Origin of the sequence: Cryobacterium zongtaii (genome assembly GCF_002909375.1) — a bacterium.
Taxonomy (GTDB): Bacteria; Actinomycetota; Actinomycetes; order Actinomycetales; family Microbacteriaceae; genus Cryobacterium; species Cryobacterium zongtaii.
The window spans coordinates 57,238-113,573 of sequence record NZ_PPXD01000007.1; the positions used below are offsets into that span (position 1 = coordinate 57,238).

53 protein-coding genes (2 of these 53 only partly in view) are annotated in these 56,336 nt (G+C 67.0%); 24 read left to right on the forward strand and 29 right to left on the reverse strand.

Annotated features, from left to right (window positions below; translation table 11 throughout):
- A protein-coding gene (gene glnA / locus C3B61_RS05030) for a type I glutamate--ammonia ligase (protein ID WP_088456157.1) crosses the window boundary here: on the reverse strand, nucleotides 1-314 show its 5' portion. It extends 1,111 nt beyond the left edge of the window; only the first 314 of its 1,425 coding nucleotides appear in the window; its start codon is at nucleotides 312-314; its stop codon lies beyond the left edge, outside the window.
- A gap of 145 nt (nucleotides 315-459) precedes the next feature.
- Between glnA and C3B61_RS05035 the strand changes: the two genes are divergently transcribed.
- Nucleotides 460-903, forward strand: coding sequence for an RDD family protein (locus C3B61_RS05035; RefSeq protein ID WP_241990253.1), 444 nt, complete (start codon nucleotides 460-462; stop codon nucleotides 901-903).
- A gap of 68 nt (nucleotides 904-971) precedes the next feature.
- On the opposite strand, the gene C3B61_RS05040 is transcribed toward C3B61_RS05035, so the two are convergent.
- Genes C3B61_RS05040 through lipB form a run of 3 tightly spaced genes read right to left on the reverse strand, consistent with a single transcriptional unit; the run spans nucleotide 972 to nucleotide 3,349 of the window.
- Nucleotides 972-1,682, reverse strand: a complete 711-nt coding sequence (locus C3B61_RS05040) for a DUF4191 domain-containing protein (protein ID WP_088456159.1) — start codon at nucleotides 1,680-1,682, stop codon at nucleotides 972-974.
- Nucleotides 1,683-1,730: 48 nt separating this feature from the next.
- On the reverse strand, nucleotides 1,731-2,717 hold the full coding sequence (gene lipA / locus C3B61_RS05045; protein ID WP_103459766.1) for a lipoyl synthase: 987 nt from the start codon (nucleotides 2,715-2,717) through the stop codon (nucleotides 1,731-1,733).
- On the reverse strand, nucleotides 2,714-3,349 hold the full coding sequence (gene lipB, locus C3B61_RS05050) for a lipoyl(octanoyl) transferase LipB (protein WP_103459767.1): 636 nt from the start codon (nucleotides 3,347-3,349) through the stop codon (nucleotides 2,714-2,716). Before lipB ends, lipA begins: the two co-directional genes overlap by 4 nt.
- Before the next feature lie 105 nt (nucleotides 3,350-3,454).
- On the opposite strand from lipB, the gene C3B61_RS05055 reads away from it, so the two are divergent.
- A complete protein-coding gene (locus tag C3B61_RS05055; protein ID WP_103459768.1) occupies nucleotides 3,455-5,017 on the forward strand; it encodes a serine/threonine-protein kinase in 1,563 nt (520 codons plus the stop codon).
- A 22-nt stretch (nucleotides 5,018-5,039) separates the two neighbouring features.
- On the opposite strand, the gene C3B61_RS05060 is transcribed toward C3B61_RS05055, so the two are convergent.
- The 3 genes from C3B61_RS05060 to C3B61_RS05070 form a co-directional block, all read right to left on the reverse strand.
- Nucleotides 5,040-6,482 carry a 2-oxo acid dehydrogenase subunit E2 gene (locus C3B61_RS05060; RefSeq protein WP_103459769.1) on the reverse strand — a complete coding sequence of 481 codons (1,443 nt, stop codon included), beginning with the start codon at nucleotides 6,480-6,482 and terminating at the stop codon, nucleotides 5,040-5,042.
- A gap of 67 nt (nucleotides 6,483-6,549) precedes the next feature.
- Entirely contained in the window at nucleotides 6,550-7,923 is a 1,374-nt protein-coding gene (gene lpdA / locus C3B61_RS05065) for a dihydrolipoyl dehydrogenase (RefSeq protein ID WP_103459770.1), read from the reverse strand.
- 107 nt (nucleotides 7,924-8,030) lie between these two features.
- A complete protein-coding gene (locus tag C3B61_RS05070; protein WP_103459771.1) occupies nucleotides 8,031-9,518 on the reverse strand; it encodes a leucyl aminopeptidase in 1,488 nt (495 codons plus the stop codon).
- A 95-nt stretch (nucleotides 9,519-9,613) separates the two neighbouring features.
- Between C3B61_RS05070 and C3B61_RS05075 the strand changes: the two genes are divergently transcribed.
- From C3B61_RS05075 to C3B61_RS05095, 5 genes are all read left to right on the forward strand, one after another.
- Nucleotides 9,614-10,537 carry a proteasome assembly chaperone family protein gene (locus tag C3B61_RS05075; protein WP_103431800.1) on the forward strand — a complete coding sequence of 308 codons (924 nt, stop codon included), beginning with the start codon at nucleotides 9,614-9,616 and terminating at the stop codon, nucleotides 10,535-10,537.
- A 65-nt stretch (nucleotides 10,538-10,602) separates the two neighbouring features.
- Nucleotides 10,603-11,937 carry an MFS transporter gene (locus C3B61_RS05080; RefSeq protein ID WP_103459772.1) on the forward strand — a complete coding sequence of 445 codons (1,335 nt, stop codon included), beginning with the start codon at nucleotides 10,603-10,605 and terminating at the stop codon, nucleotides 11,935-11,937.
- A gap of 253 nt (nucleotides 11,938-12,190) precedes the next feature.
- Nucleotides 12,191-13,531: an RNA polymerase sigma factor gene (locus C3B61_RS05085; protein ID WP_103459773.1), complete on the forward strand. Its 1,341-nt coding sequence runs from the start codon at nucleotides 12,191-12,193 to the stop codon at nucleotides 13,529-13,531.
- Between the two features lie 4 nt (nucleotides 13,532-13,535).
- Nucleotides 13,536-14,810, forward strand: a complete 1,275-nt coding sequence (locus C3B61_RS05090; protein WP_103459774.1) for a MurT ligase domain-containing protein — start codon at nucleotides 13,536-13,538, stop codon at nucleotides 14,808-14,810.
- Nucleotides 14,807-15,544, forward strand: a complete 738-nt coding sequence (locus C3B61_RS05095) for a type 1 glutamine amidotransferase (RefSeq protein ID WP_103459775.1) — start codon at nucleotides 14,807-14,809, stop codon at nucleotides 15,542-15,544. Before C3B61_RS05090 ends, C3B61_RS05095 begins: the two co-directional genes overlap by 4 nt.
- Nucleotides 15,545-15,595: 51 nt before the next feature.
- On the opposite strand, the gene C3B61_RS05100 is transcribed toward C3B61_RS05095, so the two are convergent.
- The gene (locus tag C3B61_RS05100) at nucleotides 15,596-15,832 is read right to left on the reverse strand and encodes a DUF7455 domain-containing protein (protein WP_066595309.1); all 237 of its coding nucleotides are present in this window, start codon (nucleotides 15,830-15,832) and stop codon (nucleotides 15,596-15,598) included.
- A 201-nt stretch (nucleotides 15,833-16,033) separates the two neighbouring features.
- On the opposite strand from C3B61_RS05100, the gene C3B61_RS05105 reads away from it, so the two are divergent.
- On the forward strand, nucleotides 16,034-18,112 hold the full coding sequence (locus tag C3B61_RS05105; RefSeq protein WP_207795522.1) for a DNA gyrase/topoisomerase IV subunit B: 2,079 nt from the start codon (nucleotides 16,034-16,036) through the stop codon (nucleotides 18,110-18,112).
- A gap of 74 nt (nucleotides 18,113-18,186) precedes the next feature.
- Here the strand turns inward: C3B61_RS05105 and C3B61_RS05110 are convergent, their stop codons facing one another.
- Together C3B61_RS05110 and C3B61_RS05115 are read right to left on the reverse strand one after the other, a co-directional pair.
- Nucleotides 18,187-18,897, reverse strand: a complete 711-nt coding sequence (locus C3B61_RS05110; RefSeq protein ID WP_103459777.1) for an SDR family NAD(P)-dependent oxidoreductase — start codon at nucleotides 18,895-18,897, stop codon at nucleotides 18,187-18,189.
- Nucleotides 18,898-18,970: 73 nt separating this feature from the next.
- Nucleotides 18,971-21,457 carry a DNA gyrase/topoisomerase IV subunit A gene (locus tag C3B61_RS05115; RefSeq protein ID WP_103459778.1) on the reverse strand — a complete coding sequence of 829 codons (2,487 nt, stop codon included), beginning with the start codon at nucleotides 21,455-21,457 and terminating at the stop codon, nucleotides 18,971-18,973.
- A 110-nt stretch (nucleotides 21,458-21,567) separates the two neighbouring features.
- Between C3B61_RS05115 and C3B61_RS05120 the strand changes: the two genes are divergently transcribed.
- Nucleotides 21,568-22,704 (forward strand): alkaline phosphatase family protein, encoded by a 1,137-nt coding sequence (locus C3B61_RS05120; RefSeq protein WP_103459779.1) that lies wholly within the window; start codon nucleotides 21,568-21,570, stop codon nucleotides 22,702-22,704.
- A gap of 60 nt (nucleotides 22,705-22,764) precedes the next feature.
- On the opposite strand, the gene C3B61_RS05125 is transcribed toward C3B61_RS05120, so the two are convergent.
- Nucleotides 22,765-23,361, reverse strand: coding sequence for a DUF3043 domain-containing protein (locus tag C3B61_RS05125; protein WP_103459780.1), 597 nt, complete (start codon nucleotides 23,359-23,361; stop codon nucleotides 22,765-22,767).
- Nucleotides 23,362-23,400: 39 nt separating this feature from the next.
- On the opposite strand from C3B61_RS05125, the gene C3B61_RS05130 reads away from it, so the two are divergent.
- The 5 genes from C3B61_RS05130 (at nucleotide 23,401) to ctaF (ending at nucleotide 28,648) form a co-directional block, all read left to right on the forward strand.
- Complete coding sequence (locus tag C3B61_RS05130; protein WP_103459781.1) at nucleotides 23,401-24,837, forward strand: dipeptidase; 1,437 nt, start codon at nucleotides 23,401-23,403, stop codon at nucleotides 24,835-24,837.
- Nucleotides 24,838-24,982: 145 nt separating this feature from the next.
- Nucleotides 24,983-25,339 (forward strand): iron-sulfur cluster insertion protein ErpA, encoded by a 357-nt coding sequence (gene erpA, locus C3B61_RS05135; RefSeq protein ID WP_088456177.1) that lies wholly within the window; start codon nucleotides 24,983-24,985, stop codon nucleotides 25,337-25,339.
- Between the two features lie 258 nt (nucleotides 25,340-25,597).
- Nucleotides 25,598-26,485 (forward strand): aa3-type cytochrome oxidase subunit II, encoded by an 888-nt coding sequence (gene ctaC, locus C3B61_RS05140; protein ID WP_088456178.1) that lies wholly within the window; start codon nucleotides 25,598-25,600, stop codon nucleotides 26,483-26,485.
- A gap of 3 nt (nucleotides 26,486-26,488) precedes the next feature.
- Nucleotides 26,489-28,225 (forward strand): aa3-type cytochrome oxidase subunit I, encoded by a 1,737-nt coding sequence (gene ctaD, locus C3B61_RS05145; protein ID WP_088456179.1) that lies wholly within the window; start codon nucleotides 26,489-26,491, stop codon nucleotides 28,223-28,225.
- Nucleotides 28,226-28,648, forward strand: coding sequence for an aa3-type cytochrome oxidase subunit IV (gene ctaF, locus C3B61_RS05150; protein WP_088456180.1), 423 nt, complete (start codon nucleotides 28,226-28,228; stop codon nucleotides 28,646-28,648). It abuts the gene before it with no gap.
- 67 nt (nucleotides 28,649-28,715) lie between these two features.
- Here ctaF and C3B61_RS05155 read toward each other — a convergent pair whose 3' ends face one another.
- The 5 genes from C3B61_RS05155 to ctaE form a co-directional block, all read right to left on the reverse strand.
- On the reverse strand, nucleotides 28,716-29,561 hold the full coding sequence (locus C3B61_RS05155; RefSeq protein WP_103459782.1) for a class I SAM-dependent methyltransferase: 846 nt from the start codon (nucleotides 29,559-29,561) through the stop codon (nucleotides 28,716-28,718).
- A 73-nt stretch (nucleotides 29,562-29,634) separates the two neighbouring features.
- Nucleotides 29,635-31,233: a cytochrome bc1 complex cytochrome b subunit gene (gene qcrB / locus C3B61_RS05160; RefSeq protein WP_174776331.1), complete on the reverse strand. Its 1,599-nt coding sequence runs from the start codon at nucleotides 31,231-31,233 to the stop codon at nucleotides 29,635-29,637.
- A 14-nt stretch (nucleotides 31,234-31,247) separates the two neighbouring features.
- Entirely contained in the window at nucleotides 31,248-32,321 is a 1,074-nt protein-coding gene (qcrA, locus tag C3B61_RS05165; RefSeq protein WP_088456183.1) for a cytochrome bc1 complex Rieske iron-sulfur subunit, read from the reverse strand.
- A gap of 53 nt (nucleotides 32,322-32,374) precedes the next feature.
- Complete coding sequence (qcrC, locus tag C3B61_RS05170; RefSeq protein ID WP_088456184.1) at nucleotides 32,375-33,187, reverse strand: cytochrome bc1 complex diheme cytochrome c subunit; 813 nt, start codon at nucleotides 33,185-33,187, stop codon at nucleotides 32,375-32,377.
- Nucleotides 33,188-33,211: 24 nt separating this feature from the next.
- A complete protein-coding gene (gene ctaE, locus C3B61_RS05175) occupies nucleotides 33,212-33,841 on the reverse strand; it encodes an aa3-type cytochrome oxidase subunit III (RefSeq protein WP_370289929.1) in 630 nt (209 codons plus the stop codon).
- Nucleotides 33,842-33,983: 142 nt separating this feature from the next.
- On the opposite strand from ctaE, the gene trpD reads away from it, so the two are divergent.
- Nucleotides 33,984-35,036: an anthranilate phosphoribosyltransferase gene (trpD, locus tag C3B61_RS05180; protein WP_103459783.1), complete on the forward strand. Its 1,053-nt coding sequence runs from the start codon at nucleotides 33,984-33,986 to the stop codon at nucleotides 35,034-35,036.
- Between the two features lie 25 nt (nucleotides 35,037-35,061).
- Here trpD and glpK read toward each other — a convergent pair whose 3' ends face one another.
- Together glpK and C3B61_RS05190 are read right to left on the reverse strand one after the other, a co-directional pair.
- The gene (gene glpK, locus C3B61_RS05185; protein ID WP_088456187.1) at nucleotides 35,062-36,576 is read right to left on the reverse strand and encodes a glycerol kinase GlpK; all 1,515 of its coding nucleotides are present in this window, start codon (nucleotides 36,574-36,576) and stop codon (nucleotides 35,062-35,064) included.
- Nucleotides 36,577-36,696: 120 nt separating this feature from the next.
- Nucleotides 36,697-37,410, reverse strand: coding sequence for an MIP/aquaporin family protein (locus tag C3B61_RS05190; RefSeq protein ID WP_241990371.1), 714 nt, complete (start codon nucleotides 37,408-37,410; stop codon nucleotides 36,697-36,699).
- A 281-nt stretch (nucleotides 37,411-37,691) separates the two neighbouring features.
- Between C3B61_RS05190 and dhaK the strand changes: the two genes are divergently transcribed.
- From dhaK to C3B61_RS05210, 4 genes are read left to right on the forward strand one after another with little or no spacing between them, the layout of a single operon-like run.
- On the forward strand, nucleotides 37,692-38,693 hold the full coding sequence (dhaK, locus tag C3B61_RS05195) for a dihydroxyacetone kinase subunit DhaK (protein WP_103460016.1): 1,002 nt from the start codon (nucleotides 37,692-37,694) through the stop codon (nucleotides 38,691-38,693).
- Nucleotides 38,694-38,703: 10 nt separating this feature from the next.
- Nucleotides 38,704-39,342, forward strand: coding sequence for a dihydroxyacetone kinase subunit DhaL (dhaL, locus tag C3B61_RS05200; protein WP_088456190.1), 639 nt, complete (start codon nucleotides 38,704-38,706; stop codon nucleotides 39,340-39,342).
- A 2-nt stretch (nucleotides 39,343-39,344) separates the two neighbouring features.
- Entirely contained in the window at nucleotides 39,345-40,085 is a 741-nt protein-coding gene (gene dhaM, locus C3B61_RS05205; protein WP_244285840.1) for a dihydroxyacetone kinase phosphoryl donor subunit DhaM, read from the forward strand.
- Between the two features lie 54 nt (nucleotides 40,086-40,139).
- Nucleotides 40,140-40,460, forward strand: a complete 321-nt coding sequence (locus C3B61_RS05210; RefSeq protein ID WP_088456191.1) for a hypothetical protein — start codon at nucleotides 40,140-40,142, stop codon at nucleotides 40,458-40,460.
- Nucleotides 40,461-40,833: 373 nt separating this feature from the next.
- Here the strand turns inward: C3B61_RS05210 and C3B61_RS05215 are convergent, their stop codons facing one another.
- Nucleotides 40,834-43,221 (reverse strand): ATP-binding cassette domain-containing protein, encoded by a 2,388-nt coding sequence (locus tag C3B61_RS05215; RefSeq protein ID WP_088456192.1) that lies wholly within the window; start codon nucleotides 43,219-43,221, stop codon nucleotides 40,834-40,836.
- A 140-nt stretch (nucleotides 43,222-43,361) separates the two neighbouring features.
- Here C3B61_RS05215 and C3B61_RS05220 point away from each other — a divergent pair, with 140 nt between their 5' ends.
- Complete coding sequence (locus tag C3B61_RS05220; RefSeq protein WP_088456193.1) at nucleotides 43,362-43,958, forward strand: HdeD family acid-resistance protein; 597 nt, start codon at nucleotides 43,362-43,364, stop codon at nucleotides 43,956-43,958.
- A gap of 9 nt (nucleotides 43,959-43,967) precedes the next feature.
- On the opposite strand, the gene C3B61_RS05225 is transcribed toward C3B61_RS05220, so the two are convergent.
- Nucleotides 43,968-44,726 (reverse strand): SDR family oxidoreductase, encoded by a 759-nt coding sequence (locus tag C3B61_RS05225; protein ID WP_088456194.1) that lies wholly within the window; start codon nucleotides 44,724-44,726, stop codon nucleotides 43,968-43,970.
- 93 nt (nucleotides 44,727-44,819) lie between these two features.
- Here C3B61_RS05225 and C3B61_RS05230 point away from each other — a divergent pair, with 93 nt between their 5' ends.
- From C3B61_RS05230 to C3B61_RS05245, 4 genes are all read left to right on the forward strand, one after another.
- Nucleotides 44,820-45,290, forward strand: a complete 471-nt coding sequence (locus C3B61_RS05230; RefSeq protein ID WP_088456195.1) for an NfeD family protein — start codon at nucleotides 44,820-44,822, stop codon at nucleotides 45,288-45,290.
- A gap of 1 nt (nucleotide 45,291) precedes the next feature.
- Nucleotides 45,292-46,266 carry an SPFH domain-containing protein gene (locus C3B61_RS05235; RefSeq protein WP_370289932.1) on the forward strand — a complete coding sequence of 325 codons (975 nt, stop codon included), beginning with the start codon at nucleotides 45,292-45,294 and terminating at the stop codon, nucleotides 46,264-46,266.
- A complete protein-coding gene (locus C3B61_RS05240; protein ID WP_244285841.1) occupies nucleotides 46,256-47,008 on the forward strand; it encodes a glycerophosphodiester phosphodiesterase family protein in 753 nt (250 codons plus the stop codon). Before C3B61_RS05235 ends, C3B61_RS05240 begins: the two co-directional genes overlap by 11 nt.
- Nucleotides 47,009-47,126: 118 nt before the next feature.
- A complete protein-coding gene (locus C3B61_RS05245; protein ID WP_088456196.1) occupies nucleotides 47,127-47,489 on the forward strand; it encodes an RNA polymerase-binding protein RbpA in 363 nt (120 codons plus the stop codon).
- 49 nt (nucleotides 47,490-47,538) lie between these two features.
- Here C3B61_RS05245 and lnt read toward each other — a convergent pair whose 3' ends face one another.
- From lnt to C3B61_RS05290, 9 genes are all read right to left on the reverse strand, one after another.
- Nucleotides 47,539-49,140, reverse strand: a complete 1,602-nt coding sequence (lnt, locus tag C3B61_RS05250) for an apolipoprotein N-acyltransferase (RefSeq protein WP_244285842.1) — start codon at nucleotides 49,138-49,140, stop codon at nucleotides 47,539-47,541.
- Nucleotides 49,141-49,149: 9 nt separating this feature from the next.
- The gene (locus C3B61_RS05255; protein WP_088456197.1) at nucleotides 49,150-51,594 is read right to left on the reverse strand and encodes a DEAD/DEAH box helicase; all 2,445 of its coding nucleotides are present in this window, start codon (nucleotides 51,592-51,594) and stop codon (nucleotides 49,150-49,152) included.
- 8 nt (nucleotides 51,595-51,602) lie between these two features.
- Nucleotides 51,603-52,397: a twin-arginine translocase subunit TatC gene (gene tatC, locus C3B61_RS05260; protein WP_341476138.1), complete on the reverse strand. Its 795-nt coding sequence runs from the start codon at nucleotides 52,395-52,397 to the stop codon at nucleotides 51,603-51,605.
- 5 nt (nucleotides 52,398-52,402) lie between these two features.
- Complete coding sequence (gene tatA / locus C3B61_RS05265; RefSeq protein ID WP_103459784.1) at nucleotides 52,403-52,645, reverse strand: twin-arginine translocase TatA/TatE family subunit; 243 nt, start codon at nucleotides 52,643-52,645, stop codon at nucleotides 52,403-52,405.
- Entirely contained in the window at nucleotides 52,639-52,980 is a 342-nt protein-coding gene (locus C3B61_RS05270) for a hypothetical protein (protein WP_103459785.1), read from the reverse strand. Before C3B61_RS05270 ends, tatA begins: the two co-directional genes overlap by 7 nt.
- On the reverse strand, nucleotides 52,980-54,002 hold the full coding sequence (locus C3B61_RS05275) for a helix-turn-helix transcriptional regulator (protein ID WP_088456200.1): 1,023 nt from the start codon (nucleotides 54,000-54,002) through the stop codon (nucleotides 52,980-52,982). Before C3B61_RS05275 ends, C3B61_RS05270 begins: the two co-directional genes overlap by 1 nt.
- Nucleotides 53,999-55,039, reverse strand: coding sequence for a helix-turn-helix transcriptional regulator (locus tag C3B61_RS05280; RefSeq protein WP_103459786.1), 1,041 nt, complete (start codon nucleotides 55,037-55,039; stop codon nucleotides 53,999-54,001). The genes C3B61_RS05275 and C3B61_RS05280 overlap by 4 nt, the downstream gene beginning before the upstream one ends.
- Nucleotides 55,040-55,114: 75 nt before the next feature.
- Entirely contained in the window at nucleotides 55,115-56,080 is a 966-nt protein-coding gene (locus C3B61_RS05285; RefSeq protein ID WP_103459787.1) for an FKBP-type peptidyl-prolyl cis-trans isomerase, read from the reverse strand.
- A 106-nt stretch (nucleotides 56,081-56,186) separates the two neighbouring features.
- On the reverse strand, nucleotides 56,187-56,336 hold the 3' end of the coding sequence (locus C3B61_RS05290) for a tRNA (adenine-N1)-methyltransferase (protein WP_103431829.1). The gene runs 852 nt beyond the window's last position; only the last 150 of its 1,002 coding nucleotides appear in the window; the start codon falls outside the window, past its right edge; it ends in the stop codon at nucleotides 56,187-56,189.

Here is a 56,336-nt window from a genome sequence, read left to right on the forward strand (position 1 = left end):
TTGGAGTAGATCTCGCCGTTGCGGGGGTTGTAGATGTCGAAGAGCATGATCAGGGTGCGTTCGGCGCGGAACGCGTCGATGTACGCGCTGGTGACGTCGGGGATGAGCTGCATGTCGGATTCGTGGATCGACGCGAAACCGCGGATCGACGAGCCGTCGAACATCTGGCCGACGGTGAAGAAGTCCTCGTCAACGGTCGACGCGGGGATGTTGAAGTGCTGCTGCACACCCGGCAGGTCGGTAAAACGGAGGTCAAGGAACTTGACATCGGTGTCCTTGATGAACGAGAGGACTTCGGACGAATCGCGGAACATGCGGGTTGACTCCAAACGACGTAGGCGTGGGTGACTAGAAATGTCGCACACTGCGGCTTCCCCGACACTATTACGGACGGGTTACTTAAGAATGACGCTTATGTTTCCTCCATGTTACAGAGGGCTCGGTCGGTACACTGATCGGGTGAATTCGACGCCGTCAAGACCCACCACCTTCGGGCAGTTACCGCCCAGCACCTGGCCAGGGGAGCGACTCGGCCTGCCTCGGACCGGACCGCATTCCGTGGGGCGGGTCGGCAGGCGCATCGCGGCGCTGGCCATCGACTGGGCCGTCGCCGTGGCCCTGACCTGCCTGATCTGGGGGTACACCTGGCTCAACTATGACGGCTTCGTGGTCCTGATGGTCTTCGTGGGCCTCCAAGCCCTGCAACTCGCCGTTTTCGGGGGGAGCGTCGGCCACCGCCTGCTCGGCCTGCGAGTGATCGCCCTCACCGGAGGCCGTGCGGGCCTGTGGCGCCCGATCGTCCGGTCGGTGCTGCTGGGTCTGGCCGTTCCCGCCCTGGTCTGGGACTCGGACCAGCGGGGCTTCCACGACAAGATCGCCGGCACCGTCCTGATCAGGCGCTAGTCTCCGGCACGCAGAGAAGGGCACGGGGTTGACCCCGTGCCCTTCGTTGTTCTGGTGGATGCGTGTGGCTAGTTGCCGCGCTGCGGACGGGCCTTGGTGGGGTCGACACCCTTGGGAATCGGCAGTTTCTTGGTCATGGAGTTGAGGCGGTTGTTGACCGCCAGCACTTCGGCCTTGGTCAGGGTCGGCTTGATCTTGGTCAGCCGCCGGGCGAGCTTGTGCAGCGGAACGGCGTCGGCGTCTGGGCCCACGGTGATGACGGTGACCGCGACGTTGCCGCCGACCTTGGCCACCGAACGCTTTTCCTCGTCCAACATGCGGGCGGTGCGGGTGCGCGGTCCCTCGCTGATGAGCACAACTCCACCGCGGCCGACGGCGCGATAGATGGCGTCCTGGGTCTTACCGTTGACGGCGACGGGCATTTCGCTCCCCACCCAGCCGCGCTTCAACGAACTGCGCAGAACGGCGCCGACGGCGCCGGGCTGGCCCTCGATCTGCGAGTACGCGGCCTTCTCTGCACGCCGACCCAGGATGATCAGCATCGCCAGGACGCCGGCGAGCACGCCGGCGACGATCCAGAGGGCGATGGTGAAACCGTTGTCGGGGGTCAGCAACAGCGCAAGGGCCAAGCCGACAACAACAGGGATCAGGAAACCCAGGATCATGAACAGAACGATGTTCGAGTCGTAGCGCCGGGTCATCTGGAAGACCTGCCACATTTGCTTCAAGCGGCCAGGTTCTTTGGGGGTGCGGGGACTCTTGTCCTTGCTTCGTGCCATGGTTCTAAGACTACCCAGTCGGTCGATATCCGCGGAACGGATTTAGGGTCAAACGGCCTGGCTGAAGGCCGCGGTCGCGTCGGCGAGGTGCTGCAGGTGGGCGGGCACCTGGCGTCCGGTGGCCGTCATCGACTGTGCCCAGAGCCGACCGGCCCGGTAGGAGGAACGCACCAACGGTCCGGCGAGGACGCCGAGAAAACCGATCTGCTCCGCTTCGGCCTTGAGGTCAACGAACTCCTCCGGTCGCACCCACCTGGCCACCGGCAGATGCCGGGGGCTCGGCCGCAGGTACTGCGTGATGGTGATGATGTCGGTCCCGGCATCGTGCAGGTCCTGCAGCGCTTGGGACACCTCGGCGCGTTCCTCGCCCATGCCGAGAATCAGGTTCGACTTGGTGATCAGTCCCGCGGCCCGCCCCTGGCTGAGCACGTCGAGGGACCTGTCATAACGGAAGGCGGGACGAATGCGTTTGAAGATCCGCGGGACCGTCTCGACGTTGTGCGCGAAGACCTCAGGGCTGGCAGAGAACACCTCGGCCAGGTGGATCGGGTTGCCCGTGAAATCGGGGACGAGGATCTCGACCCCGGTCCCCGGGCTTTGGAGGTGGATCTGCCGGATCGTCTCGGCGTAGAGCCAGGCGCCCTCATCGGGCAGGTCGTCGCGGGCGACCCCGGTCACCGTCGCGTAACGCAGGTTCATCGCCACCACCGACTCGGCGACCCGGCGCGGCTCGTCGGTGTCGTAGTCTGCGGGCTTGCCCGTGTCGATCTGACAGAAGTCGCAGCGCCTGGTGCACTGGGAGCCGCCGATCAGGAAGGTGGCCTCGCGGTCTTCCCAGCACTCGTAGATGTTCGGGCAGGCGGCCTCCTGGCACACCGTGTGCAGGTTCTCGCTCTTCACCAGATCCTGCAGGTGGCGGTATTCGGGGCCCATCCTGGCGCGAGTCTTGATCCAGTCGGGCTTCCGCTCGATGGGCGTCTCGGCGTTGCGTATTTCCAGTCGCAGCATCCGGCGTCCGTCGGGCGCGGCGGTCATGCCGACACCGCCAGCCGGCTGCGGAAATGGGTTGTGATGGAGTCGACGACGTCCTCGGTGCTGACGTCTCGGCCGAGTACCTGAGACATGGTGGTGACGCCCGCATCGACGATGCCGCAGGCGACAATACGGTCGTACGGTTCGAGCGAGTTGTTGCAGTTGAGGGCGAACCCGTGCATGGTCACACCGTCGGCGACCCGGATGCCGATGGCGGCGATCTTGTCCTCGGCCCCGGCGGGCCCGACCCAGACACCGCTGCGTCCGGGAACCCGTCTGCCGTCGATCCCGAAATCGGCCAGCGCGTCGATGAGGATGTCCTCGAGCAGACGCACGTATCCGACCACGTCGAGAGGTTCGGGCAGGCGCAGGATCGGGTAGCCGATCAGCTGACCGGGCCCGTGCCAGGTGATCCGGCCGCCGCGGTCGACGTCCACGACCGGCGTGCCGTCGGTGGGACGGTCCTCCGGCTGGGTGCGTTTGCCGGCCGTGTACACGGCGGGGTGTTCGAGGAGCAGGACGGTGTTCGGTCGTTGACCGGACACCACCGTGCGATGGACGGCGCGCTGGAGCTCAAGGCCCTCGAAATACGGCACGGAGTTGGCGCTTAGCCCCGCGACGACAAAGTCGAGCATGCGGCAAGTCTAGGGGGTCTCCTCCCCAGCCTGAGCACCGCTCGAGTTTCCGCCAGATTCCCACCGAGGGGAGGGGGCCGCCGGTCCGAACGGCACGGTGGAGTGATGGAGCACAGGCAGATTCCCGCCCGAGAGGAGACCCTGGCCGGGTTCCGGCTGATACGCCGGATCGGCACGGGGAGCCGTTCGATCATCTACCTCGGCCGGGCGCCCGGAGAGCAGGGCCAGGCCCTGAATATGGCACTGAAGGTGTTCGGGCCGGATGCTGACAGGCCGGCGCTCGACCGGCAGGTGCGAGCCACGCTCACAGTGCCGCCGGCGATGCTCGCGCCGTTGCGGGACGTGGCGACGGCTCCCGACGGCCGGCTCTGCCTCGTGCTGGACCGCCTGACCGGTTCGTCGTTGGACCGGCTGCTGGCCGAGCGGGGCACCCTCGGTGCCGGTGAGGTCGTGACCATTGCCGCGACGATCACGGCAGCACTGCAGGCGCTGCACGACGCCGGATTCAGCCACTCCATGATCGGACCTGCCTGCGTACGGTTCGACGGCCGTGGCCGACCGGTGCTTCTCGGGCTGGGCGCGCTGGAGGATCTGCCCGCCGGGGGAGCCGGTGTCGCGCGGCGGCGGGACGACCTCGTGCGCCTGGCGGGCTGTGTGAGATCCATCTGTGACCACCTGGACCCTCAGGCTCCGGAGGCGGCGACGGCGGAGTCGGTCGTGGCCGAGTTCGAAGCCGCGGCCACGGCGCGACCCGTCCCGCCGGATTTGTCCGGCGTGGAATCCGTTCTGTTCGACTGGGCGGCAGCGACAGCCGTCCGGGGTGCGGTACCGGGCACCGTGCCGGCAGATCCCGAGGGACCGGAGGATACCCACGGCCTGGCCGCACCGTCGAGCCGACTGACCAGACCGGCCCGCCCGGCCGGGGCGCGTGAGCCGGCCATCCGAGCCCGCGGGCGACTGGCGGGTGCAGAGCGTGGAAGCGCGGCGAAGCCGACAGGGCGGTTGGAGCGGGAGGTGCGGCGTGGGCTGGCCGGATGCCGGTCAGGGCTGCGAATCGTGAATGCTCGGTCGCGGGCGGGCGCTCGGTGGCTGCAGGCGCTGCTGCGGAACCGGAGTCGAGCACGGCCGGTCATCGTCGGTGTCTGCCTCGCGGTGGTGCTGGCCGCCGGAGGCCTTGCCGCGCTGTCCCCAGCCGAGTCCCCGGCCGAGTCCCCGGTGGTCGCCGGGGACGCCGGCGACCTGTCGGCGCCCGCGACGCGGTCCTCGCCACCGGGTGCCGACGCGACCGCGGGGCCGGGAGGCGACGGGCCGGCAGGCGCCGACGGATCTGCAGCGACTCTCGTGTCTGACGATCCGGCGGCGGCGACCCTGGTCCTGCTCGAGCTGCGCGAGGGGTGTTTGGCGGAGGCGTCGGTGCTGTGTCTGGAAAGTGCCGACCAGGCCGGTTCCGTGGCCATGGCCGCCGACTCGTATCAGGCACTTCAGATGGAACCGAGCGCCGACCGCACTGCTGCGGGTTTCACGGCCACCGTGCAGGAGCGCCGTGGCAACGCCGCGCTGATAGTTCTGACGCCGGCGGCCGGCGGTCCCGCGAACACACAACCGGCCTCAGCCCTGGTGATCAAGGGCGAGGCCGGCTGGCGGTTACGCGAACTCTTCGACTACTGACCCGTCTGGCGGGTCTGTGACACTAGATTCCGAGGTTGGCCTCGAATGCGCCGGCTTCCAGACGTGCCTTCATGGTGGTGAGGAAGCGCGAGGCGTCCGCTCCATCGATGATGCGGTGGTCGTAGGACAGCGCGAGGAACACCGTCGAACGAATCGCAATGGAGTCCAGACCCTTGTCGGTCACGACGACGGGCTTCTTGTAGACAACGCCGGTGCCGAGAATGGCGCTCTGCGGCAGGAAGACCACCGGGGTATCGAACAAAGCGCCGCGCGAACCCGTGTTGGTGAGGGTGAACGTGCCACCGGACAGCTCGTCGGGCTTGAGCTTGTTGTCGCGGGTGCGGGCAGCCAGGTCAGCGATCTGGGCGGCGAAACCGGCCAGATCGAGGTCTCCGGCGTCGCGGATGACGGGAGTCAGCAGCCCGCGTTCGGTGTCCACGGCGATGCTCATGTTCTCCTGGCCCGGGTACACGATCGACGTGCCGTCGACGGTCGCGTTGATGATCGGGTTCGCCTTCAGCGCCTCGGCCGCGGCCAGGGCGAAGAACGGCAGGAAGGACAGCTTGTTGCCGGTCTTCTCGTGGAAGGAGACCTTGACCTTGTCGCGGAGCATGGCGACACGGGTGACGTCAACCTCCACGACAGTGGTGAGCTGGGCCGTCTGCTGCATCGACGCTACAGCGCGCTCGGCGACGACCTTGCGCAGGCGGGACATCGGCACGGTGGTTCCGCGCAGCGGAGACACCTCGACCTCGGCGGCGGCCGGAGTCGCGGGCGTAGCCGTGGCGGAGGCGGAGACGATGTCCTGCTTGCGGATGCGTCCGCCGACACCGGTGCCGGTGATGGTGGACAGGTCGACGCCGGCCTCGTTCGCGAGCTTGCGGACGATGGGCGTGACGTAACCGCTGGTGCCGGCGTGGGCGCCACGGGTCGGCTCGGCAGCGGGTGCTGCCGGGGCTGCCGGGGCTGCCGGGGCGGCGGCGGGTGCTGCTGCTACCGGTGCCGGGGCCGCCGGTGCGGGGGCGGGTGCTGCTGCCACGGGTGCCGGGGCTGCGGGTGCAGCAGCGACCGGTGCGGGTGCGGCGGGCGGCGGCTCCACGGCGGCCGGGGCCGGCGGTGCAACGGCGGCAGGCGCCTCGGCGGGCGCCGGTGCCTCTGTCGAGGGAACCTCGGCGACGGGCGCCTCAGCGGCGGGCGTCTCAGCGACCGGAGCTTCGGCCGCCGCAGAGCCGTCGCCGATGGTCACCAGCGGGGTGCCGACCTCGACGGTCTCGTCCTCCTGGACAAGGATGGCTTCGATGATGCCGGCAACGGGGGATGGGATCTCCGTGTCGACCTTGTCGGTCGATACTTCGAGCAGCGGTTCGTCGACTTCGACGCGGTCTCCCACGTTCTTGAGCCAGCGGGTGACCGTACCCTCTGTGACACTCTCACCGAGTGCCGGGAGGTTGACGGATTCGCTCATGCGTTTGTCTCCTTTGAAACCATTAATGTCTGACCAATGTTAGTGAGAATCTGTGTGCCGAAACGGGCTACATCGCGTGCAAAGGCTTGCCGGCCAGGGCCAGGAAGGCCTCGCCGAGTGCTTCGTTCTGGGTGGGGTGCGCGTGCAGCAGCGGCGCGAGGTCCTCAGGGTAGGCCTCCCAGTTGACGATGAGCTGACCTTCGCCGATCAGCTCGCCCACGCGGGCGCCGATCATGTGGATGCCGATGATGGGGCCATCAGCCTCACGGACGACCTTGATCGACCCGGTGGTGCCCAGGATCGAGCTCTTGCCGTTGCCGCCGAGGCTGTACTCGTAGCTGGTGACCTTGTCGGCGCCGAACTTGGCGACGGCCTTGGCCTCGGTGTAACCGACCGATGCGATCTCGGGGTCGCAGTAGGTGACCTTGGGGATGTTCAGGTCGTCGACGACGATCGGGGACAGGCCCGCGATCTCTTCGGCGACGAAGATGCCCTGCTGGAAACCGCGGTGCGCGAGCTGCAGGCCGGGGACGATGTCGCCGACCGCGTAGACGCCGGGGATGTTGGTGGCGAGGCGTTCGTCGGTGATGACGAAGCCGCGGTCCATGGTGATGCCGGCCTCTTCGAAGCCGAGACCAGCGGTGGACGGGCCGCGACCGACGGCGACGAGCAGCAGCTCGGCCTCGATCGTGGTGCCGTTCTCCAGCGTGACGACGACGCCGGAGTCATCCTGCGTGACCGACTGGAAACGCACGCCGAGGGAGAATTCGATGCCGCGCTTGCGGAACGCCCGCTCGAGCTGCTTCGACACCGACTCCTCTTCGTTGGGAGCGAGGTGCGGAAGGGCCTCGATGATCGTGACGTCGGCGCCGAAGGACTTCCAGACGCTGGCGAACTCGACGCCGATCACGCCGCCGCCGAGCACGGCGACCTTCTTGGGAACGTAGTTGAGCTCGAGGGCCTGCTCGCTGGTGATGACGCGACCTTCGATGGCCAGGCCGGGCAGCGACCGGGAGTACGAGCCGGTGGCCAGCACAACGTTCTTGCCGACGATGGTGTCCTCGCCGACCTGAACGGTCGTGGGGGAGATGAGCTTGCCCTCGCCGGCGATGACGGTGATGCCGCGGGCCTTGATCAGTCCCTGCAGGCCACGGAACTTGCTGGCGACGATGCCCTCGCGGAACTTGGTCACGGCGTCGATGTCGATGCCCTCGAAGGAGGTGTTCACCCCGTACTTGGCCGACTCGCGGCTCACGTCGGCAACCTCGGCCGAGTGCAGCAGTGCCTTGGTCGGGATACAACCGACGTGCAGGCAGGTGCCACCGAGCTTGTCCTTCTCAATCAGGCCGACGGTCAGGCCCAGCTGAACGGCACGCAAGGCGGCCGCGTAGCCGCCGCTGCCGCCACCGAGAACTACAAGGTCAAAATTCTGTTCAGACACCCAGATACTCCCTCGTGCATCACATACACTTTCACGGCCCGCCCGACGCACGTATTGCGCGTGGGTAGGCGTTGAACGGCAAGGATTTTCCTGCCTATAAGACCTTACTACTTGCGCGAAAACTCCTCGGCCAGTCGCAACAGGGTCCGCACCGTCACACCGGTCGGACCGGGGGCTGTGAAGCCGAGCCCGCCGCCGACAAGCTGGGCGCTGCCGGCGATGTCCAGGTGCGCCCACGGAATGGTGGTGGTCTCGGCGCCCTCGCCTGTGCTGCCGATGAACTCGTTCAGGAAGACCGCGGCCAGGAGCATCCCGCCGCCGGTGTTGCCGATCTTGGCGTTCGCGATGTCTGCGACGTCGGAGTTGAGCAGGGCGCGCAGTTCTTCGGGCATCGGCATCGGCCAGGCGAGTTCACCCTCGGCCTTGCTCGCGGCGAGAACCTGGGCCACGAGGTCGTCGTTGCCCAGCACCGCGGAGTAGCGGGTGCCGAGGGCCACGATGGCGGCGCCGGTCAGGGTTGCGACGTCGATGATCGCGTCGGGGCTCTCTTCACCCGCGGCGACGAGTCCGTCCGCGAGGACCAGCCGGCCTTCAGCGTCGGTGTTGAGCACTTCGACGGTGCGGCCGCCGCGCATGGTCAGCACGTCGTTGGGGCGGATCGCGGACCCGGACGGCATGTTCTCGGCGATACACAGCCACGCCGTGAGCCGCACGGGCAGGCGCAGGCGGGCCGCGGCCAGCGTCACGGCCAGCACGGTGGCGGCGCCGGTCATGTCGTACTTCATGCCCACCATGGATGCCGGCGGCTTCAAGGACAGTCCGCCGGTGTCGAAGGTGATCCCCTTACCCACCAGCGCGAGGTGCTGGGTCGCCTCGATCGGGTCGTAACTGACCTTGACCAGTCGCGGAGGCCGGGTCGACCCCTGGCCCACTCCGGCGATACCGCCGAAGCCGTCGGCGACGAGCTGGTCTTCGTCCCACACCGTCAACGTCACGGGGAGGCCCTCAGCGGCCGCAGCGGCGAGGTTTGCGAGCGATTCGGGATAGAGGTCGAGCGGCGGCATGTTCACGAGGTCCTTCACCAGGCTCACGGCATCGGCCACGATCCCGGCACGGTCGGATGCGTCCTCATCGGCCTGATCCGTGTGCACGGTGATGTCGGTGGCCGGAAGCTTGGTGGCGGCCAAAGACGCCTTGCGATAGGTCGTGAAGGAGTACCCGCCGAGCGCTGCACCCTCCAGAACGGCTGCGGCCTGGTCAGCGTCGGCCAGCGGGAGGGCGAACGCCACCGTGGCGGCGCCGGTGAGCTGGCGCACCGCTGAGCCGGCCGCGTAACGCAGCGACTCCGGTGTGACAACGGAGCCGAGCCCGATCACGGCGATGGTCTTCGCGGCCCCGACGACTGGCGCGAGACGAATCAACTGGTCCTCCGTTCCGGACACGGCGACGGCGGCGAATTGCGCGGCGATCTCCTCGAAGCCCGGGTCGGCGAACAGGGTAGGCCCGTCCTTTCCCTGCACGGCACCGATGACGATGACGTCGGCTGTGGATTCGATGGAGGGCTGTGCGGACACGGAAACGCGGGAAACGGTCATGCCTCGATGCTACGGGGCGGAGTGTTCGCTCTGGGCACCACGGTGTGAGGAGCGATTCTCCGACAGCGGGCGAATCGTCCGCTTAGAGTTAATGGATGCGCGATCCTGATGAAATCTATACGCTCACTTCGGACGCCGCAGGCGTTCCAGAAGGGTTGCATCTCGTCGCGGGCCTGACCGGATTCGCGGACGCCGGCGGCGCGGTCTCCCAATTCACCGAATACCTGCTCGCGACCCTCGAGCACGAGGTCATCGCCGAGTTCGACGCGGACCTGCTGCTCGACTACCGGGCGCGGCGACCGATCATCTACTTCGATCAGGATCACCTGACCGACTACCAGCCACCCCGGCTCCGGCTCTACCTGGCCCGGGATGAGATCGGCCAGCCGTTCCTGCTCCTGGCCGGCTTCGAACCTGACTTTCGGTGGGAGCAGTTCACGGCCGCGGTGCTCGATCTCGTGAGCCGCTTCACGGTGTCCTCCACCACGTGGGTGCACGCCATCCCGATGCCGGTCCCGCACACTCGACCCATCGGTGTGACGGTCAGCGGCAATCGCACCGACCTGATCGAGAGCATGTCGGTGTGGCGTCCGCACACCCAGGTGCCGGCCAACGCGCTGCACCTGGTGGAATTCAGGTTGCAGGAAATCGGTGCCTGGACCATCGGATACGTCCTGCTGATCCCGCACTACCTTGCCGACACCGAATACCCGTCCGCCGCCCTCTCTGCCCTGGAGAGCACGAGCGCGTCCACCGGGCTGATCTTCCCCACCGATCGGCTGCGGGAAAAGAACCGCGAGTTCATCGGCCGGATCGACGAGCAGGTGGGGGAGAACCCCGAACTCGCCAAGCTCGTCGGCACCCTCGAAGAGCGCTACGACGCCTACATGGAGGGCAACACTCTGCGGTCGCCGTTGACGGACGAGGACGGCGCGCTGCCGTCCGCGGATGAAATCGCGGCGGAGCTGGAGAAATTCCTCGCGACCCGGCGTGGGCGGGACGACGGCCAGCAGCCCTGACCCGATGCCCACCCGGCGGGCGGCGATGGTCGGGAGGACCGGCTCGCCCGGCTAGATTGAGGCGAGTGAACTCTCGTCGATCCTGGTTGATCTTTTCCTTCGGATCGTTCGTCTACCTGTCCGCCGTCATGCAGCGCACCTCGCTCGGCATCGCGGGAGTGTCGGCAACCGAACGATTCGGCGGCTCGGCCGCCGTCCTGTCCAGCCTGGCCGTGGTGCAGCTGATCGTCTACGCCGCCGCGCAGATCCCGGTCGGCGTGCTGATCGACAGGTTCGGCCCCCGCGTCCTCATGCTCGCCGGTACCGTCCTGATGGTGGCGGGGCAGCTGACGCTTGCTTTCGCCCCGTCGATCACTCTCGCGGTGGCGGGGCGGATGCTGGTGGGGGCCGGCGACGCCGCAATCTTCATCTCGGTGATCAGGCTGATCACCTCCTGGTTCTCCGGGCGTATCGTGCCCCAACTGTCGCAATGGTTCGGCAACATCGGCCAGCTCGGCCAGGTGCTCTCCGCAGTGCCGCTGGCCTGGGTCCTGCACGAGTTCGGTTGGACGCCGGCGTTCCTGGGCGCCACCCTGGTCGCGTTCGTTGCCTTTGTGGTCGTCGTCGTGGGCGTCCGCGACCGGCCGGCCGGGTCGCCGGACCAACCGCGACCGCAGAGCTGGGGGAGCGCCCTGACCCAATTGCGGCACAGTCTCGGCCGACCGGGAACCCAACTCGGCTTCTGGTCCCATTTCGTCACCCAGTCCTCCGGGACGGTCTTCACCCTCCTGTGGGGCTTCCCGTTCATGGTCTACGGTCTCGGCTACGAGTCGAGCATGGCCGCCGCGATGCTCACCATCCCGGTCGCCGCCGGGATGATCTGCGGACCGATTCTCGGCGTGCTGACGGCCCGGCATCCGCTGCGTCGCAGCAATATAGTGCTGGGCATCGTGTCCGTCATGGCAGCGACCTGGGCGGTCGTCCTGCTGTGGCCGGTAGCGCCGCCGTTCTGGCTCATCGTCCTCCTGTTGATCGTGCTGGGCGGCGGCGGCCCCGGCTCGCTGATCGGCTTCGACTTCGCACGCACGTTCAATCCGCAACGCAGCCTCGGCTCCGCCAACGGCGTCGTGAACGTCGGCGGGTTCCTGGCCAGTTTCGTGATGATGTTCCTGATCGGGGTGCTGTTGGACCTGCAGGACGGGTGGCGTCAGGCCCAGGGTGGCGTCAGCGATCTCTACTCGCTGGACTCGTTCCGTTTCGCGTTCACCGTGCAGTTCCTGATCGTCGGCATCGGTGTGGTCATGCTCGTGAGGACCCGGAAACGCACCAGGCGACTGCTGTCCCGCGATGAGGGAATAGAAGTGGCGCCGCTCTGGGTTGAACTCTCTAGAAGGATGAGACGCCGCGGGCGCGGAGAGTGAGAGAGCGTGGCTCGGTTTATACACAATCCGTGCAATAATTGTCAATAGGACCCGTTCTGGTTCCTGGACGCGCCGATCAGTTGTCGGCTGCAATCCCGGGGACTTGACATGGGTCCTAGTACTGCCCAAAAACGTACGGCCCACAAACGTACTGCCCATAACCCCGCTCTCAGATGAACCCGGCCCGCGCCGAGTACCGCAACGAGCGAGGTCGCGCCGCACGCGCACGAATCACGGCATGAGAGGTGTTCGAATGGCAACCCCAACGAAGACAGAGCCCGAATTGAAGACCACCGAGACCCAGCCGGCCGACGACGCAACCGTCACCGCGGCCAAGACGCCCGCACAGAAGGCCGCTGCGACGCGCGCAGCCACGGCCGCCGCCAAGGCCGCCGCCGCCGCGGCCGGTGCCGACGCCCCGGAGAAGGCCGCACCACGCAAGCGCGCCGCGAGCACGAAGACCAAGGCGCCAGCGGGGAAGAAGAAGGCCGGCGATGCCGAAGCCGGCGACGACGAGGCCGTCGCTCCCGGTGACGAGCACGACACCGATGATGACGACACCACCGACGGCGCCGCCAAGCGCGTCGCCCCTGCCGAGCCGCTGCCCAGCGGTGCGCTCGTGCTGTCCCTCGTCGACGATGAGGATGAGGTACCGGTCTACTCGAGCGCCATCACCGGCGCGACGGCGGACCCGGTCAAGGACTACCTGAAGCAGATCGGCAAGGTCGCGCTGCTCAACGCCGCCGAAGAAGTCGAACTGGCCATGCGCATCGAGGCGGGCCTGTTCGCCGAAGACAAGCTCTCCCAGATGACCGACGCCGAGAAGAAGAGCGCGCTCGGACGCGAATTGCAGTGGGTCGCCAAGGACGGCGCCCGCGCGAAGAGCCACCTGCTCGGCGCCAACCTGCGTCTGGTCGTCTCCCTGGCCAAGCGGTACACCGGTCGTGGAATGCAGTTCCTGGACCTGATCCAGGAGGGTAACCTGGGCCTCATCCGTGCGGTCGAGAAGTTCGACTACACCAAGGGCTTCAAGTTCTCCACCTATGCGACCTGGTGGATCCGCCAGGCCATCACGCGCGCCATGGCCGACCAGGCCCGCACCATCCGTATCCCGGTGCACATGGTCGAGGTCATCAACAAGCTCGCCCGTGTGCAGCGCCAGATGCTGCAGGACCTCGGTCGCGAACCCACGCCGGAGGAACTGAGCCGCGAGCTCGACATGACCCCGGAAAAGGTCGTCGAGGTGCAGAAGTACGGCCGCGAGCCGATCTCCCTGCACACCCCGCTCGGCGAGGACGGCGACAGCGAATTCGGCGACCTGATCGAGGACACCGAAGCGGTGGTTCCCGCCGATGCCGTGGGCTTCACGATGCTGCAGAAGCAGCTGGAAAGCCTGCTCGACTCCCTCTCCGAACGCGAAGCCGGCGTCATCCGGATGCGCTTCGGCTTGGGGGACGGCATGCCGAAGACCCTCGACCAGATCGGCGACACCTTCGGCGTCACGCGTGAGCGGATTCGTCAGATCGAGTCCAAGACCATGGCCAAGCTGCGCCACCCGTCCCGGTCGCAGTCGCTGCGCGACTACCTCGAGTAAAGAGTTGGCTGTACGGTACGCGCCGGCGATCCTGCTCGGCAGAGTCGCGCGCACCCTCGCGCGCTGGCGCAAGCCCGGTGGCGGCTCTGCCGTCCCCGGCCTGGTCGTCAACACCATCGCGCCCGGGTTCCTCCCGCGCACCCTGAACGGTTTTCCGGGCGGGCTCGTCATCGTGACGGGCTCGGCCGGCAAGTCCACGACCACCAAGATGCTTGTTGCGGCGCTGCGCGCCCACGGCCTCTCTGTCTTCACCAACCAGTCGACGGCGAACATCAGCCAGGGTCTCACCTCGGCACTGTTGGAACGGGTCAGCCTGACCGGCCGCATTGAGGGCGACATCGCGGTCCTCGAAATGGACGAGGGCCACGGCGCCCTGATATCGGGCTCCCTGAACCCCCGCGTCGTCGTGCTGACCAACGTGATGGTCGATCAGATCGACCGTTTCCACGACTCCGACATGGTCGCCGCGATGCTGGCCAAGATCGCCGCACGGGCGACCGGTTCCGTGGTGCTGAACGCCGACGACCTCCACCTGTCCCGGTTGGGCGATGGTATTGCCCCCGGCGTCGCCGTGGCCCGCTACGGCGTGGCTGACGAGGTGCTTGCGGCGAACCCGCGGGGTTTGGGCTATACCCTCACCTCACCGACCCGGCTTGACGCCGCCGACGGCATGGTTCTGACCGCGGTCTCCGGACTCGACGCGACGGTGCTGGTCGACGGACGGGTGCACACGCTGCGGTTGCCGGCCAGAGGCACCCACTACGCGGTGGACGCGCTCACGGCCCTTGCCGCCGCCCGGTCGGCCCTGCTCGACAGGTTCGATGCCGCTGTTGCGGTCGCCGCGATTTCCAGCATCCCCCCGGTGTTCGGCCGCGGCGAGATCGTATCGGTGCGCGGCACCACTGTGGAATTCGTGCTGGTGCAGAACCCCGCCAGCCTGCAGCTCAACGTGGACAGCCTGGACCCCGACACCGAACAGATCCTCGTCGCCGTCGGCTCCGACGTGCGCGACCCGTCCTACCTCTGGCCGGCCGACACCTCCGCCCTCGGCCACGTTCTTATCGCCTCGGGGTCGAAGGCCTACGACATCGGCCTGCAATTGGCCTATGACGGCGTGCTCGTCGACCGCATCGAACCCGACCTCGGCCGGGCCCTCGACGACTTCCTGGCGTCACCGGAACCCGCCCACGGTGTCAAGACGATCATCTTCTCGGCCGATTCGATGCGGCGCACCCGGGCGCACCTCGGCCTGGAAACCAACGAAGCGGACCCGTCATGACAGTTGACCACCCGGCCGATCTCACCATCGTGAGCCTGCTCCCGCGGCTTCTGGACACCAACGGCGACGCCGCGAACGCGCGGGTTCTCGCGCAGCGCGCCCGCTGGGCCGGACTGTCGGCCCGGATAGTGCCCGTGCACGCCGTCGCCGACCTTCCCGCGACCGTCGACCTCGTCGTCATCGGATCGGGAACCGACACCGACCTCGTCGCCGCTCGCGACGCCCTCAGTACCCTGGCAGAGCCACTGCGTGCCTGGCTGACCGGGGGAGTGCCCGTGCTGGCCGTCGGTACCGGCTGGGAGCTGCTCAGCGCCGGACTCAACCTGGCGGACGGCTCGTCGGTCGACGGTCTCGGCCTGGTGCCGGGGCGCGCGGGCGCCCTGCCGGCCCGCGTCACGGACGACCTCGTCGTCGACGCCGACGGTCTGCGCCTGCTCGGCTTCGAAAACCATCTGCGCGGGTACGCCGGAGCCGCGGCCCCGCTGGGCACGGTGGACTACGGCACCGGCAACGGCGACGGCACGGAGGGCGCCGTCGACGGCAGCTTCATCGGCACTCACCTGCACGGCCCGGTCCTGGCCCGCAATCCGCAGCTCGCCGACCGGATGCTCGGAACTGCCGCCGCTGCCAGAGGCCTCACCCTAACCCCGACCGCTCAGACCGAATCGGTCGACGGCATAGCAAAAGCCGCACGCAACCAGGTTGCAGTGCGGCTTAGCCTCACCTCGGAGTAACTCCGGTCAAGCGCCATCGGCGCCGCAGTTGCCTGCGGCGCCGACCGGTGATTAGGACTTCTGGTCCTCGAAGAGTCGGCTCGACTCGTCGTGCCAGCTTTCGGCGATTGCGGCGAGCTTCTCCTGGTGCTTGCGTCCGTGGTGGGCGCAGAAGAGCAACTCGCTGTTATTCACGACTACACGGATGTAGGCCTGAGCGCCACAAGCGTCGCAGCGGTCGGCCGCGGTGAGCTGGTGGGGGGCGCCCTGTTGGTCGACGGCACCATTTTCGGTGGCGATCTGGGACATATTCTCCTCCTCCAGACTGATACCAGGTGATACCAATTGAATCCTTACTCACCATGTAAACACGGCCGGGCGTGGATTGGGCCACAGTTGGGTGACATTTCGCTCACCGCGTAGCCTTCCGCGCGGTGGACCCGGCTCGGGGGAGCCCCGCTCGAGTGTCGAACGAGGCTGCACGCATCCGGGTCGCTATTCTTAACAGTTGTGAGTTCTGACTATTCCGCCCGCCACCTCTCGGTCCTCGAAGGCCTGGACGCGGTGCGCAAACGCCCCGGCATGTACATCGGATCGACCGACTCCCGTGGTCTCATGCACTGCCTCTGGGAAATCATCGACAACTCGGTCGACGAGGCGCTCAGCGGGCACGGGTCATCGATCGGCATCGTGCTGCATCCCGATGAAAGCGTCGAGGTCAGCGACACGGCGCGCGGAATCCCGGTCGACATCGAACCGAAGACCGGACTCTCCGGGGTTGAGGTCGTCTTCACCAAGCTGCACGCCGGCGGCAAGTTCGGCAGCGGCTCCTACGCGGCGTCCGGCGGCCTGCACGGTGTCGGCGCATCGGTCGTGAACGCCCTGTCCGAGCGCCTCGACGTCGAGGTTGACCGCGACGGCAAGACCTGGGCGATGTCTTTTCACCGCGGCGAGCCCGGTGTCTTCGCCGACACCGGTGAGAAGAGCCCGGATGCGCCGTTCACGCCGTTCGAGAACAAGAGCGAACTGCGCGTCGTCGGCAAGGTTCGCAAGGGTGTCACCGGCACCCGCATCCGCTACTGGGCCGACCGGCAGATCTTCACCAAGGGCGCCACCTTCCAGACCGAGGACCTGATGGGCCGGGCCCGCCAGACGGCGTTCCTGATCCCGGGCCTGACCATCGACATCGACGACCGGCGGAGCGCCGTGCCCATCGCGGAGTCCTTCACCTTCGCCGGCGGCATCTCCGAGTTCGTGGACCACCTCGCCGTCGACACGCCGATCACCGACACCTGGCGGCTGACCGGCGCCGGGAGCTTCACCGAAACCGTGCCGGTCCTCACCGACACGGGCGCGATGATCCCCACTGAGCTCGTCCGGGAGTGCCAGGTCGACATTGCCCTGCGTTGGGGCACGGGTTACGACACCGTCATCAAGAGCTTCGTCAACATCATCGCCACGCCCAAGGGCGGCACCCACCAGGCGGGTTTCGACGCGGGCATGCTCAAATTCCTGCGGGCGCAGGTCGAGCAGAACGCCCGGCGGCTCAAGGTCGGCTCCGACAAGCTCGAGAAGGACGACATCCTCGCCGGGCTCACCGCGGTGCTCACCGTACGGCTGCCCGAGCCGCAGTTCGAGGGCCAGACCAAGGAGGTGCTCGGCACCCCCGCGGTGCGCGCCATCGTGGCCGCGGTGATCAACAAGACCATGACCGAACGGTTCACCTCGACCAAGCGCGACGACAAGACCCAATCGGCAGTGGTGCTCGACAAAATCGTGGCCGAGATGAAATCCCGCATCTCCGCCCGCGCCCACAAGGAGACCCAGCGGCGCAAGAACGCCCTGGAAAGCTCGTCGTTGCCGGCGAAGCTGGTGGACTGCCGCAGTAACGATGTGGCCCTGAGTGAGCTGTTCATCGTCGAGGGTGACTCGGCGCTCGGCACCGCGAAGTTGGCCAGAGACAGCGAACATCAGGCGCTGCTGCCAATCAGGGGCAAGATCCTCAATGTGCAGAAGGCGTCGGTCTCCGACATGCTCTCCAACCTGGAGTGCGCCTCGATCATCCAGGTCATCGGCGCCGGGTCCGGCCGCAGCTTCGACCTGTCCGCCGCCCGCTACGGCAAGGTCATCATCATGGCGGATGCCGACGTCGACGGTGCGCATATCCGCACGCTGCTGCTCACCCTGTTCTTCAGGTACATGCGCCCGATGATCGAAGCCGGCCGGATCTTCGCGGCGGTGCCCCCGTTGCACAGGGTCGTCGTGATGAACCCGGGCAGCAAACCCAACGAGACCATCTACACCTATTCCGAAGCAGAGCTGCAGGGTGTCCTCGCCGCGCTCAAGAAGAGCGGCAAACGCTTTCAGGACCCCATCCAGCGGTACAAGGGACTGGGCGAAATGGATGCCGACCAGTTGGCCACCACCACGATGGAACGGGCCCACCGCACTCTGCGCCGGGTCAGGGTCGCCGACGCCGAAATGGCCGGAAAGGTGTTCGAACTGCTGATGGGCAACGACGTCGCCCCGCGCAAGGAGTTCATCATCGAAAGCTCCGACAAGCTCAGCCGCGACCGCATCGACGTCTGACCGGGCCCGACTGTTCCCGAAGTCCGAATGGGCAACAGTTGCGGGAGTGAGACTGGTCGCGTCGCGGGCGGCGGTCAGCGTGGCGCGGCGGCGGCGAAGACGGTGCTGGGCAGATCCCGGTCGCCGTCCGCGAGGCCCCGAACGATTCGGGCGCACACGGCCACGGGGTCAAGGCCGACGGGCAAGGGCGGCGCCGTGCCGCTGATCGGATGGCTGGACAGCGCCGTCTCGGTGTGCCCGGGCCGCGCGTCGATGACCCGGATACCCGCTCGCCGCAGTTCCCGGCCGGCCGCGGTGCCGAAGGCGGCCAAGGCGGCCTTGGACGCCGAGTATGCCGCGAGATTGGCGGTCGGGCTCTCACTGACCACCCCGCTGAGGGTGAGGAAGAACGGTGCGCGGCCGGCGGCGGCCGAGGCCGAGAGCGGCCCGTGGGCGGCCTGCAGCAGCAGCATGGGCGCGGTGGTGTTCACGGCGAAGAGCCGGGCGATGGTGTCTCCGGTCAACTCGGAAGCGGGGCCGAAGGCGACGACACCCGCGGCGACCACGATCCCGTCGAGGTGGCCGGTCACCGAGACCGCCACGTCGACGAGGCGCCGGACGGCGGCGGGATCGGTGAGGTCTGCGGGGATGACTGCGCCGGGCAGTCCGAGTTCGGCGATGGCGGCGGGGTCACGGGCGCTGAGCACCAGGGTTGCTCCGGCGTCGGACAGTTGCCGGGCGATCTCCCGGCCGAGTCCGCCCGTGGCGCCGACGACGAGGATTGTGGAACCGTGGAGTTCGGGCATGTTTCACCCTACTGCGGGCGCCCCGACCGTGGCTGAAACGCGGTCAGGAAACGAACGGCGGTCGTACAGCCCTTCAGCCGATACCCGAACCGATCGAGCCGACGACGGCATCCAACATGGTTCCGGAAGCATCGCGCCGCGCCCCGGTGTCCGGCAGGGTCCGGGGAGAGCCCTCGATGCCCAGTGCGCGGGCGGGTGCCGCGCCCACCCAGGCCACAGCGAGGACGTCTTCGCCCTTGAGGAAGCGGTGCGAGCGCACCCCACCGGTGGCTCGACCCTTGGCGGGGAATTCGGTGAAGGCCGACACCTTGGCGCTACCTGGATCCGTTCCCGGCAGGGTCTGGCTTCCGGAGGCGATCGTCGCCACCACGGCGTCCTCGGCGGCGTCGGCCGCCAGGCTCGTGAAGAACACCACCCGGGCGTCCGGGCCCAGCTTGATGCCCGCCATCCCGCCGGCCGTCCGGCCCTGCGGGCGCACCGTCGATGCGGGGAACCGCAACAGCTGGGCATCGGAGGCGACGAAGACCAGCTCGTCGTCCTCCGCACCCTGGACGGCGCCGACGACCTCGTCTCCGGCCTTGAGCGCGATGATCTCGAAGTCGGGCTTGTTCGCCCAGTCGTTCGGGGTGACCCGCTTGACGATGCCCTGCCGGGTGCCGAGCGCGATGGCACGTTCGCTGTCCAGAGAGACCAGGGCACGGACCACCTCACCGCCGCTGCCCAGCGAGAGGTAGTCGCGCACCCGCACACCGGCCGCCAACTGGATCGAGGTGGGTGGCAGCACGGGCAGGTCGACGGGGGAGAAGCGGATGAGTCGGCCGCGATTGGTCACGGCACCGATCTCCGAACGGCTGGTCGTGTCCAGCGCCGAGAGGACAGCGTCGTGCTTGCTGCGGCGGTGCGCCGGAGTGATGCGTTCGGTCTGGTCGTCGCCGGGCTGCGGCAGGTCCACCCTGGCGATGCGGCCCGTGCTGCTCAGATAGACGCGGGTGGGGGAGTCTGAAACCTCGAGCACGGCCGTCTTCCGCGCTGAGGCGCCGGCGATGCTCGGACGTGCCTCGGTGAGCAGCGTGCGTCGCGGGGTGCCGAACCTGTCGGAGATGGTGGCCAGCTCGTCGGAGACCAGCGTGCGGATGGCCTGCTTGCTGGCGAGCAGGGCTTCCAACTCCTTGATCTCGGCGAGCAGCTGGTCTCGCTCTGTTTCCAGTTCGATGCGGGAGAACCTGGTGAGCCGGCGCAGCCGCAACTCGAGGATGTACTCCGCCTGCAGCTGGCTGAGGTCGAACACGTCGATGAGCCGGGTACGGGCCTGCTCGGTGTCGTCGCTGGCGCGAATCACCTGGATGACCTCGTCGATGTCGAGGATCGCGATGAGCAGTCCCTCGACCAGGTGCAGGCGTTCGCGGCGTCGAGCCAGTCTGTACGCGGAACGCCGGGTGACGACCTCGACGCGGTGGTTGACGTACACCTGCAGCAGTTCGACCAGGCCCAGCGTCTGCGGACCGCCGTCGACGAGAGCGACGGCGTTGATGTTGAAGGAGTCCTCCAGCGGGGTCACCCTGTACAACTGCTCGAGCACGGCCTCCGGGCTGAAACCGGTCTTGATCCCGATCACCAGGCGCAGACCTTTGGTGCGGTCGGTGAGGTCGGTGACGTCGGAGATGCCGCTGAGCTTCTTGGAGTTGACGCCGTCCTTGATCTTCTCGATCACCCGTTCGGGTCCGACCAGGTACGGCAGCTCACTGACGACGAGCCCCGCCTTGCGGGCGGTGATCGCCTCAACCGACACCTTGGCCCTGGTCTTGAAGCTGCCACGCCCGGTCAGGTAGGCATCCTTGATGCCGGCCAGGCCGACGATGGTGCCGCCGGTGGGCAGGTCAGGGCCCGGCACGAACTCCATGAGCTCGTCGAGGGTCGCACGCGGGTGGGCGAGCAGGTGCCGGGCGGCACCGATGACCTCGACGAGGTTGTGCGGGGCCATATTGGTGGCCATGCCCACTGCGATGCCGCTGGCCCCGTTCACGAGCAGGTTGGGGTACGCCGCCGGCAGCACGTCGGGCTGGGTGAGCTGATTGTCGTAGTTGGGCACAAAGTCGACGACATCTTCATCGAGGTGTTCGGTCATCGCCAGTGCCGGTGCCGCCAGGCGCGCCTCGGTGTACCGGGGCGCAGCGGGCCCGTCGTCGAGCGAACCGAAGTTGCCGTGCCCGTCGATGAGCGGCACCCGCAGCGTGAAGGCCTGGGCCATCCGCACCATGGCGTCGTAAATGGCGGTGTCGCCGTGCGGGTGCAGCTTGCCCATCACCTCGCCGACGACGCGCGCCGACTTCACGTGCCCGCGGTCGGGCCGCAGGCCCATCTCGCTCATCTGGTACAGGATGCGGCGCTGCACAGGCTTGAGGCCGTCCCTGGCGTCCGGGAGAGCTCGGGAGTAGATCACCGAATAGGCGTACTCGAGGAACGACCCCTGCATCTCCGTCGACACATCGACGTCTTCGATGCGCTCGGTGGATGCGGCGGGCCCCTGGTGGGCTGACACTGTCTTGTCTGAGCGGCTCATTCGTAGATTCTGCTGTGTGGTGCATGTCGGCGGAACCGGGAGCACCAGGCTGATGCGCACGGACCTGCGCTGAGGAAACCTGCGGCCGGGTCTATGTCAGACTGGGCCAGATGCCCCCTATGTTACCGGTCCGGCCCTTCAGCGCCGTTCGCCTTGCCGACGTTTTGACAAGTTCGCTGGCCTCGCTCCGGTCCCAGCCGAACCCGCTCGGGCTCCCGCCCGCGGGCAAGGCCCTCGTGCTCCTCGCGGACGGTCTCGGGATGAGCAACCTGCGAGCTCGTGCCGGGCATGCCCGGTTCCTCACCTCGCATCTGGCCAAGACCGACGTCGTCGACGGGGTGTTCCCGGCCACGACCGCCGCGGGCATCGCCTCACTGACCACCGGGGTCGCGCCAGGCACCCACGGGCTGGTCGGCTACAAGGTGCTCGACGCGGCCAACGATAGGGTCGTCAACCAGCTCACGGGCTGGGACGAGCGGATGGAGCCGCACAGCTGGCAGAACCAGCCGACGGTCTTCGACACGGCCGCGGAGACCGGGATCCCCAGCTTCGCCGTCGGCCCCAAGAGGTTCACGGATTCCGGCTTCAGCCGGGCCGTGCTTCGCGGTGCCGGCTACGTGCCGGCCGAGACCATCGGCGCGCGGTTCGACGCGGCGCGGGCGATTCTCGACGCCGAGCCCACGGCCCTGATCTACCTGTACGTGCCCGAACTGGACATCAACGCGCACGCCCACGGCTGGGAATCCGCCAGGTGGTTGGCGCAGCTGGAAAACCTCGACGCCGAAACGGCCGGGTTCGCCGCCACCCTGCGCCCGGACGAGGGCATGATCGTCACGGCAGACCACGGGGTCGTGGATGTTCCGGCGGCCAAGCAGGTGCTTTTCGACACCGTGCCGGCCCTCGTCACCGGGGTGCGTCACATCGGCGGTGACCCGCGCTGCCTGCAGCTCTACACCGAGGCCGGTGTCGACGCCGACGCGCTGGCCGACACCTGGCGTGCGGTCGAGGGCGAGCGCGCCTGGATCTTCACCCGGAGCGAGGCCGTGGCCGCGGGACTGTTCGGTGCTGTGCGAGACGACGCCGCGGCACGGATCGGCGACGTCATCGTGGCCGCCCGGAAGCTGATCGCATACTACGACTCGCGGGAACCCAACCAGTCGGCGCGCAGCATGGTCGGCCAGCACGGCTCCTTGACCGATGAGGAACTGCGTGTTCCGGTCATCAGGTTGGGCGCATACCGGCGTTGACCCGATGCACGCAAAAACCCCTCGGAGCCGGCTCCGAGGGGTTCTTTCGTGTTTCGTGGATCAGGCCGGGTACTGGCCCCGCTTCACCTGGGGCTTCGGCAGGCGCATGACCCGCAACTGCAGGGCTCGCATGGCCGCATACCAACGGACCTTCTCGGCCCGGTCGGCGCCGAACTTGGCCTCGATTTTCTTGGTGAGGATGAAACCGAGCACTATGCAGTCCGCGATCGCGACCAGGAAGAAGGCCCAGAGAGCGAGGATGCCATACGTCTGGACGGACGGATCCGGGAAGAAGGTGAGCAGGATGACCAGGAACATCACCGGGATCATGAACTCGCCCACGTTGAATCTGGCGTCGATGTAGTCACGGGCGAAACGCTTCTGCGGTCCACGCTCGCGCACCGGGAGGTACTTGTCGTCACCGGCGGCCATGCCGAGACGCGCCCTCTCACGGGCCTCGGCCGACTTCGCCCGCGCCTGCTTGGCGGCCAGTTTGCGGTCGTCCGGAACCAGTGGGCGTTTGTTCGCGGCCTCCTGTACACGGCGGCTCGGCGTGGGCTGGCCCTTGCGCGTCGACTGACCGGCCAGACGGGACTTCGTCTCGTCGGCGGATTCGATCGACGGTTCTGCGCCGGGATTTACAGGTTGCTTAGCCACATCAGTTCCTTGCAGTTAGGTTGCCTTAAGATTACTCGCATGACGGATACCGCGGACACAGCAGCAGCAACCACCCAGCAAGTCGCAGCACACTCCCGTGAATCGGCGCTGCGGAACGCCGTCGAACGGGAGCTCCCGCGGACGGTCGCCGACCTGTGCGCCCTCGTGCGGATCCCCTCGGTGTCCTGGGCGGCATTCGATCGCGATCACGTGCGCGCCAGCGCCGACGCCGTCGCCGAGCTGGTGCGGGAGATCGGGATCTTCGACACCGTCACGGTCACGCAGGCGGGCATCCCCGGTACCGACGAACTCGGACAGCCCGCCATCCTCGCGACCCGCCCGGCCAAGAACGGCCGCCCCACGGTTCTGCTTTACGCCCACCACGACGTGCAGCCTCCCGGGCTCGACGACGCGTGGGACTCGCCGCCCTTCGAACCGACCCTGCGCGGGGACCGCCTGTACGGCCGCGGCGCCGCGGACGACAAGGCCGGCGTCATGGCGCACGTCGCCGCATTGCGCGCGCTCCTCGCGGCCACCGACGGGGACCTCGACCTCGGCCTGGCCCTCTTCATCGAGGGCGAGGAAGAATTCGGCAGCCGCTCCTTCGCCACCTTCCTCACCGAGAACCGGGAGGCGCTCCGCGCCGACGCGATCGTCGTCGCCGACTCGAACAACTGGGACGTCGACACTCCGGCCATCACTATCGGGCTGCGCGGCAACGTCACCTTCAGGCTCACCGTGAGCACGTTGGCGCACGCCTCGCACTCCGGAATGTTCGGCGGCGCCGTCCCGGACGCCATGATGGCGACCATCAAGCTGCTGGGCACCCTGTACGCCGCAGACGGGTCCGTCGCGATCAGCGGTCTGACCAGTCACGACGCGCCGACACCGCCGTACGATGAATCCGCGCTGCGAGCGGAGACCGGCCTGCTCGACGGTGTCTCCCCGATCGGGCACGGATCCATCCTCAGCCGCATCTGGTCCCAGCCCGCGCTGACGGTGACCGGAATCGATGCTCCCACCGTCGCCAACGCGTCCAACACCCTGACGCCCGCGGTCAGCGTGCAGATCAGCGTGCGCATCGCGCCCGGCCAGTCCGCCAAGGAAGCTGCCGGCGTGATCGAGGCCCACCTGCGTGCACACGCTCCGTTCGGCGCCCACCTCGCCATCGACGACCTGGACACCGGAGAACCGTTCCTGGTCGACACCGGCGGGTGGGCCGTGGCGGAGACCCGCCTGGCCATGACGGCAGGCTGGGGCGTGGAGCCCGTCGACATCGGTGTGGGCGGGTCGATCCCGTTCATCGCGGACCTGGTCCGGGAGTTTCCCGAAGCGCAGATCCTGGTGACCGGGGTCGAAGACCCGGATTCCCGGGCGCACAGCCCCAACGAGTCGCTGCACCTGGGCGTCTTCAAGCGAGCGGTGCTCAGTGAGGCCTTCCTTCTGGGCCGCCTCAACGACCGCACCGGCCACTGACCCCACCGCAGGGCCTGAGAAGAAGGCGTCCGCGTCATCCAGCCCGCTCACGGCCCGGGCGGATACACTAGGAACAGATTCGCCGGCGGACCCCATGCGCGTGGGATGCTCACCGACGCGAAACCGGATAATACCGAGGAGCACCATGACCGACACGATCGAAACCAGCACCATCGCCCACGGCGTCGGTCTCACCGACGTCGCCGCCGCGAAGGTGCGCAGCCTGCTCGCCCAGGAAGGCCGCGAGGACCTGCGACTGCGCGTCGCCGTGCAGCCCGGCGGCTGTTCAGGCCTGATCTACCAGTTGTACTTTGACGAGCGCACCCTCGAGGGTGACGCCGTCATGGACTATGACGGTGTCGAGGTCGTCGTCGACAAGATGAGCGTCCCGTACCTCGAGGGTGCCTCCATCGACTTCGAGGACACCATCCAGAAGCAGGGCTTCACCATCGACAACCCGAACGCCGGCGGCAGCTGCGCCTGTGGGGACTCCTTCAACTAGCGCGTGATCTTAAAAAAGGAGACCGTCCACTGGACGGTCTCCTTTTTGCACATCCGGTTCGGGTCCCGTCGTCGTCGGCGCTTCTGGCTCAAAACGGCTCAGGACGGGCCCTTCGACCCTGTTGTCACTCCCCAATCGGAGCGGAGAATTGCGACGGGTCCGTCGCTCGTGCACTCGGGTGCGACCGGCGCGGAGTAAGCTAAAGATGATAAACGCACTTCCTGTGTAGTGCCTTCACGTCTTTCCGAAAGGTCACCGGTGCTCAAAAACCGCCGTCTCCGATGGGCCGTCATACCGGTCGCAGCAACGCTAGCCATTGTCCTCGCCGGATGCACCCAGGCTCAGCTCAACGGGTACCTGCCCGGTTTCGAGGAGGGCGAGTCCCCGGTAACCAACAACACCGAGCGCGTGTCCGGTCTGTGGACCACCTCGTGGATCGTGCTGCTCATTGTCGGCCTGATCACCTGGGGCCTCACGATCTGGTCCGTCGTCGTCTACCGTCGGCGCAAGGGCCAGACCGGACTCCCGGTGCAGCTGCGGTACAACATGCCGATCGAGATCTTCTACACGATCGTCCCGCTCATCCTGGTGCTGGGCTTCTTCGCCTTCACCGCGCGGGACCAGAACGCCATCGAGGCACGGTTCGACGAGCCTGACCTGCAGATCGAAGCGATCGGCAAGCAGTGGGCCTGGGACTTCAACTACGTCACCGACGATGTCTTCACTCAGGGTATTCAGGGCCAGCCTGACCTCGAGGGTGAGAAGGGCGCGCTGGTCGAGTCCGAGATCCCTACGCTCGTCCTGCCCGTCGGCAAGAAGATCGAGATCGCGCTGGAAGCGCGCGACGTCATTCACTCCTTCTGGGTCATCGACTTCCTCTACAAGAAGGACATGATCCCGGGCAAGACCAACTACATGTCGGTCATCCCCGAACGCGTAGGCACCTACGCCGGCAAATGCGCCGAGCTCTGCGGCGAGTACCACTCGTTGATGCTCTTCAACGTGGAGGTCGTCTCCGAGGCCGACTACGAGGCCTATGTCGACTCCCTGCGCGCCGCCGGCAACGACGGCCAGGTCGACAGCGAATACGACCGCAACTTGAACCAACCAGGCACCGACGCCCCGACGGCTGAGGAAGGCAACTAGACCATGAGCACCACAACAGCTCCCGCCGGCGCTCCGGCAGCGTCCTCGGCCGCCCGGCCGACCGGCGTTGACCGCAAGGGCAACATCGTCGTTCGGTGGATCACCTCCACCGACCACAAGGTCATCGGGTACATGTACCTGATCACCTCGTTCATCTACTTCTGCCTCGGCGGGGTGATGGCGCTCGTGATGCGCGCCCAGCTTTTCGAACCCGGACTGCAGATCGTGCAGACCAAGGAGCAGTACAACCAGCTCTTCACGATGCACGGCACCATCATGCTGCTGATGTTCGCGACACCACTGTTCTTCGGCTTCGCGAACGCGCTGATGCCGCTCCAGATCGGTGCACCCGACGTCGCGTTCCCGCGACTCAACGCGTTCTCCTTCTGGCTGTTCTTCTTCGGCAGCCTGATCGCGGTCGGCGGCTTCCTCACCCCGCAGGGAGCGGCGTCGTTCGGCTGGTTCGCGTACCAACCGCTGGCGAGCACGACCTTCTCGCCAGGGGTCGGCGGTAATCTGTGGATGGTCGGCCTGGGGCTCTCGGGCTTCGGCACGATCCTCGGTGGCGTGAACTTCATCACCACCATCATCACCATGCGTGCCCCCGGCATGACGATGTTCCGGATGCCGATCTTCACCTGGAACACTCTCGTCACCTCGCTGCTGATCCTGATGGCGTTCCCGGTGCTCGCCGCCGCCATGCTCGCCGCGGCCAGCGACCGGATCTTCCTCTCGCACATCTACGACCCGGCCAATGGCGGTGCCATCCTCTGGCAACACCTGTTCTGGTTCTTCGGTCACCCCGAGGTGTACATCATCGCCCTGCCGTTCTTCGGCATCGTGTCCGAGGTGTTCCCGGTCTTCAGCCGCAAGCCGATCTTCGGGTACAAGACCCTGATCTACGCGACCATCTCCATCGCGGCGCTGTCCGTGACGGTGTGGGCGCACCACATGTACGTGACCGGCTCGGTCCTGTTGCCGTTCTTCTCCCTGATGACGATGCTCATCGCGGTTCCGACCGGCGTGAAGATCTTCAACTGGATCGGAACGATGTGGCGGGGTTCGCTGACCTTCGAGACCCCCATGCTCTGGGCCATCGGCTTCCTGATCACCTTCACCTTCGGTGGGCTGACCGGCGTCATCCTGGCCTCACCGCCGCTGGACTTCCACGTGTCAGACACCTACTTCGTGGTTGCCCACTTCCACTACGTGGTCTTCGGCACGGTCGTCTTCGCCATGTTCAGCGGGTTCTACTTCTGGTGGCCCAAGTGGACCGGCAAGATGCTCAACGAACGCCTGGGCAAGTGGCACTTCTGGCTCCTGTTCATCGGCTTCCACACAACCTTCCTCGTGCAGCACTGGCTCGGTGTGGTGGGCATGCCCCGCCGTTACGCGTCCTACCTGCCCGACGACGGGTTCACCTGGATGAACCAGCTCTCGACCGTCGGCTCGATGATCCTCGCGATCTCGATGATCCCGTTCTTCCTGAACGTGTACGTCACCGCCCGAACGGCTCCGAGGGTCACGGTGAACGACCCGTGGGGCTACGGCGCCTCCCTGGAGTGGGCGACATCCTGCCCGCCGCCGCGCCACAACTTCACGTCGATCCCGCGTATCCGCTCCGAGCGTCCCGCATTCGACCTGAACCACCCGGAGGTCGGTATGCCCGTCGGCATCGGTCCGGCAAAAGACGCCCCGGATGCTCCCACCTATGACGCAGGATCGGAAAAGGTTAAGTAGATGAAAGCCAATGTCAACCTTTACTGGATCCTGACCGGATTCCTCGCGCTGGTAGCAGTCGCGTACGTCGTGTGGGGTCTCGTCGACCCGAGCCAGGGTCGCATCGAGTGGGTCGGAGCCTTCGCGATCTCCCTCTGCGCGCTGCTCGTGGCGTTCATCGCGTTCTACCTGTCTCGCGTCTACAAGGCGCAGGGCGGCGAACTTCCCGAAGACATGCTCGACGCCAACATCGATGACGGCGACCCCGAGTTGGGCTTCTTCAGCCCGTGGAGCTGGTGGCCGATCATGCTCGCGGCCAGCGCGGCACTGTTGTTCCTGGGACTGGCCGTCGGCTTCTGGATCTCCTTCATCGCCGTCGGCATCGGCGTGATCAGCCTCGTCGGCTGGGTCTACGAGTACTACCGCGGACTCTTCGCCCGCTAGGCCCCACCACCGCACGACAAAGCGCCAGTGACCTTCGGGTCACTGGCGCTTTGTCGTGCACCGATGCTCAGTGCAGGGATCGGCGGAAGCCGAGGAGTCGGAACGCCACGGTCACCTCGGTCGACCCTGGCGGCTCGGTAGGGTGTGCGAGGTCTGTGGAGGATGTGTGGTGCGAGGACGGGCCCATGCCGATGAGGGCGGCAACGTCGTCGGGGGAGAGCACCAGGACCCTGGAGAGGTCCGCCGTGGACTCCAGGTGAAAGCCCGGCGCCAGGCTGGCGACCAGGTCGTCGGTCTTGTTCCCGTGCACGTCCAGGGCCAGGCCGGCGGCGCGCAGCTCCTGGAGATGGCTGGCGTGCGGCACCACGACGGCGAGAAGTGCTCCGGGAGCCAGGATGCGATGGAACTCGGGCGGATTCCGGGGAGCGAACACGTTGATGGCCACGTCAGCGGCCCCGTCCCGGATCGGCAGCGGCGACCAGACATCCGCGACGAGCCCGTCCGTGGTCGAGCGTGGCTCGGTGAGACCGGCCCGGACCGTTCGTGCGACCGCGGCCGCTGACAGGTCCATGGCCAACGCCGCGACGCCCGGGGTACGGGATAGCGGGGAACCGGGGGAGTGGCCGGCGGAGGCGGCGTGCAGGGCCCCCCGGAGGTAATAGCCGGTGCCGCAGCCGATGTCGATGACTCGGTGCGGGGATTCGGCGGCCACGAGAGCGCTGAGGGCCTCGCGGAGTTCGGTATACCACCCGCGTTCCAAGAAGACGTCGCGGGCGTCCAGCATGGCGGCGGAATCACCGATGAGTTTGCGTGAACCGACCATGAGGGACGCGAAGCCCCGCCGGTTCGTGTCGAAACGGTGGCCGGTGCTGCAGGCGAGAACCCGGTCGCCGGCCGGGACGAGGTCGCCCAAACAGTTCGGGCACCGCAGCCACTCAGACAGAGTCTGGAGTGGGTGCGGTGCCCGAACCGATTCGGCTGAGGAACTAGTGGTGATCGCCGTGGCTTTCTTCGAGTTCCTTGGTCCCGACCGGGGCAATCCGATCTTCGAAGAACCAGCGGGACAGGCCGGCACGAACCCGCTGAACCGGGGACACCTTGCCCTGGGCGTTCGGAGTCAACTCGAGCGGCTTGTAGTTGGTGTAGCTGACCAACTTCCAACGCTCGTACTCGTCGACGGGCTGGTGCACCTCGATGTACTCGCCGCCGGGCAGACGGACGATGCGACCGGACTCGTAGCCGTGCAGGACAATCTCCCGGTCCTTCTTCTGCAGCGCCAGGCACACACGCTTGGTGATGAAGTAGGCGATGAATGGGCCGAGGATCACGACGGCCTGAAGGGTGTGGATGACACCCTCCATGGTCACCGAGAAGTGCGTGGCGATGATGTCCGAGGACGCCGCCGCCCACAGGCCGGCGTAGAACGTGACACCCGCGGCGCCGATGGCCGTGCGGGTCGGCGCGTTGCGCGGACGGTCCAGGATGTGGTGCTCGCGCTTGTCACCGGTGATCCACGCTTCGAGGAACGGGTACAGCAGGACAACGCCGATGAACATGCCGAGGCCCACGAGGGGGATCAGGATGTTGAACGACCAGGTGCCGCCCAGACCAACCCATTCCAGTCCCGGCGGAATCAACCGGAGGGCGCCGTCGGCAAAGCCGATGTACCAGTCCGGCTGGGTCCCGGCGGACACCGGTGAGGGGTCGTACGGTCCGTAGTTCCAGATCGGGTTGATCGTGAAGAACGAGGCCATCAGCATCACGACGCCGAAGACGATGAAGAAGAATCCACCGGCCTTGGCGGCGTAGACCGGGAGCACCGGGTAGCCGACGACGTTCGTGTCCGTGCGGCCCGCTCCGGGGTACTGGGTGTGCTTGTGCACCACGACGAAGAGCAGGTGCAGCGCGATCAAGGCGACGATGATCGCCGGAAGGAGCAGGATGTGAAGCGAATACAGACGACCGACGATGTCGGTGCCGGGGAACTCGCCGCCGAAGAGCAGGAACGAGATCCAGGTTCCGACGACGGGGATGCCCTTGACCATGCCGTCGATGATCCGCAGGCCGTTTCCGGAGAGCAGGTCGTCGGGCAGGGAGTAGCCGGTGAAGCCCTCAGCCATGGCCAGGATGAACAGGACGAAGCCGATCACCCAGTTCAGCTCGCGAGGCTTGCGGAAGGCTCCGGTGAAGTAGATGCGCAGCATGTGCAGTCCGATGGATGCCACGAACAGCAGCGCAGCCCAGTGGTGTACCTGACGCATCAGCAGTCCGCCGCGCACGTCGAAGGAGATGTCCAGCGAGGAGGCCATGGCCACCGACATCTCCACGCCCTTGAGAGGCACGTAGGAGCCTTCGTAGTGCACTTCGGCCATCGAGGCCTGGAAGAAGAAGGTCAGGAACGATCCGGACAGCAGGATGATGACGAAGCTGTAGAGCGCCACCTCACCGAGCAGGAAAGACCAGTGATCGGGGAAGATCTTGCGACCCAGTTCCTTGACCGCGGTGGAGATGCTGGTGCGCTCGTCGATGTAGTTCGCCGCGGCGCCGGTGAAGCCACCGGACTTCTTCGACTCGGCGGGTTTCATATCGGTTGTGGTACTCACTGTCGCTCCCAAAAGCTCGGTCCGACCGGTTCAAGGAAATCGCTCTGCGCGATGAGGTACCCCTCGGAGTCCACGGCGATGGGCAGCTGCGGAAGGGCACGTTTGGCGGGTCCGAAGATGACTTTCGCCTGGTCGGCCACATTGAACTGTGACTGGTGGCAGGGGCAGAGGAGGTGGTGCGTCTGCTGTTCGTACAGGCCGACGGGGCAGCCTACGTGTGTGCAGATCTTGGAGTACGCGACGATCCCGTCGTAGGACCAGCTGGCCCGCTCGGGCGTTTCGATGAGGTCCTCGGGCTTCATGCGCACGAGGATCACCACAGCCTTGGCCTTCTCTTCGAGCCGGCCGTGCTCAAGATCCATCAGGCCCTCCGGGATCACCGCGAAGGACGAACCCAGGGTGACGTCCGAGGCCTTGATCGGCGCACCGGACGGGTCCAGGGCCAGCCTGGTGCCCTTCTCCCACATGGTCTGCTTCAGGAGGGCGACGGGATCCTGGTCCATCGGGGCGAGCCCGCGGAACAGGACGACGGCGGGGAGCGGGAAGACCACGAGGGCCCCGATGAGGCTGTTGCGGATCACGGCGCGTCGGCCGATACCGGACTCCGTGTTGGCTTCCTGGAAGATTTCGACCGCGCGGGCGCGGGTCTCGTCGCTGCCCCGGACCGGGTGACGCTCGTCCACGCCCTCCTCGTCGTGCATCAGCGCCTTGCCCCAGTGCACCGCACCGATGCCCAGCGCCAGCAGTGCCAACGCGAGCCCGATCCCGATGAACAGGTTGTTCAGCCGCACGGAGCCCGGGTCTTCGGGGACGATCGGGAAGATGATGTACGCCGCGATGGCGAAAATGCTGCCGACGATCGACAGGTAGAACAGGGTGTACACCGTGCGCTCGGCGCGCTTCTCGGCGCGCGGGTCGAGGTCGGTGATCCGGGGGCGGTGCGGCGGGAAGCCGGGATTGGCCACGGCGTCGCGGGCGACGACGGCGGTGCCGACGGCGGCCGTGACGTGCTCGACACTCGAGGAGTCGGCAGCGGTCAGATCCTTTCCGCTGGTCTCATCGCTGGCCATTGTTCTCCTTCGTGGGCGCTGTCTGTGCTGGGTGTGTCATTGCCGGGTGCCGATCAATTCGATTTCGCCGTGATCCACACGGTCAGGGCCACGATGGCACCCAGACCGAAGATCCAGAGGAAGAGGCCTTCGGACACCGGTCCGAGGGATCCGAGGGCGAATCCACCCGGCGACGGGTTGTTCTCGATGTACTTGAGGTAAGTGATGATGTCGCGCTTGTCTTCCGGCGAAACGTTCATGTCGTTGAACACCGGCATGTTCTGCGGGCCGGTGATCATGGCCTCGTAGATGTGCTGCGGGGTGACGCCGTCCAGCGCGGGAGCGTACTTGCCCTCGGTGAGCGCGCCGCCTGCTCCGGCGACGTTGTGGCACATGGCGCAGTTGATCCGGAACAGCTCGGCGCCGGCGGCGGCGTCGCCCTCGGCATCCAGGTATTCAGCTTCGGGGATGGCAGGGCCGGGCGCGAGGGATGCGACATAGGCGACGAGAGCCGCGGTCTGCTCCTCGGTGAACTGCACAGGCTTGACGATGGCCTGCGGGCCGTTGGCCTGCATGGGCATGCGCCCGGTGCCGACCTGGAAGTCGACGGACGCGGCGCCCACGCCGATCAGGCTGGGACCGGTGCCGGTTCCGTCGGCGCTGAGGCCGTGGCAGGTCGCGCAGTTCGCGGCGAAGAGCTTCTCGCCCTCGCTGACGGTCTGCTGCGACGCCGTTTCGGTCTGCGCGGTGGCCGTGCTGGTGCTGATCATCGCGTACGCGCCGCCGGTGAAGAGCAGGCCGATCGCGATCAGGGCGACGCTGGCCAGCGGGCTGCGCCGACCGCTGCGACGTGTGCGGCCGTTGGTAGGTTTCTGAGTCCTGGGCATACTGAGTGTGTCCGCTCCTGCTTGTTATTTAAGAACGTAGATGACCAGGAAGAGCCCGATCCACACGACGTCGACGAAATGCCAGTAGTACGAGACCACGATGGCGCTGGTGGCTTCCTTGTGACCGAAGTTCTTGACCGCGAAACCGCGACCGATCACGAGGAGGAAGGCAATGAGTCCGGCGGTCACGTGGATGCCGTGGAATCCGGTGGTGAGGTAGAACGCTGAGCCGTAGGCGTTGGAGGCGAGGGTGACGCCTTCCGACACGAGGGTCGCGTACTCGAGGACCTGGCCGGAGACGAAGATGGCGCCGAGGGCATAGGTGAGGAAGAACCACTCGACCATTCCCCACTGGCTGGGCTTCCACCCGGTGGACCTGGCCTGCAGGCGCTCGGCAGCGAAGACGCCGAACTGGCAGGTGATCGAGGAGGAGACCAGGATCAGGGTGTTCACCAGGGCGAAGACGAAGTTGTGCTTTTCCGTCTCGAACTGCCACAGCTCCGGCGAGGTGGACCGCAACGTGAAGTAGATGGCGAAGAGGCCAGCGAAGAACATGACCTCACTGCCCAGCCAGACAATGGTGCCAACCGCCACGCTGTTGGGCCTGTTAACTACGGGAATGGTCGCCCGGGGAGTAATTGAGGTCGTCGTCACTATTCCATTATGACCGATTCCTCCACAGGTTTTTCTCAAGGTGAAGTGCCATAAGACCCTAATGTGAAAATTGGTATCCCCAACCGAGGCCCGACGACGCCGAAATACCGGTCGGGGGAGCGCCGGCGCTTAAGATTGGGCCATGCTCGAATCCCAGTCATGGCCCGCCGTTCTTGATGCCCTCCTGCGTAGAGAGGACCTGAGCGTCGCCGATGCGGCGTGGAGTATGGAACGCATCATGCTCGGCGAGGCCACCCCGGCCCAGTTGGCCGGATTCCTGGTGGCTCTGCGCGCCAAGGGCGAGACCGTCGATGAAATCGTCGGTTTCCGCGACGCGATCCTCGACCACGCCGTTCCGCTGAACGTCAACTCGATGGGGCTAGACATCGTCGGCACCGGGGGAGACCGGTTCGGGACTGTGAACGTCTCGACCATGGCGTCGATAGTGTGTGCGGCAACCGGTGTGCCGGTGATCAAACACGGCAATCGGGCGGCCAGTTCGGCATCCGGTTCGTCGGACGTGCTTGCCGCGCTGGGCATCGACCTGACCCTGTCGGCCGACGCTGTGGCCTCGATCCTGGCTGCCACGGGCATCACCTTCGCCTATGCTGCCGCGTTCCACCCCGGTTTTCGGCATGCCGCTGCCGTTCGGTCCGAGCTGGGTATCCCCACGGTGTTCAATTTCCTCGGCCCTCTCGTCAACCCGGCCCGGCCGGAAGCTTCCGCCGTCGGTGTGGCCAACCTCGACAGGGTCCCTCTGTTCGTCGGGGTGTTCCAGACCCGCGGAGCGTCGGCGTTGGTGTTCCGCGGCGACGATGGCCTCGACGAACTCACCACGACGGGGCACAGCCACGTGTGGGAGGTCTCCAGGGGTCTGGTCACCGAGCACGACATCGACCCGCGCGACCTCGGCATCCCGCGGGCGACCATGAGCCAGCTGATCGGTGGTTCGCCGGAACACAACGCGGCAGTGGTGCACTCGGTCCTCGCCGGAGAGCAGGGACCGGTGCGGGACATCGTGCTGCTGAACGCGGCAGCGGGCCTGGTCGCCTACGACCTCGCCCACGATCCCGCTCAGTCCCAGGTCAGCATCCTGGACCGGTTCCGGGCGAAACTCGCCGTGGCCGCGCAGGCCATCGACTCCGGCGCCGGAACCGCGAAACTCTCCGACTGGGTGCAGGCCAGCCGCGCCTGACCTGCACCACACCGCGGTTTGACGGTCAGAGCACGTCCTCGTCGACCCAGTCGAAGGTCTTGGTGACGGCCTTCTTCCAGTTCCGCAACTGCCGGGCGCTCTCGTCTGCGCTCAACTTCGGTGTCCAGCGGCTGTCTTCCTGCCAGTTCGACCGCAGCTCGTCCAGGGTGCTCCAGAAGCCCACCGCCAGGCCTGCCGCGTACGCGGCGCCGAGCGCGGTGGTCTCCGCCACAACCGGGCGGATCACCGGCACACCGATGATGTCGGCCTGGAACTGCATCAGCAGGTTGTTCTTGATCATTCCGCCGTCGACCTTGAGCTCGGTCAGCGGCACCCCGGAGTCCGCGTTGACCGCGTCGAGGACCTCGCGGGTTTGGAAGGCAGTGGCCTCCAGCGCCGCCCGGGCGATGTGGCCCTTGTTCACGAACCGGGTCAGGCCCACCAGGGCGCCGCGCGCATCCGAACGCCAGTACGGCGCGAACAGGCCGCTGAACGCCGGCACGAAGTAGGCGCCGCCGTTGTCATCGACCGTGGCGGCCAGCGTCTCGATCTCCTCAGACGACGTGATCATTCCCAGGTTGTCGCGCAGCCACTGCACCAGGGCGCCGGTGACGGCTATCGACCCCTCCAGCGCGTAGTGCGGTTCGGCGTCGCCGAGCTTGTAGCCCAGGGTGGTGAGCAGGCCGTTCTTGGAGTGGATGATGTCGGTGCCGGTGTTGAAGATCAGGAAGTTACCGGTGCCGTAGGTGTTCTTCGCCTCACCCTGGTCGAAGGCGGCCTGGCCGAATGTGGCGGCCTGTTGGTCACCGAGGATGCCCGCGATGGGCACCTCCCGCAGCAGGCTGTGCTCGTTGACGGTGCCGTAGACCTCGCTGGAGGACTTGATTTCCGGCATCATCGACTTCGGTACGTTGAAGATGCTCAGAATCTCGTCATCCCACTGCAACGTCTCCAAGTCCATGAACAGGGTGCGACTGGCGTTGGTGACGTCGGTGGCGTGCACGCCGCCCTCCAGGCCGCCGGTGAGGTTCCAGAGCACCCAGGAGTCGGTGGTGCCGAACATCAGGTCGCCGGCGTCCGCCTTCGCCCGCGCTCCCTCGACGTTTTCGAGGATCCAGACGATCTTGGTGCCGGAGAAGTAGGTCGCCAGTGGCAGGCCCACCTTCTGCTTGAACCGTTCCACGCCGCCGTCGGCGGCGAGACGGTCGACGATGGGCTGAGTGCGGGTGTCCTGCCAGACGATGGCGTTGTAGACGGGCTTGCCGGTGGTGCGGTCCCAGACCACGGCGGTTTCCCGCTGGTTGGTGATGCCGACAGCGGAGATATCGTGCCGGGTGAGGTTGGCCTTGGAGAGCGCCTGGCCGATCACCTCACGGGTGTTGTCCCAGATCTCCATCGGGTTGTGCTCGACCCAGCCGGCGCGGGGGAAGATCTGCTCGTGTTCGAGTTGTCCGGTCGAGACGATGGACCCCGAGTGGTCGAAGATGATGGCGCGTGAACTCGTGGTGCCCTGGTCGATGGCGAGTACGTACTTAGCCATGGTGTACCTCCTTGTACGTTGCGTGATGGCTTGAACAGACTATAAAACCGTGAGGCGGTTTTCAGGTGGACTGATGCACAGCGAAGCAGGCCAGTCCGGGGAGGGACCGGCCTGCCACGGTCATACCATGGGCAGCCAGACCAGCGATGCCCAGCCCGCCAGGACTCCGCCGATGACGGGTCCGACCACGGGGACCCAGGAATAGGCCCAGTCCGAGGACCCCTTGCCCTTGATCGGCAGGATGAAGTGCGCGATCCGGGGGCCCAGGTCACGGGCGGGGTTGATGGCGTATCCGGTCGGGCCACCGAGTGAGACGCCGATGACCAGAACGAGGAGGGCGACGGGCAAGGCGGCTACGGCCCCCACGTCACCGGACTGGCCCCAACCACCGAAGGCGAACACGACGAAGACCAGGACGAAAGTGCCGATGATCTCGGTGACGAGGTTCCAGCCGTAGGAACGGATGGCCGGCCCGGTCGAGAAGGTACCGAGCTTGTTCGCCGGTTCCGGTTCCTCGTCGTAGTGCTGCTTGTACGCCAGCCAGACCACCACGGCGCCGAGGAAGGCGCCGAGGAACTCGCCGGCCAGATACACGAGCGTCGAAAGGAAGTTCACCGGGACGTCCGCAGCACCGCCGAAGGTGTCGGAGCCCGATGCGACGATGCCGAGGGTGACGGCCGGGTTGAGGTGGCCACCGGAGTTGTACGCGACGACCACACCGACGAAGACCGCGAAGGCCCAGCCGATGGTCACCATCAGGAAGCCGCCGCCGAAGCCCTTGTTCTTCGTCAGGGCCACGTTCGCCACGACACCACAACCGAGGAGGGTGAGCATCCCTGTGCCCAGCACCTCCGACAAAAACACTAGACCGATATTGTCCACGATGACCTTTCTCGTAGTAGCGAGATGCCGGCAGTACCGGAGCAATCCCTTCGCGGTGAGCGATTTCGCAGTCACCATAGCGCGGGCGGGGCGTGAGCGAAATAGTCCCGATGGGCTGCATCATCTGCCTCTTACCGAGACCGTTGGCAGCGCGTAGGTTGGGCACGGAGCACAGTTGCGTGCCCGGCGCTCTAGCCTGCGCCGATCGATCCCGACGAAATGAAGGAATGGTCATGAAAAAGCTTGTCAACGACCCGAAGAACGTTGTCGACGAAGCCGTCGCAGGTTTCGGTGCCGCGCACGCGGATATCGTGCGAGTCTCGCTGGATCCGGTGTTCATCGTGCGAGCCGACGCGCCGGTGGCCGGCAAGGTCGGTATCGTCAGCGGCGGCGGCAGCGGGCACGAGCCTCTGCACGGTGGATTCGTCGGGTCGGGCATGCTGGACGCCGCCGTGCCCGGCGCTGTGTTCACCTCGCCGACACCCGACCCGATCCTGGCCGCGACGAAGGCCGTCGACGGGGGAGCCGGGGTGCTGCATATCGTGAAGAACTACACGGGCGACGTGCTGAACTTCGAGACCGCGGCGGATCTGGCCGAGGCCGATGAGATCGAGGTGCGCACGGTGATCGTCAACGATGACGTCGCCGTGAAGGACTCGCTGTACACCGCGGGGCGAAGGGGAGTGGCGGGCACCGTGCTCGTGGAGAAGATCGCCGGTGCGGCCGCCGAACGCGGTGATGACCTGACGAACGTGGCGACCGTCGCCGAGAAGGTGATCGGCCAGGTGCGCTCCATGGGCGTAGCCCTGACCCCCTGCGTCGTACCGCACGCCGGCGAGCCGAGTTTCACCCTGGCCGACGACGAGATCGAGATCGGCATCGGCATCCACGGCGAGCCCGGGCGCGAGCGGATCAAGCTCGAACCGGCCGACGCCATCGTCGACCGGATCCTCGGTCCGATCCTGGACGACATCCCCTACGCATCCGGAGACAAGGTTCTGCTCTTCGTCAACGGAATGGGCGGGACGCCCCAGGTTGAGCTGTACATTGTATTTCGACGGGCCGCCGAAGTTCTCGCCGAACGAGGCATCGAGGTGACTCGCACGCTCGTCGGCAATTTCACAACATCACTGGAGATGCAGGGCATGTCGATCACGATTCTCAAGCTCGACGATGAGTTGACCGCCCTGTGGGATGCTCCGGTGCACACAGCCGCACTGCGGTGGGGAAAGTAGGGAAGACCGAATGAGCGTAGACGTCGCATGGGCCCAGGCCTGGATCAGGAGCAGCGCGAAGGTTCTCTCCGAGCACCGCGCCGAGCTGAACACCCTCGACCGCGAGATCGGCGATGGTGATCACGGCGAGAACATGGACAGGGGCTTCCAGGCCGTGCTGCCCAAGCTCGATGCGCTGGCCGACGCTGCCACGCCCGGCGAACTGCTCAAGACTCTCGCGGCGACGCTCATTTCCACCGTCGGCGGTGCGGCCGGTCCGCTCTACGGCACGGCGTACCTCAAGGCCGCCGGCGCCGTGAGCGGGGCTGCCGAACTCGACGGCCCGGCCGTCGTCGCCCTTCTCACGGCCGGGCGGGACGGCATCGTGCTGCGCGGCAAGGCCGAATCCGGTGACAAGACGATGGTGGATGCCTGGACCCCGGCAGTGGAGGCGGCCGTCGAGGCCGAAGCCGCCGGGGCCAGCCCCAGCCTGATCCTGGCCGCCGCCGCTGACGCCGCCGAGGCCGGCGCGGTCGCGACCGAACCCTGGGTCGCCCGCAAGGGACGGGCGAGTTACCTGGGGGAGCGGGCCATCGGCCATCGCGACCCCGGCGCCCAGTCGACGGCGCTCATCCTGCGCTGCGGTGCCGATGCGGCCGCACAGTCCTGATCGTGGCTGACCTCAACGACGCTGACCAGGGCGTGGCAGCGTCCCGCGTCGGCGTGGTGTTCGTCTCGCACAGCGTCGAAATAGCATCCGGTCTGGTAACATTGGCCCGTCAGATGGCCCCTAACGTCGCCCTGGTGGCCGCGGGTGGGATGGACGACGGCGGCATCGGCACCAGCTTCGACAAAATCGCGGCAGGCATCGAGGAGGCTGACCACGGCAGCGGCGTCGTGCTGCTCTGCGACCTGGGCTCGGCCATCCTGACCGCGGAAACGGCGGTGGACTTCCTCGACGACGAGGTGCGGGCACGGGTGCGCATCGCCGACGCACCGCTCGTGGAGGGCGGCGTGTCTGCCGCCGTGGCCGCCGAGATCGGGGGAGACCTCGCGGCGGTGCTCGCGGCGGCCGAGTCGGCCGGTGGCGCCGGGGCGGCACCGGCAGATGCCGCGCCGCCCGCACCGGGCACAGCCGGTACCCAGGACCTGCCGCAACCGGTCAGCCGCACGGTGACCTTGCGGAACCGGGACGGGCTGCACGCCAGGCCGGCGGCCGACTTCGTGAAGCTCGCCAGCCAATTCGACGCTGAAGTGTCCGTGAACGGCAAGGACGCGCACAGCCTGCTGGGCATCATGTCGCTCGGACTGACCCGGGGGATGAGCGTGGAGATCTCCGGACCCGACGAACGATCGCGGGCGGCGGTAGACGCCCTGGCCGAGCTGATCGAGACCGGCTTCGGCGAAGAATAGTTTCCGCGCTGCCGCTGGTTGGCTGGGCGCGCTGCGGGGGCGTACGCTGTGGCCATGGTCCAGAATGAGAAATCCTCGGCCCAGGCTCACCGCAAGGGCGCCAACCGCTTGTTCGACTGGGTAGAAGACCGACTCCGGCCCGCCTTCGACTCGCCGCCCGTCGGCACCTACGACGCGGCCGAGACGACCGGGCTGGCCCAGTGCCCGGTGTGCGGCCGGCCGATGACCGAGCACACCATCGAGCACTCGGCACATGACACCGTGTTGAACTGCCCGGTCCCGCACCCCGGGGCCTGGGACCGGGATGCTTTCGAGCCGGTGAATGAATACGGCATGGTGATCCGTCGTCGCCCGGACGAGGGCTTGCCGGAGTGAGTCTGCGCGGAGTGCGACCGCAGGTGGCGGTCGTCACGCGGATCGCCGACGAGCTGTGAAACCCTCAACCCGAGATTGATTCTCGGTCCGATCTCCGCTTGTTGACATAATGGGCATTATCGGTCATGTTCCAATCCCGGGAAAACAGGGTCGGTCCTCGTTCATCCGGCGTTGGAAACTCTCCGGCTAGATCCCCATCACTGCCCGCCTGGGTCGGCTCGGCAGGGTTTTCGATCGCACGCCGGTCACGGAACGAGAGCGTGCGGAAACCCGAAGGCGCCGTAGGAACGACGCCGGTGGCACCAGTCGTCGCACCCCTTCTGGCTGAACGGTGCGGCCCGAGCCCAACGCATATTATGTCAAGAAAATCGGCTCAGGCGCCGACGTACGCCGCCAGATGCTGGCCGGTGAGGGTGGACCGTGCGGCGACGAGGTCGGCCGGAGTTCCCTCGAAAACGATCCGGCCGCCGTCGCGACCGGCGCCGGGACCCAGGTCGATGATCCAGTCAGCGTGGGCCATCACCGCCTGGTGGTGTTCAACGACGATGACAGTTTTGCCGGCATCGACCAGCCGGTCCAGCAGGCCGAGAAGCTGTTCGACGTCAGCGAGGTGCAGGCCCGTCGTCGGCTCGTCGAGAACGTACACGCCGCCCTTTTCCGACAGGTGCATGGCCAGCTTCAGCCGCTGCCGCTCTCCTCCGGACAGCGTCGAGAGCGTCTGGCCCAGGCTGAGGTAGCCGAGCCCCACGTCGGCCAAGCCGACGACAATGGCGTGCGCGGCCGGGATCCGGGCCTCACCGGCGCCGAAGAACGCCACGGCCTCGGTGACCGACATTGCGAGAACCTCGCTGATATCCCGGCCACCGAGCCGGTATTCCAGCACGGATGCGTCGAACCGCTTGCCCTCACACACCTCGCAGGTGGTTGAGACCGTCGCCATCGGGCCCAGGTCGGTGAAGATCACGCCGGCTCCGTTGCAATTCGGGCAGGCGCCCTCGGAGTTGGAGCTGAACAGGGCCGGTTTGACACCGTTGGCCTTTGCGAAGGCCTTGCGAATCGGCTCGAGCATTCCCGTGTAGGTGGCCGGGTTGCTCCGGCGTGAGCCGCGGATCGCGCCCTGGTCGATCGATACCACGCCGGCGCCGGCGGGGATCGATCCGTGCACCAGCGAACTCTTGCCCGAGCCGGCCACGCCGGTGATGACCACGAGCACCCCGAGTGGGATGTCGACATCGACGTCCTCAAGGTTGTGCTCCGTCGCGCCACGGATCTCCAGGGCACCGGTGGGCGTGCGCACGGCCTTCTTCACCCTCGCGCGGTAGTCGAGGTGGCGGCCGGTGAGGGTGTCGCTGGCCCGGAGGCCCTCGAGGGTGCCCTCGAAGCAGACCGATCCGCCCGCCGTGCCGGCGCCGGGGCCGAGGTCGATGATGTGGTCGGCGATGGCGATCATCTCCGGCTTGTGCTCCACCACGAGCACGGTGTTGCCCTTGTCCCGCAGGCGCAGCAGCAGCTCGTTCATCCGCTGGATGTCATGCGGGTGCAGGCCGATGGTGGGTTCGTCGAAGACATAGGTGACGTCGGTGAGCGACGAGCCGAGGTGCCGGATCAGCTTGGTACGCTGCGCCTCTCCCCCGGACAGGGTGCCGGCCGGTCGGTCGAGCGACAGATAGCCCAGGCCGATCTCGGTGAACGAATCGAACAGGTGCTGCAAAGCCGCCAGCAGCGGGGCCACCGACGGGTCGTGAATGGTGCGCACCCACGCGGCGAGGTCACTGATCTGCATGGCGCAGGCATCCGCGATGTTGACGCCGTCGATGCGGGACGACCTGGCGCCCTCGCTGAGACGGGTGCCACCGCAGTCCGGGCAGGTCGCGAAGGTGACGGCGCGGTCCACGAAGGCGCGAATGTGCGGCTGCATGGCCTCACGGTCCTTGGCCAGGAACGATTTCTGCACCTTCGGGATCAGGCCCTCGTAGGTCATGTTGATGTCACCGACCTTCACTTTGACCGGCTCCTTGTAGAGGAAGTCGTGCCGTTCCTTCGTGGTGTAGTCACGGATCGGCTTGTCGGCGTTGAGGAAGCCGGAGCCCGTGAAGATCTTGACGCCCCAGCCTTCGGCGGTGTAACCGGGGATGGTGAGCGCACCCTCGTTCAGCGACTTGGAGTCGTCGTACAGCTGGGTCAGGTCGATGTCGTTCACGGTGCCCATACCCTCGCAGCGCGGGCACATTCCGCCTGTAATGCTGAAGCTGCGCCGTTCCTTGGTCGTGGTGCCGCCTCGCTCGATGGTGACGGCGCCGGCGCCGGAGATGGATGCGACGTTGAAGGAGAACGCCTGCGGCGAGCCGAGGTGCGGCTGGCCGAGCCGGCTGAACAGGATGCGCAGCAGCGCGTTGGCGTCGGTGGCTGTGCCGACCGTCGACCGGGCGTTGGCGCCCATCCGTTCCTGGTCGACGATGATCGCGGTGGTCAATCCGCTGAGCAGGTCGACATCCGGCCGGGCCAGCGATGGCATGAAGCCCTGCAGGAAGGTGCTGTAGGTCTCGTTGATCATCCGCTGGGACTCCGCGGCGATGGTGCTGAACACCAGTGAGCTCTTGCCGGAGCCGGACACGCCGGTGAACACGGTCAGTCGGCGTTTGGGGATCTCGACGCTGATGTCCTTGAGGTTGTTCTCCCGGGCGCCCTGCACCCGGATCAGGTCGTGGCTGTCGGCAACCTGGTTGGACGACGGCGGGGCCGTGGGGGCTGAAGCGTTCATCGTGTCTCCAAGAATGGGTGCCGGGGCTCTGCAGTCGACCAGCTTCGAGCATACGTGAGGATCGCCATGGTCACCGGGCAGTTTGATTGTCGGGTCGACGGCGCGTAGCCGTGGGAGCGGCATCGGATTAGGTTGGCGCCATGCCCAACACCGTCGGACCCACCAGCGCAGTCTTCGCCATCGCCATCGACCCTCGGCAGCTGAGCGCCAGAGAGATAAGCGGGATCCGGGTGGCCTTCGCGGTCAGCGCCGTTGTGGCCATCGCCATCGGGGCGATCCTGCTGGTCTGGACCGAGGCCACCCTCACGGTCATCGCGGTGTTGTTCGGGCTCTATTTCGTGATCAGCGGTGTCGTCAGGATCGCGCGCGGGGTGGCCAGCACCGGGTCGGCCGCCGGCGGCCGGGTGCTCAATATAGTTCTCGGCGTGCTGGTGCTGATCCTGGGCATCCTGGCGCTCCGGAACCCCGAGGGGTCGTTGGCCGTTCTCGGACTGGTCGTCGGCATCGTCTGGATCGTCGAGGGCGTTGCGGCGCTGGTGGAGTACACCACGGACTCCAGCCGCTGGCCCGGAATCCTGCTCGGCGTCGTCGGCGTCCTGGCGGGCCTGATCGTGCTGTTCGCCCCGGTGCAGACCATCGGCGTCCTCGTCACGATCGGCGGGATCATGCTGATCATCTCGGGACTCGTTCAGCTGGTGCGCGCGTTCACCTTCGGGCGGGGCGTCAGTGCCGGGTGACTGACGGTACTAGCTGGTGAAGTCGGAGGTGTCGCCGACGTAGCGGGTGTTGTTCGCCGGGACCGGCTCGACGGCGGCCAGTACGATCTCCGCGGCGAACTCGCTGACGTTGTACAGCTTGCCGGCAGAATCCTGGCGGGCGCTGATGGCACCGGGATTCGCGCGCTCGAGCAGGACCGCCGTGATGGTGCCCTGGATCATGTCACCGGAGACGACGACAAAACCGATGCCGGCCTCGGCAAGTTCGGGAATGACGGCGCGGAGCGCGTCCTCGCCGGCACGCTTGCTGCGGGCCACCGGCTCGTAGACGGCCACGTTCGACGCGGTGTCGACGAAATGCGCCTGGTGGCTCGTGATGAAGACCACGCGGGCGCCGTCGCTGAGCAGCGGCACGGCCGCGGTGAGCAGGTTGACCTGGGCGTCGCGGTTCAACTGCATGGCATAGTCCTCGGCCATGCCGGACTCCATGCCGCCGGACGCATTCATCACGAGGATGTCGAGTCCGCCGTACTCGGCGCGGATGGTGTCGAACATGGCCGAGACGGATTCCGCGTCGGTGAGGTCGGCGGCCACGGTGATCGCGGTTCCGCCGGCGGCGCGGATGGCGTCGGCCAGCTTGGTGGCGCGCGCTTCCTTGTTGCGGTAGTTGATGACGACCTTCGCGCCGGCTTCGGCGAAGTAGGCGACGGTGTCGGCTCCGATCCCCCGGGACGAGCCCGTGACGAGGATGCGCTTTCCCGAGAGACTGCCGGGCTGGAGGGGATTCATCGTAGGTGTGCTCACGGTGATAAACACTACCAACATGCCCAACACCTCCAAGTGCTAGCGTCATCTGCAAGCGACGCTAAGAGGGGCGACGACATGGTGGATTTGACGGACTACCTGTGGATCGTATGGCTGGTCTTCATCCTGGTCTGCGTCATCATCGAGCTGCTGACCCTGGATTTCACCTTTCTGATGATCGCCGTCGGCAGTCTCGCCGGGCTGGGAGCGAACCTGCTCGGCTGGGAATGGTGGGTGCAGATCCTCGTCGCCGGCGCCGTGTCGGTGCTGCTGTTGCTGCTCATCCGCCCGGTGCTCTTACGCCTGATGGCCAAGAGCGCGGCGGCAGTGCCACCCAGCAACGTGGCCGCGCTGATCGGCATGGGCGGGCGGGTGTCCTCCACCATCGCCGAACTGGGCGGCCTGGTCAGGCTCGACAACGGCGAGACCTGGACGGCCCGCCTCTCCCCCGACCGGACCCCGACCCGCATCGATCCCGGCGAGCGGGTCCTGGTGTCGGCCATCGAAGGCTCCACAGCTGTTGTCGTGCCCGAGGAAAGGACCGATTAACGTGCCAAATCTCGATCAACTCCTTCTCCAGATCTTCGTTGTGGTCCTCATCATCGTCGTTCTGGTCTTTGTCGTGGTGGTGCTTGTGCGCACCATCCGCATCATTCCGCAGGCCAGTGCCGGTGTCGTCGAACGTCTCGGCAAGTACCACAAGACCCTGATGCCCGGCCTCAACATCCTGGTGCCGTTCATCGACCGGGTGCGGCCGCTCATCGACATGCGCGAACAGGTGGTGTCTTTTCCACCGCAGCCGGTGATCACCGAGGACAATCTGGTGGTGTCGATCGACACCGTCGTCTACTTCCAGGTGACGGATGCCCGCGCCGCGACCTATGAGATCGCCAACTACCTCGGTGCGGTCGAGCAGCTGACCACGACCACCCTGCGCAACGTGGTCGGCGGGCTCAACCTTGAAGAGGCTCTGACCAGCCGGGACAACATCAACGGGCAACTGCGGATCGTGCTGGACGAGGCCACCGGGAAGTGGGGCATCAGGGTCGGCCGGGTGGAGCTGAAGGCCATCGACCCGCCGCACTCGATCCAGGACTCCATGGAGAAGCAGATGCGCGCCGAACGAGACCGCCGAGCTCTGATCCTCACGGCCGAGGGCACCAAGCAGTCCGCCATCCTCACGGCGGAGGGCGCGCGTCAGGCCTCGATCCTGCAGGCGGAAGGCCAGGCCAAGGCTGCCGTGCTGCGGGCCCAGGGAGAGGCGGAGGCCATCACCACGGTCTTCAAGGCCATCCACGACGGCGACCCCGACCCGAAGCTCCTCGCCTACCAGTATCTGCAGACCCTGCCCAAGCTGGCGGACGGCACGGCGAACAAGCTCTGGATAGTGCCCAGTGAGCTGACCGAGGCGATGAAGGGGATCGGTCGGGCCTTCGGCCCGAATCCGGTTGCCGGCTCCCACCCGGCTGCCGCCGACGCAGCCGGGATCGGCCCAGAGACCCCGGGACCCGATCGTGAACGCTGACCTGACGACGTTCCTGTCCCCGCCAGGGCCGCGGATCCTCGCGCACCGGGGCCTGAGCACGCAGGCGCCGGAAAACACCCTGCTCGCCTTCCTGCAGGCCATCGTCGGCGGGGCTACGCACCTCGAAACAGATGTGCACGCCAGCAGCGACGGCGTCGCCGTGATCAGCCACGACCCGGTCCTGCCGAATGACGGCCCGGCCGTGAACGCTCTCACGATGGCCCAGCTCAGCCGGGTCGACCTCGGCGTGGGCCAGACCTATTGCTCGCTCGCGGAGGCGTTGGCCGCCTTCCCGGACGCCAGGTTCAACATCGACGTCAAGTCCGCCGACGCCGTGTTGCCCGCCGCGCGCGCCATCCGGGCCGCCGCCGCATCCCGCCGGGTGCTCCTCACCTCGTTCTCTGAGAGCCGGCGACGTCGGGTGCTCCGGGCCGTCCCCGGAGCGGCGACGTCGGCGTCTGCCCAGGGAATCGCCCTGATGCTGGCCGCGGTCGGACTCCGGCAGCACTGGGCGCTCCCCCGCATCCTGCGCGGGGTCCACGCCATCCAGGTTCCGGTTCGGGCCGGACGGCTGCGCATCGTCACCCCGCGGGTGATCAACCGGATGCATGCCATCGGCGTGGAGGTGCACGTGTGGACCGTCAACGACCCGGCCGTGATGGCCCGGCTGTTGGCGCTCGGCGTGGACGGTCTCGTCACCGACCGATGCGACCTCGCTGCCCATGTGGTCGCCCGGCGGTGAAACCGTCTGCGACAGGCGGCGGTTTCTGAGAGATCCCCGCGAGATCGGCGGTAACGGAAAGATAACGCACAGCTTGATGGTTTAGAACTGTGAATGCATCGCGAGAGGAGACCACACGATGGCAGATCGTAGTTTGCGTGGCATGAGGTTGGGTTCACAGAGCCTGCAGAGCGAAGAGGGCGTGACCTTTTCCCCACGCGTGAGTCACACGTACTTGTGTGCAACGTGCGAACGCGAGACGGTGATGATTTTCTCCGCCGAAGCCGAGGCACCAGATGAGTGGGAGTGCCGTTTCTGCTCCCAGACCGCAACCCGGTTGGTTGATTCGAAGCCCGTGGTCGTCGACCACTCCGACGAAAAGATCGCCCGCACCCACTGGGACATGCTCCTGGAGCGTCGCACCCGGGCCGAGCTCGAAGAGCTGCTGGAGGAACGCCTCGCGGTCCTGCGTCAGCGTCGGGGCCAAAAAGTCGGCGCGTAACCGGCTCAGCGGGCAGCCTGGCTCCCGCGCACACACCTGACGGCGTCGGCTAACCCCGGCGCCGTTTGCGTATCTTCGCGCGGTCGGCGACAACCGGCGCCGGCGCCAACCGGGGGCCGGCGTCGGAGAGCCCCAGGGCTCTGGCCGACACGACGCAGAACAGCAGGCCCGCCAGGCCGAGGCCGGACACGAACCATTCCAGGGGCCGGCCCGCCGTCATCGCCGGTGTGGTCGACACGCTCAGCGTAACGGTCTGGATCATGGCACCGGGCACCCAGGTGGGCAGGCTGTCGAGCGTCTCACCGTCCGGCGTGATGATAGCGCTCGTTCCGACGGTCGAGATGTTCACCACCGTGCGTCCGGCCTCGATGGCTCGGAGCCTCGCGATCGCCAGCTGCTGCACCGACTCATCCGTGCGACCGAAGTCTGCGTTGTTGGTCTGGGCCAGGATGATCTCGGCGTCGTCGTCGATCATCTCGTGCACGAGCTGGTCGTCGGCGATGTCGAAGCAGATGGCGATGCCCGCGATGATGCCGTCGATGTCGAAGACATTGTCCCGGGTGCCGATCTCGTAGTCCCGGGACACCAGGTCGATCAGATCGGGCGCGAACGGTCGCCAGAAGGCCCGGTCCGGCATGTACTCCGCGAACGGGACCGGGTGCACCTTGTCGTAGAGGTCGACGGCGCCGTCGTCGGCCTTCCAGAGCAACGAGGTGTTGTAGAACTTGCCGTCCCGCTCGGTGATGGTTCCGGCGATCAGTGGAGCATCCATGGCCCGGCTGATGTAGTCCGCAACGCGGGCCGATTCCGTCGAGCGGAGCGGGTCGACGTCGATGCCGTTCTCCGGCCAGACGACGAAGTCGACAGGTTCACCCACCAGTGGCAGGGTCGCCGAGACGTGGTCGTTCAGGATCTGGCCGGGTTCATTCTGCGCGAACAGGCCGGCGTCGGAGGCGCCCTGCACGGCCGCGATACGGGCGGTCCCGCTTTGCAGGGTCGGCCAGGCGGGGAACGCCAACAGCACCGCCACCGCGGCCACCGCGATCGCAGACCTGGCGCCGACGCGCACCCCGGGCTCGCGGCACAGTTGCACGGCCAGGGCGCTGAGCCAGACCATCACAAAACTGAGACCGGACATGCCCACCCAGGCGATGAGCCCGTTGAACGGGCTCTCGGATTGGGAGATGGCGATGCGGCCCCAGGCGAAACCACCGTATGGCCACACCGCGGAAATCGCTTCGCGAGCCGTCCACAACCCGGCGACGACGACCGGCAGCACACCGATCCGGCCGGCGACGGACGGCCAGAGTCGTGGGCCGACGTTCAGCACCACCGCGGTGAGCGCCAGGCCGACCGCGAAGAAGAGCGCCTCGAGCCCGGCCAGGGCCAGCCAGGGCACCGGGCCGAGGTACAGGGTGAGCCAGCTGATGTGGATGAGCCAAAACGACAGGCCGGCCACCAGGCCGACCAGCAGGCCCGTCCAGGGCCCGCGTCCGAGTAGGGCCAGGAACATCAGCGCCGCACCGACGGGGGCCAGGATCCACCAGGACCGATCCGGGAACCCGGCGTCCATGATCGCGCCGGCACCGGCGGCCAGCAGAATCGCCGCCCACAGGGGCAGGCCGGTGCGTCGGAGTATGCCGGTGTTCACTTCAATAGCCTAAGCGACCGAGGAATACGCCACGATGCCGCGCCGAATGGAGTCCATCGCCACTCGCGCCGTCCGACCGACGGGGCCGTCCGCGACGAGCGAGAGCTGGTCGAGGAGGTCGATGGTCTGCTTGGTCCAACGCACGAAGTCACCCGCAGCCATCTCGGCCTCCTCCAGCACCAGGCCGAGCGAGTCGCCGCGCGCCCACTTCCACATCGCCAGGCTCAGGCCACCCGCGAGGGGGTTGCTGCCGGGCAGCTTGTGGTCCCGTTCGAGGTCGTCGAGCTGGCTCCACAGGATCGAGGTGGCGTCCAGCGCGGGCCGGAACGGGCCCTTGGGCAGGAACCTCTCGTCGGTCTCGCCCTCGTCCCGGCGCGGTTCGAAGACCAGGGCGCACGCCATGGCGGCGAGGCTGGGCGCATCGAGGGAGTTCCAGAGGCCACGGCGCAGCGATTCGGCGACGAGCAGGTCGCGGTCGGCGTAGATGCGGCGCAAGATGCGGCCGCTCTCGCTCAGCGTTACGGCGCGGCCCTCGCCGGGCACAAGGTAGCCGAAGCCGAGCAAGACATCGGTGACCCTGTCGAACACCCGGGCGACGGCCCCGGTGCGGGCCGTGATCTGGCTGGTCAGCGCCTCGGTCTCCCGGGTCAGTTTCCACCACCTCTGTGCCCAGCGGGCGTGGGCTTCGCGGTCCGGGCAGCTGTGGCAGGGGTGCGCGCGCATGCGCTTCCGCAGAGCGGCCAATTCCTTCTGGCGCCGGTCCCGGCCCCGCGCATTCGAATCGGCGGCGGCATTCTCACGTTCGAGGTCGGACAGACGTCGCCGGATGCCCGAATACTCGGTGAAGTCGCCCAGGTGGCAGGCCATCGAGGTGGCGTACCCGTCCAGCGAACTCTGCTGCTGCCGCACCCGCCGGGCCAGGTCGACCACGGCGCGGTCGGCCTGGAACTGTGCGAACGAGGACTCCAGAACCTCCCGGGTGTGTTCCCGGCCGAACTGGTCGATGAGGTTGACGGCCATGTTGTAGGTGGGTTTGAAGCTGGAGTTCAACGGGTAGGTGCGCCGGGACGCCAGCGAGGCGACGGCCTGCGGGTCCAGGCCCTGCTGCCACTGGATGACGGCGTGCCCCTCAACGTCGATGCCGCGGCGGCCGGCGCGACCGGTGAGCTGGGTGTACTCCCCCGGCGTGATCGGAACCCGCGCTTCACCGTTGAACTTCTCGAGCTTGTCGAGCACCACGGTGCGGGCCGGCATGTTGATACCCAGCGCCAGCGTCTCCGTGGCAAAAACGGCTTTGACCAGCTTCTTCTGGAAGAGCTCTTCGACGACTTCCTTAAAGGCTGGCAGCATGCCGGCGTGGTGGGCTGCCACGCCGCGTTCAAGCCCGTCGAGCCACTCCCAGTAGCCCAGAACGGCGAGGTCCTCGTCGAGCAGGGTGCGGCAGCGTTCGTCGACGATCTGCCGGATCTGATCGCGCTCGGCGGTGTCGGTGAGGCGCACGCCGGCGCGGAGGACCTGGCGCACGGCCTGATCGCAGCCGACCCGGCTGAAGATGAAAAAGATGGCGGGCAGCAGGTGCTTGCCCTCGAGCATCCGCACGATCTCGGCTCGGTCCATGCGACCGGACTCCGCTTGCGCGCGCTGCTGGTGGTACCTGCTCTGGTTCGAGCCCCGGCGGCCACGGCCTGACCTGTCGGAGAGCGGCCGACCGCCGGCCTGATTCAGTCGCACCAGCTCCGGGTTCACCCGGTGGGTGGCGGCCAGCCCCGACGAATCGAACAGGTCCAGCATCTTGCTCTTGACCAGCACGTGCTGGTCCAGTGGGACCGGCCGTTCCTCCGAAACAATGACGTCGGTGTCGCCGCGGACGGCCTGCAGCCAGTCACCGAATTCCTCAGCGTTGGACACCGTCGCGCTCAGCGACACCATCCGCACCGACTGGGGCAGGTGAATGATGACCTCTTCCCAGACCGCCCCGCGGAAGCGGTCGGCCAGGTAGTGAACCTCGTCCATGATGACGAACGCGAGATTGCCGAGCAGGTCGGAATCGGCGTAGAGCATGTTGCGGAGCACTTCGGTCGTCATCACGACTATCCGGGCGCCGGCGTTGACGTTGGTGTCCCCCGTGAGCAGGCCCACCTGGTCTGCGCCGTATTCGGCGACGAGCTCCTGGAACTTCTGGTTGCTCAGCGCCTTCATCGGCGCGGTGTAGAAGACCTTGGCGGTCTTCTGCTGCATGGCCAGGAAGATGGCGAACTCGGCGACGACGGTCTTGCCGGCGCCGGTGGGCGCGGCGACGAGCACGCTGTTCCCGGCCTCGAGCGACGCCCCCGCGGCGAGCTGGAAGGAATCCAGGTCGAAGCGCAAGCCCCGACGGAATGTCTCGAGTTTGGGGGTCTGCGCCCGCAGGCGTGCTGCTGTGTACCGGTCCGCCGGTGACTGGAGGTCTGTCATCTGGTGCGCTAGAGCGCCAACTCCCGTTCGAGGGCACGGGCGCGCCGGGCGGCGCGCTTGTCGTGCAGGTACGCGATTCCGTATGCGGCGAAGTACAGCAGGATCATCGGGACCGCGAGCATGAACATCGAGATCACGTCAGCGGCCGGGGTGGCGATGGCGGTGAAGAGGATGATCACCAGAACGGCGATGCGCCAGGACTTGATGATCGAGGCGGCGCTGATCACCCCGGCAAAATTGAGCAGGACCACAAAGACGGGCAACACAAAGGCGATGCCGATGGCGACGAGTAGTTTGAGGGTGAAATCCAGGTAGTTCTGGGCATTGATGAAGGCCGCGTCCTCCGGCGGCGCGAAGCTCGTCATGAGGCCGACGACCTGCGGCAGCACATACCAGCCGGCCGCACAGCCGGCGAGGAACAGGGGCACCGCCGTCAGCACGAAGCCGTAGACGTACTTCTTCTCGCCGCGGGTGAGGCCCGGCATCAGGAACGCGAAGATCTGGTACAGCCAGATCGGGCTGGACACCACCAGGCCCACGTAGAACGCGATCTTCAGCTTGAGGTCGAAGGCAGAGGTGATGTCGGGGTAATTGATCTGTGCGTTCCGGTCCTGCGCCTCGATGATGGCGTAGATCGGTTCGCGCAGCGCGGACCAGACTCCCTCGGAGAGCATCCAGCCGATGATGGCTCCGACGAGGATACCGGCGGCGGCACGGAACAGGCGCTTGCGCAGCTCGACCAGATGCTGGCCCAGCGACATCGTGCCCGCACGGTTCGCACGCTTGGTGGTGCGCACGGCCACGGGAGTTAGGACTTCGTCTGGTCGCCCGGGCCGACGGTCCGCGTCGTACCGTCAGCGGCGTCCGGGTGCGCCGGCGTGCCGGTCTTGTCTGCAGGCTCGTCAACGGTGTCGGTCTTGATCTCGTTCTTGAAGATCTTCATTGACTGGCCGAGGCTGCGGGCCAGGCCGGGCAGCTTGGGCGCACCGAACAACAGCAGGATGACGACGAGGATGATCAGAAAGTGCCATCCGGTCAGATTGCTCAACATGAGGGTCGATCCTCTGGCTTGTAGGGAGTGTGTTGGATTAGTTTACCCCGGTTGATCCTGAGATCCCGCCGGTGTGCTCGTCGGTGCGCACGCTCGATGCGAGCCTGGTCGATCGCGGCGGCCAAGTCCCGTCGTTTCTGGAACACCGCCGGTGAGAATGGTTTCCTCGGCAGCGCGGTGTCGAGGTCGAGTTCGGCCAGCTGGTCGCCGAGGTCTTCGAGGGCGCCGAAGGTGACCATCAGCTTGCGAAACAGGCGCACCGCGAACCAGGCCAGCATCGCGAGGAGCCCGGCGACCAGCAGCGCCCAGATCAGGATCCAGGACCAGACCGGCATCAGGTCGTCGCCCCGGCGGTGGGCTCGCTCTGCGCGGTAGCCGGCGACTCGTACCGGGCGGCGCCGGCGGCTGCCCACTCGGCGACGGTCTGCCTGGCCAGGCCCGGATCCACCACGGTGACGACGCCGGACAGGCCGGCAACGAGCCGTTTGAGACCGTGGAAGTGCGACACCCGCACCTGCGCCCTGGAGCGTCCCTCGTCGTCGGCCGGTCCGTGCGGAACCGGCCCATAGTCGGCGAGGAGTTCCAGGGCCGCAGCCGGCAGTTCGATTGTGACGGTGAGGTCGTCGGCCGTGCCCTGGAACAGGGTGTCCGGCAGGAGGACGCCGTCATCGTGGGCGTCAGCTGGCACATCCGTCGAACGCAGGTTGCTCATCCGGTCGAGTCGGAAGGTGCGCATGGCCTCGCGCAGATGGCACCAGCCGCGCAGGTACCAATCGCTGTCGACCGATTCGATCCGCAACGGGTCGACACAGCGATGCTCATCGGTCCCCCGGGCATTGAGGTAGTCGAATTCCACCTGGGTACCCGCCCGCACGGCGGCCTGGATGACCGAAATGGCCACGTCGGCGTCGGTGCGGGACACCGCGAGCTGGCTGGGAGCGCCCGTGGAGCTGCGGGTGAGCTTGGCCATCAGCGTGGCGATGGCGTCCCGGTCGCCGTTCTCGGGGAGGGCGGAGAGATACTGCAGCCCGGCGATGAGCGCGGCTGCCTCTCGGGCCGAGAACCGCGGCGAATCGTCGATGGCTACCAGGTGGGTGAGGACGATGTTGTCGTTGGTTTCGAATTCGTCCCACTGGATGTCGAAGAGGTCGCCGTGCAGGTACTGCCGGGTCTCCCCAGGCACCCCCGACATGGCGATGAGGTTCACCGCATCCCGCACCCGCTCGGGAGTGACCCCGAAGTGGTCGGCCACCGCGGTGACGCTCACTTTGTCGTGGTCCATCAGATACGGCACGAGGGACAGCAGGAAGGTGAGCTTGTCCGATGCTCCGAACGCGACGGGCTTGGCGGCGGTCATCGTGCGGCCTCCGGCCGGGGCAGTGGCGTCTCGATCAGTGGGGCGTGGCTGTCCCGCACCCGGCGGAGCCGTTCCAGGACGGCGTCGATCAGGGTGGGCGGGGACAGCACGTAGACCTCCGGTCCGTAGCCGGCCAGCTCGTCGGCGAGGATGTTGACGTCGGTGTAGTGCAGTTCGACGCTGTCCGCGGCGCTTCCGGGCTCGCCGCGCTTGCTCAGCCGCACCGCGGCATCCGAGCCGGGTTCGACGGTGATCAGTGCGACCTGGGCCTGCCATAACGCGTCGAGTTCGGCGAGGGCCCGTTCGCCCTGACCGTCCTCGGCCGGCGCGATGGTGCGACCGGGCACGGTCACCACGGGGCCGACGATCCTGGCGAGCAGGAAGGTGCGGGTGGCGCCGGCATCCTGATCGGCGGCGTACAGGTGCCACCGGCCCTCGTGCAGCACCACGGCCAGCGGGGCGATGACCCGGCGGCGCGGCGCGCTCTCGCCCGGTTTGAGGTAGAGGAATGCGACGACCTGGCCGCGGTCCATGGCCTTGCCGAGGGGTTCGAAGGACGCCTCGCGGGCGCGCAGCGACGGTGCGTAACCGATCACGGGGTCGCTCGAGTCGATGCCGAGAGAGTTGAGCTTGGTGAGTGCGCGGCGGGATTCGGCGGAGAGGGACCCCTCCCGCCACACCGCGGCGGCGAGTTTGAGCAGCATGATCTCGTCGGGCGAGAAGACGATGTCTGCCGGCAGGTCGTAGAGCCCCTTGGGGATGCGGTAACGCAGATGGTGGTTGCTGCCCGGGTCGTCGGGCGACTCGATGGTCTCGAGCGGGATGCCCAGTTCCCGGATGTCGTCCTTGTCGCGTTCGAACTGCCGCTCGAGGCTGGCGTTGTCACCGCCGACCCGGAACCGTTGCCGGTAGCCCTGCACGGTCGAGAGGATGTCGGCCTTGGTCAGGCCGATCTGGGTGGCAATGAGCGCAAGGACCAGGCTGAAGAGGCGTTCCTCGACAGTGACCGGGTGCGGCTGTTCTGGGGTGGGCGACACGTACGCGATTCTATCGGTGGTGCACTCAATGGTCGGCCCATCCCGCGGGGACCGCGGGATGGGCCGGGAAGCCGGTTAGTCGACGCCGAGGATGTCTACGACGAAGACCAGCGTGGAGCCGGCCGGGATGGTGTCGGTCGCCTGGTCGCCGTAAGCCTGGTCGGGCGGGAGGACGGCAACGATCTGGGAGCCGACGGTCTGGCCGATGAGAGCGTTGGCGAAGCCGGGGATCACGCCGCCCTCGGTGGTGGAACCGTCCGCGGCCACGAAAGCGGCCGGGGTTCCGGCGGCCCAGCTGGAGTCGAAGACCTCCTTGGAGTTCCAGACGACACCGGTGTAGTGCACGGTGACCGTGGACCCGTCGGTGACGGTCTCGCCGTCGCCCTTCTTGAGCACGCCGACCTTCAGCTCGGTGGGCGGCTCGGCCGAGGGAATCGTGATGCCGGGGGTGCCGTCATCCGCGAGGACCACGGCGGGCAGTCCGGCCACGGGCAGCTGGTCGGCGCCGTCGGCGCGGGTGAGGTACGCCTTGACGACGTCGAGCACGAACACGAGCGAATCGTCCGCGGCGACGCCGATGTCTTCGTTGCCGCCGGCCGGACCGAAGGTGTCGGCCGCCGACGCGACAACGGCGACCCTGGAGCCCACCTGGGCACAGAGCAGACCGTCGGTCAGGCCGGTGAGGGTCTGGTCGTTGAGGACAAAGCTGGCCATGGTGGTGCCGTCGTACGAGCTCTGCTCAATGGCCTCACCCGTGGTGGCGTTGAAGACGCTGAGGTCGACCTGCACCTTTTGGCCTTCGGTGAGGCCGGGGCCGGTGCCGTCGATGATCTCGCTGCGCTGAGTGGTCTCGGTCTTCAGCGGGGTCGGGAAGTCGACGGTGGGGGACGAACCGAACTTGCCGGTCACCTCCACCAGCTTGGACGCGTCGCCGGAGGACACCGGAGCCGTGCAGTCGGCATTGTCGGGGCCGGCGCTACAGGCGGTCAGGGTCGCGAGCACCAGGCCGGCGGTTGCGATAAGTGCGGGAACTTTACGCACGGGTCCTCATTTCGATACGGGGAGGCGGCAGCATGATGCCGTCGAGTGACTTTCGGGGTGAATGCTGGCCGAAACCGCTGGTGCGGGCGGCAGGCCGAAGCCCATCCTATCCGGCGTCGAGGTCCCGAGCCTTGGAGAGCGCCGCGCCGTTCTCGGCGGTGCGGTTGCGCTTGCGCATCACCTTGGCGCTGACGGACCTCTCACCCAGGGCGCCCGGGGTCCACAGCTCGACGTCGGCGTCGCTGAAGTCGGTTTT

What these genes read in the sequence shown, in the direction of transcription:
- C3B61_RS05100 (WP_066595309.1), bottom strand. Translation starts at nt 15,832, where the DNA reads ATGTCCCAGATCGCCACCGAAAATGGTGCCGTCGACCAACAGGGCGCC.
- C3B61_RS05210 (WP_088456191.1), top strand. Translation starts at nt 40,140, where the DNA reads ATGGTCCAGAATGAGAAATCCTCGGCCCAGGCTCACCGCAAGGGCGCC.
- C3B61_RS05130 (WP_103459781.1), top strand. Translation starts at nt 23,401, where the DNA reads ATGACGGATACCGCGGACACAGCAGCAGCAACCACCCAGCAAGTCGCA.
- C3B61_RS05060 (WP_103459769.1), bottom strand. Translation starts at nt 6,482, where the DNA reads ATGAGCGAATCCGTCAACCTCCCGGCACTCGGTGAGAGTGTCACAGAG.
- lipA (WP_103459766.1), bottom strand. Translation starts at nt 2,717, where the DNA reads ATGACCGCCGCGCCCGACGGACGCCGGATGCTGCGACTGGAAATACGC.
- C3B61_RS05245 (WP_088456196.1), top strand. Translation starts at nt 47,127, where the DNA reads ATGGCAGATCGTAGTTTGCGTGGCATGAGGTTGGGTTCACAGAGCCTG.
- C3B61_RS05070 (WP_103459771.1), bottom strand. Translation starts at nt 9,518, where the DNA reads ATGACCGTTTCCCGCGTTTCCGTGTCCGCACAGCCCTCCATCGAATCC.
- C3B61_RS05095 (WP_103459775.1), top strand. Translation starts at nt 14,807, where the DNA reads ATGACAGTTGACCACCCGGCCGATCTCACCATCGTGAGCCTGCTCCCG.
- C3B61_RS05220 (WP_088456193.1), top strand. Translation starts at nt 43,362, where the DNA reads ATGCCCAACACCGTCGGACCCACCAGCGCAGTCTTCGCCATCGCCATC.
- tatA (WP_103459784.1), bottom strand. Translation starts at nt 52,645, where the DNA reads ATGTTGAGCAATCTGACCGGATGGCACTTTCTGATCATCCTCGTCGTC.
- trpD (WP_103459783.1), top strand. Translation starts at nt 33,984, where the DNA reads ATGCTCGAATCCCAGTCATGGCCCGCCGTTCTTGATGCCCTCCTGCGT.
- C3B61_RS05225 (WP_088456194.1), bottom strand. Translation starts at nt 44,726, where the DNA reads ATGAATCCCCTCCAGCCCGGCAGTCTCTCGGGAAAGCGCATCCTCGTC.
- dhaK (WP_103460016.1), top strand. Translation starts at nt 37,692, where the DNA reads ATGAAAAAGCTTGTCAACGACCCGAAGAACGTTGTCGACGAAGCCGTC.
- C3B61_RS05085 (WP_103459773.1), top strand. Translation starts at nt 12,191, where the DNA reads ATGGCAACCCCAACGAAGACAGAGCCCGAATTGAAGACCACCGAGACC.
- C3B61_RS05075 (WP_103431800.1), top strand. Translation starts at nt 9,614, where the DNA reads ATGCGCGATCCTGATGAAATCTATACGCTCACTTCGGACGCCGCAGGC.
- C3B61_RS05230 (WP_088456195.1), top strand. Translation starts at nt 44,820, where the DNA reads ATGGTGGATTTGACGGACTACCTGTGGATCGTATGGCTGGTCTTCATC.
- C3B61_RS05215 (WP_088456192.1), bottom strand. Translation starts at nt 43,221, where the DNA reads ATGAACGCTTCAGCCCCCACGGCCCCGCCGTCGTCCAACCAGGTTGCC.
- C3B61_RS05190 (WP_241990371.1), bottom strand. Translation starts at nt 37,410, where the DNA reads ATGCTCACCCTCCTCGGTTGTGGTGTCGTGGCGAACGTGGCCCTGACG.
- qcrB (WP_174776331.1), bottom strand. Translation starts at nt 31,233, where the DNA reads ATGAAACCCGCCGAGTCGAAGAAGTCCGGTGGCTTCACCGGCGCCGCG.
- C3B61_RS05110 (WP_103459777.1), bottom strand. Translation starts at nt 18,897, where the DNA reads ATGCCCGAACTCCACGGTTCCACAATCCTCGTCGTCGGCGCCACGGGC.
- dhaL (WP_088456190.1), top strand. Translation starts at nt 38,704, where the DNA reads ATGAGCGTAGACGTCGCATGGGCCCAGGCCTGGATCAGGAGCAGCGCG.
- glpK (WP_088456187.1), bottom strand. Translation starts at nt 36,576, where the DNA reads ATGGCTAAGTACGTACTCGCCATCGACCAGGGCACCACGAGTTCACGC.
- C3B61_RS05255 (WP_088456197.1), bottom strand. Translation starts at nt 51,594, where the DNA reads ATGACAGACCTCCAGTCACCGGCGGACCGGTACACAGCAGCACGCCTG.
- qcrC (WP_088456184.1), bottom strand. Translation starts at nt 33,187, where the DNA reads ATGCCCAGGACTCAGAAACCTACCAACGGCCGCACACGTCGCAGCGGT.
- lipB (WP_103459767.1), bottom strand. Translation starts at nt 3,349, where the DNA reads ATGCTCGACTTTGTCGTCGCGGGGCTAAGCGCCAACTCCGTGCCGTAT.
- C3B61_RS05115 (WP_103459778.1), bottom strand. Translation starts at nt 21,457, where the DNA reads ATGAGCCGCTCAGACAAGACAGTGTCAGCCCACCAGGGGCCCGCCGCA.
- erpA (WP_088456177.1), top strand. Translation starts at nt 24,983, where the DNA reads ATGACCGACACGATCGAAACCAGCACCATCGCCCACGGCGTCGGTCTC.
- qcrA (WP_088456183.1), bottom strand. Translation starts at nt 32,321, where the DNA reads ATGGCCAGCGATGAGACCAGCGGAAAGGATCTGACCGCTGCCGACTCC.
- ctaF (WP_088456180.1), top strand. Translation starts at nt 28,226, where the DNA reads ATGAAAGCCAATGTCAACCTTTACTGGATCCTGACCGGATTCCTCGCG.
- C3B61_RS05275 (WP_088456200.1), bottom strand. Translation starts at nt 54,002, where the DNA reads ATGACCGCCGCCAAGCCCGTCGCGTTCGGAGCATCGGACAAGCTCACC.
- C3B61_RS05040 (WP_088456159.1), bottom strand. Translation starts at nt 1,682, where the DNA reads ATGGCACGAAGCAAGGACAAGAGTCCCCGCACCCCCAAAGAACCTGGC.
- C3B61_RS05270 (WP_103459785.1), bottom strand. Translation starts at nt 52,980, where the DNA reads ATGCCGGTCTGGTCCTGGATCCTGATCTGGGCGCTGCTGGTCGCCGGG.
- ctaD (WP_088456179.1), top strand. Translation starts at nt 26,489, where the DNA reads ATGAGCACCACAACAGCTCCCGCCGGCGCTCCGGCAGCGTCCTCGGCC.
- C3B61_RS05055 (WP_103459768.1), top strand. Translation starts at nt 3,455, where the DNA reads ATGGAGCACAGGCAGATTCCCGCCCGAGAGGAGACCCTGGCCGGGTTC.
- C3B61_RS05120 (WP_103459779.1), top strand. Translation starts at nt 21,568, where the DNA reads ATGCCCCCTATGTTACCGGTCCGGCCCTTCAGCGCCGTTCGCCTTGCC.